General features: G+C 72.4%; 55 protein-coding genes and 3 pseudogenes (1 of these 58 cut by a window edge). 29 read left to right on the top strand and 29 right to left on the bottom strand.

Annotated features, from left to right (window positions below; all coding sequences use genetic code 11):
* The 3 genes in view from L6E10_RS33390 to L6E10_RS33380 are tightly spaced (at most 37 nt apart) and all read right to left on the bottom strand, a layout consistent with a single transcriptional unit that may run on beyond the window.
* Window positions 1–496 carry the 5' portion of a HAMP domain-containing sensor histidine kinase gene (locus L6E10_RS33390; protein ID WP_236224136.1) on the bottom strand. 578 nt of this gene lie to the left of the window's left edge, so only the first 496 of its 1,074 coding nucleotides appear in the window; it begins with the start codon at window positions 494–496; its stop codon lies beyond the left edge, outside the window.
* Window positions 489–1,148, bottom strand: coding sequence for a response regulator transcription factor (locus L6E10_RS33385; protein ID WP_236224135.1), 660 nt, complete (start codon window positions 1,146–1,148; stop codon window positions 489–491). Before L6E10_RS33385 ends, L6E10_RS33390 begins: the two co-directional genes overlap by 8 nt.
* A 37-nt stretch (window positions 1,149–1,185) precedes the next feature.
* The gene (locus tag L6E10_RS33380; RefSeq protein WP_236224134.1) at window positions 1,186–1,758 is read right to left on the bottom strand and encodes a VanZ family protein; all 573 of its coding nucleotides are present in this window, start codon (window positions 1,756–1,758) and stop codon (window positions 1,186–1,188) included.
* Between the two features lie 130 nt (window positions 1,759–1,888).
* Between L6E10_RS33380 and L6E10_RS33375 the strand changes: the two genes are divergently transcribed.
* From L6E10_RS33375 to L6E10_RS33360, 4 genes are all read left to right on the top strand, one after another.
* Window positions 1,889–2,926 (top strand): sensor histidine kinase, encoded by a 1,038-nt coding sequence (locus L6E10_RS33375; RefSeq protein ID WP_236224133.1) that lies wholly within the window; start codon window positions 1,889–1,891, stop codon window positions 2,924–2,926.
* A complete protein-coding gene (locus L6E10_RS33370; protein ID WP_236224132.1) occupies window positions 2,919–3,977 on the top strand; it encodes a hypothetical protein in 1,059 nt (352 codons plus the stop codon). The genes L6E10_RS33375 and L6E10_RS33370 overlap by 8 nt, the downstream gene beginning before the upstream one ends.
* Complete coding sequence (locus L6E10_RS33365; protein ID WP_236224131.1) at window positions 3,962–4,606, top strand: response regulator transcription factor; 645 nt, start codon at window positions 3,962–3,964, stop codon at window positions 4,604–4,606. Before L6E10_RS33370 ends, L6E10_RS33365 begins: the two co-directional genes overlap by 16 nt.
* Window positions 4,607–4,700: 94 nt before the next feature.
* On the top strand, window positions 4,701–5,336 hold the full coding sequence (locus L6E10_RS33360) for a hypothetical protein (protein WP_236224130.1): 636 nt from the start codon (window positions 4,701–4,703) through the stop codon (window positions 5,334–5,336).
* Between the two features lie 8 nt (window positions 5,337–5,344).
* Here the strand turns inward: L6E10_RS33360 and L6E10_RS33355 are convergent, their stop codons facing one another.
* The gene (locus tag L6E10_RS33355) at window positions 5,345–6,004 is read right to left on the bottom strand and encodes a response regulator transcription factor (protein WP_236224129.1); all 660 of its coding nucleotides are present in this window, start codon (window positions 6,002–6,004) and stop codon (window positions 5,345–5,347) included.
* Window positions 5,995–7,134, bottom strand: a complete 1,140-nt coding sequence (locus L6E10_RS33350; protein ID WP_236224128.1) for a sensor histidine kinase — start codon at window positions 7,132–7,134, stop codon at window positions 5,995–5,997. Before L6E10_RS33350 ends, L6E10_RS33355 begins: the two co-directional genes overlap by 10 nt.
* Before the next feature lie 135 nt (window positions 7,135–7,269).
* Here L6E10_RS33350 and L6E10_RS33345 point away from each other — a divergent pair, with 135 nt between their 5' ends.
* The 6 genes from L6E10_RS33345 to L6E10_RS33320 all read left to right on the top strand — a co-directional run bounded on the left by L6E10_RS33345 (window position 7,270) and on the right by L6E10_RS33320 (window position 12,060).
* Window positions 7,270–8,604, top strand: coding sequence for a hypothetical protein (locus L6E10_RS33345; RefSeq protein WP_236224127.1), 1,335 nt, complete (start codon window positions 7,270–7,272; stop codon window positions 8,602–8,604).
* Complete coding sequence (locus L6E10_RS33340) at window positions 8,601–8,987, top strand: FixH family protein (RefSeq protein WP_236224126.1); 387 nt, start codon at window positions 8,601–8,603, stop codon at window positions 8,985–8,987. The genes L6E10_RS33345 and L6E10_RS33340 overlap by 4 nt, the downstream gene beginning before the upstream one ends.
* Before the next feature lie 17 nt (window positions 8,988–9,004).
* Window positions 9,005–10,096: a hypothetical protein gene (locus tag L6E10_RS33335; protein ID WP_236224125.1), complete on the top strand. Its 1,092-nt coding sequence runs from the start codon at window positions 9,005–9,007 to the stop codon at window positions 10,094–10,096.
* Window positions 10,089–10,607, top strand: a complete 519-nt coding sequence (locus L6E10_RS33330; protein ID WP_236224124.1) for a hypothetical protein — start codon at window positions 10,089–10,091, stop codon at window positions 10,605–10,607. Before L6E10_RS33335 ends, L6E10_RS33330 begins: the two co-directional genes overlap by 8 nt.
* A gap of 112 nt (window positions 10,608–10,719) precedes the next feature.
* The gene (locus tag L6E10_RS33325) at window positions 10,720–11,685 is read left to right on the top strand and encodes a hypothetical protein (protein ID WP_236224123.1); all 966 of its coding nucleotides are present in this window, start codon (window positions 10,720–10,722) and stop codon (window positions 11,683–11,685) included.
* 9 nt (window positions 11,686–11,694) lie between these two features.
* Window positions 11,695–12,060 carry a hypothetical protein gene (locus L6E10_RS33320; RefSeq protein WP_236224122.1) on the top strand — a complete coding sequence of 122 codons (366 nt, stop codon included), beginning with the start codon at window positions 11,695–11,697 and terminating at the stop codon, window positions 12,058–12,060.
* 81 nt (window positions 12,061–12,141) lie between these two features.
* Here the strand turns inward: L6E10_RS33320 and L6E10_RS33315 are convergent, their stop codons facing one another.
* Window positions 12,142–13,005 carry an alpha/beta fold hydrolase gene (locus L6E10_RS33315; RefSeq protein ID WP_236224121.1) on the bottom strand — a complete coding sequence of 288 codons (864 nt, stop codon included), beginning with the start codon at window positions 13,003–13,005 and terminating at the stop codon, window positions 12,142–12,144.
* Window positions 13,006–13,058: 53 nt separating this feature from the next.
* On the opposite strand from L6E10_RS33315, the gene L6E10_RS33310 reads away from it, so the two are divergent.
* Window positions 13,059–15,893, top strand: a complete 2,835-nt coding sequence (locus L6E10_RS33310; protein ID WP_236224120.1) for a BTAD domain-containing putative transcriptional regulator — start codon at window positions 13,059–13,061, stop codon at window positions 15,891–15,893.
* On the opposite strand, the gene L6E10_RS33305 is transcribed toward L6E10_RS33310, so the two are convergent.
* Window positions 15,882–16,652, bottom strand: a complete 771-nt coding sequence (locus L6E10_RS33305) for an SDR family NAD(P)-dependent oxidoreductase (protein WP_236224119.1) — start codon at window positions 16,650–16,652, stop codon at window positions 15,882–15,884. The two genes, L6E10_RS33310 and L6E10_RS33305, sit on opposite strands and share 12 nt — an antisense overlap.
* Window positions 16,653–16,748: 96 nt before the next feature.
* Between L6E10_RS33305 and L6E10_RS33300 the strand changes: the two genes are divergently transcribed.
* On the top strand, window positions 16,749–17,396 hold the full coding sequence (locus L6E10_RS33300; RefSeq protein ID WP_236224118.1) for a TetR/AcrR family transcriptional regulator: 648 nt from the start codon (window positions 16,749–16,751) through the stop codon (window positions 17,394–17,396).
* Here the strand turns inward: L6E10_RS33300 and L6E10_RS33295 are convergent.
* The 5 genes from L6E10_RS33295 to L6E10_RS33275 are packed head-to-tail and all read right to left on the bottom strand — an operon-like array spanning window position 17,365 to window position 22,289.
* Window positions 17,365–18,756: a long-chain fatty acid--CoA ligase gene (locus L6E10_RS33295; protein WP_236224117.1), complete on the bottom strand. Its 1,392-nt coding sequence runs from the start codon at window positions 18,754–18,756 to the stop codon at window positions 17,365–17,367. The two genes, L6E10_RS33300 and L6E10_RS33295, sit on opposite strands and share 32 nt — an antisense overlap.
* Window positions 18,740–20,056, bottom strand: a complete 1,317-nt coding sequence (locus tag L6E10_RS33290; protein ID WP_236224116.1) for an MFS transporter — start codon at window positions 20,054–20,056, stop codon at window positions 18,740–18,742. The genes L6E10_RS33295 and L6E10_RS33290 overlap by 17 nt, the downstream gene beginning before the upstream one ends.
* Window positions 20,057–20,065: 9 nt before the next feature.
* Window positions 20,066–20,527 carry a MaoC family dehydratase gene (locus L6E10_RS33285; protein WP_236224115.1) on the bottom strand — a complete coding sequence of 154 codons (462 nt, stop codon included), beginning with the start codon at window positions 20,525–20,527 and terminating at the stop codon, window positions 20,066–20,068.
* Window positions 20,524–21,399 carry an amidohydrolase family protein gene (locus L6E10_RS33280; protein WP_236224419.1) on the bottom strand — a complete coding sequence of 292 codons (876 nt, stop codon included), beginning with the start codon at window positions 21,397–21,399 and terminating at the stop codon, window positions 20,524–20,526. The genes L6E10_RS33285 and L6E10_RS33280 overlap by 4 nt, the downstream gene beginning before the upstream one ends.
* Before the next feature lie 11 nt (window positions 21,400–21,410).
* A complete protein-coding gene (locus tag L6E10_RS33275; RefSeq protein ID WP_236224114.1) occupies window positions 21,411–22,289 on the bottom strand; it encodes an SDR family NAD(P)-dependent oxidoreductase in 879 nt (292 codons plus the stop codon).
* Window positions 22,290–22,380: 91 nt separating this feature from the next.
* On the opposite strand from L6E10_RS33275, the gene L6E10_RS33270 reads away from it, so the two are divergent.
* Complete coding sequence (locus L6E10_RS33270) at window positions 22,381–23,178, top strand: PaaX family transcriptional regulator C-terminal domain-containing protein (RefSeq protein ID WP_236224113.1); 798 nt, start codon at window positions 22,381–22,383, stop codon at window positions 23,176–23,178.
* A gap of 52 nt (window positions 23,179–23,230) precedes the next feature.
* On the opposite strand, the pseudogene L6E10_RS33265 reads toward L6E10_RS33270, so the two are convergent.
* Both L6E10_RS33265 and L6E10_RS41300 read right to left on the bottom strand, forming a co-directional pair.
* Window positions 23,231–23,506: pseudogene (locus tag L6E10_RS33265) on the bottom strand (LuxR C-terminal-related transcriptional regulator); the annotation flags it as partial.
* 73 nt (window positions 23,507–23,579) lie between these two features.
* Window positions 23,580–23,711 (bottom strand): annotated as a pseudogene (locus tag L6E10_RS41300) (sensor histidine kinase); the annotation flags it as partial.
* Window positions 23,712–24,330: 619 nt separating this feature from the next.
* Here L6E10_RS41300 and L6E10_RS33255 point away from each other — a divergent pair.
* Window positions 24,331–24,777: pseudogene (locus L6E10_RS33255) on the top strand (TetR/AcrR family transcriptional regulator); the annotation flags it as partial.
* Between the two features lie 8 nt (window positions 24,778–24,785).
* On the opposite strand, the gene L6E10_RS33250 reads toward L6E10_RS33255, so the two are convergent.
* Entirely contained in the window at window positions 24,786–25,970 is a 1,185-nt protein-coding gene (locus L6E10_RS33250) for a hypothetical protein (RefSeq protein WP_236224112.1), read from the bottom strand.
* A gap of 183 nt (window positions 25,971–26,153) precedes the next feature.
* Between L6E10_RS33250 and L6E10_RS33245 the strand changes: the two genes are divergently transcribed.
* Window positions 26,154–28,289, top strand: coding sequence for a DEAD/DEAH box helicase (locus tag L6E10_RS33245; protein ID WP_236224111.1), 2,136 nt, complete (start codon window positions 26,154–26,156; stop codon window positions 28,287–28,289).
* A gap of 215 nt (window positions 28,290–28,504) precedes the next feature.
* Here the strand turns inward: L6E10_RS33245 and L6E10_RS33240 are convergent, their stop codons facing one another.
* Window positions 28,505–30,760, bottom strand: a complete 2,256-nt coding sequence (locus tag L6E10_RS33240) for a hypothetical protein (RefSeq protein WP_236224110.1) — start codon at window positions 30,758–30,760, stop codon at window positions 28,505–28,507.
* Window positions 30,761–31,042: 282 nt separating this feature from the next.
* On the opposite strand from L6E10_RS33240, the gene L6E10_RS33235 reads away from it, so the two are divergent.
* Window positions 31,043–31,228 carry a hypothetical protein gene (locus L6E10_RS33235; protein ID WP_236224109.1) on the top strand — a complete coding sequence of 62 codons (186 nt, stop codon included), beginning with the start codon at window positions 31,043–31,045 and terminating at the stop codon, window positions 31,226–31,228.
* On the opposite strand, the gene L6E10_RS33230 is transcribed toward L6E10_RS33235, so the two are convergent.
* The gene (locus L6E10_RS33230; RefSeq protein ID WP_236224108.1) at window positions 31,209–31,799 is read right to left on the bottom strand and encodes a TetR/AcrR family transcriptional regulator; all 591 of its coding nucleotides are present in this window, start codon (window positions 31,797–31,799) and stop codon (window positions 31,209–31,211) included. The genes L6E10_RS33235 and L6E10_RS33230 overlap by 20 nt on opposite strands.
* A gap of 67 nt (window positions 31,800–31,866) precedes the next feature.
* Between L6E10_RS33230 and L6E10_RS33225 the strand changes: the two genes are divergently transcribed.
* Window positions 31,867–32,655, top strand: coding sequence for a bifunctional 2-polyprenyl-6-hydroxyphenol methylase/3-demethylubiquinol 3-O-methyltransferase UbiG (locus L6E10_RS33225; RefSeq protein WP_236224107.1), 789 nt, complete (start codon window positions 31,867–31,869; stop codon window positions 32,653–32,655).
* 65 nt (window positions 32,656–32,720) lie between these two features.
* Here L6E10_RS33225 and L6E10_RS33220 read toward each other — a convergent pair whose 3' ends face one another.
* The 3 genes from L6E10_RS33220 to L6E10_RS33210 form a co-directional block, all read right to left on the bottom strand.
* Window positions 32,721–32,984, bottom strand: coding sequence for a GlsB/YeaQ/YmgE family stress response membrane protein (locus L6E10_RS33220; protein ID WP_236224106.1), 264 nt, complete (start codon window positions 32,982–32,984; stop codon window positions 32,721–32,723).
* A 119-nt stretch (window positions 32,985–33,103) separates the two neighbouring features.
* Entirely contained in the window at window positions 33,104–34,684 is a 1,581-nt protein-coding gene (locus tag L6E10_RS33215) for a hypothetical protein (protein WP_236224105.1), read from the bottom strand.
* Window positions 34,685–34,926: 242 nt separating this feature from the next.
* Window positions 34,927–35,322, bottom strand: coding sequence for a RidA family protein (locus L6E10_RS33210; RefSeq protein ID WP_236224418.1), 396 nt, complete (start codon window positions 35,320–35,322; stop codon window positions 34,927–34,929).
* 97 nt (window positions 35,323–35,419) lie between these two features.
* Between L6E10_RS33210 and L6E10_RS33205 the strand changes: the two genes are divergently transcribed.
* The gene (locus tag L6E10_RS33205) at window positions 35,420–36,388 is read left to right on the top strand and encodes a YafY family protein (protein ID WP_236224104.1); all 969 of its coding nucleotides are present in this window, start codon (window positions 35,420–35,422) and stop codon (window positions 36,386–36,388) included.
* A 21-nt stretch (window positions 36,389–36,409) separates the two neighbouring features.
* Window positions 36,410–37,645, top strand: coding sequence for an MFS transporter (locus L6E10_RS33200; RefSeq protein ID WP_236224103.1), 1,236 nt, complete (start codon window positions 36,410–36,412; stop codon window positions 37,643–37,645).
* A 23-nt stretch (window positions 37,646–37,668) separates the two neighbouring features.
* Here the strand turns inward: L6E10_RS33200 and L6E10_RS33195 are convergent, their stop codons facing one another.
* Window positions 37,669–38,235 carry a TetR/AcrR family transcriptional regulator C-terminal domain-containing protein gene (locus L6E10_RS33195; RefSeq protein WP_236224102.1) on the bottom strand — a complete coding sequence of 189 codons (567 nt, stop codon included), beginning with the start codon at window positions 38,233–38,235 and terminating at the stop codon, window positions 37,669–37,671.
* A gap of 34 nt (window positions 38,236–38,269) precedes the next feature.
* Between L6E10_RS33195 and L6E10_RS33190 the strand changes: the two genes are divergently transcribed.
* Window positions 38,270–39,544: an FAD-dependent monooxygenase gene (locus tag L6E10_RS33190; protein ID WP_236224101.1), complete on the top strand. Its 1,275-nt coding sequence runs from the start codon at window positions 38,270–38,272 to the stop codon at window positions 39,542–39,544.
* Between the two features lie 255 nt (window positions 39,545–39,799).
* Here L6E10_RS33190 and L6E10_RS33185 read toward each other — a convergent pair whose 3' ends face one another.
* Window positions 39,800–40,651: a dienelactone hydrolase family protein gene (locus L6E10_RS33185; RefSeq protein ID WP_236224100.1), complete on the bottom strand. Its 852-nt coding sequence runs from the start codon at window positions 40,649–40,651 to the stop codon at window positions 39,800–39,802.
* A 319-nt stretch (window positions 40,652–40,970) separates the two neighbouring features.
* Here L6E10_RS33185 and L6E10_RS41005 point away from each other — a divergent pair, with 319 nt between their 5' ends.
* The 4 genes from L6E10_RS41005 to L6E10_RS33165 all read left to right on the top strand — a co-directional run bounded on the left by L6E10_RS41005 (window position 40,971) and on the right by L6E10_RS33165 (window position 46,027).
* Entirely contained in the window at window positions 40,971–43,211 is a 2,241-nt protein-coding gene (locus L6E10_RS41005; protein ID WP_236224099.1) for a LuxR family transcriptional regulator, read from the top strand.
* Window positions 43,212–43,224: 13 nt separating this feature from the next.
* Window positions 43,225–43,638 carry a thioesterase family protein gene (locus tag L6E10_RS33175; RefSeq protein ID WP_236224098.1) on the top strand — a complete coding sequence of 138 codons (414 nt, stop codon included), beginning with the start codon at window positions 43,225–43,227 and terminating at the stop codon, window positions 43,636–43,638.
* Window positions 43,635–44,735, top strand: a complete 1,101-nt coding sequence (locus tag L6E10_RS33170) for a zinc-binding dehydrogenase (RefSeq protein ID WP_236224097.1) — start codon at window positions 43,635–43,637, stop codon at window positions 44,733–44,735. The genes L6E10_RS33175 and L6E10_RS33170 overlap by 4 nt, the downstream gene beginning before the upstream one ends.
* A 158-nt stretch (window positions 44,736–44,893) precedes the next feature.
* Entirely contained in the window at window positions 44,894–46,027 is a 1,134-nt protein-coding gene (locus L6E10_RS33165) for a S1 family peptidase (protein ID WP_236224096.1), read from the top strand.
* 59 nt (window positions 46,028–46,086) lie between these two features.
* On the opposite strand, the gene L6E10_RS33160 is transcribed toward L6E10_RS33165, so the two are convergent.
* Window positions 46,087–47,451, bottom strand: coding sequence for an alpha-amylase family protein (locus L6E10_RS33160; RefSeq protein ID WP_236224095.1), 1,365 nt, complete (start codon window positions 47,449–47,451; stop codon window positions 46,087–46,089).
* Between the two features lie 161 nt (window positions 47,452–47,612).
* The gene (locus L6E10_RS33155) at window positions 47,613–48,197 is read right to left on the bottom strand and encodes a class I SAM-dependent methyltransferase (RefSeq protein WP_236224094.1); all 585 of its coding nucleotides are present in this window, start codon (window positions 48,195–48,197) and stop codon (window positions 47,613–47,615) included.
* Between the two features lie 229 nt (window positions 48,198–48,426).
* Between L6E10_RS33155 and L6E10_RS33150 the strand changes: the two genes are divergently transcribed.
* Both L6E10_RS33150 and L6E10_RS33145 read left to right on the top strand, forming a co-directional pair.
* Entirely contained in the window at window positions 48,427–48,744 is a 318-nt protein-coding gene (locus L6E10_RS33150) for a helix-turn-helix transcriptional regulator (protein WP_236224093.1), read from the top strand.
* Window positions 48,737–49,360 carry a cation diffusion facilitator family transporter gene (locus L6E10_RS33145; RefSeq protein ID WP_236224092.1) on the top strand — a complete coding sequence of 208 codons (624 nt, stop codon included), beginning with the start codon at window positions 48,737–48,739 and terminating at the stop codon, window positions 49,358–49,360. Before L6E10_RS33150 ends, L6E10_RS33145 begins: the two co-directional genes overlap by 8 nt.
* Here the strand turns inward: L6E10_RS33145 and L6E10_RS33140 are convergent.
* On the bottom strand, window positions 49,317–49,970 hold the full coding sequence (locus tag L6E10_RS33140) for a class I SAM-dependent methyltransferase (protein ID WP_236224091.1): 654 nt from the start codon (window positions 49,968–49,970) through the stop codon (window positions 49,317–49,319). The two genes, L6E10_RS33145 and L6E10_RS33140, sit on opposite strands and share 44 nt — an antisense overlap.
* A 79-nt stretch (window positions 49,971–50,049) precedes the next feature.
* On the opposite strand from L6E10_RS33140, the gene L6E10_RS33135 reads away from it, so the two are divergent.
* Window positions 50,050–51,204, top strand: coding sequence for a glycosyltransferase (locus L6E10_RS33135; protein ID WP_236224090.1), 1,155 nt, complete (start codon window positions 50,050–50,052; stop codon window positions 51,202–51,204).
* Window positions 51,205–51,228: 24 nt separating this feature from the next.
* Here the strand turns inward: L6E10_RS33135 and L6E10_RS33130 are convergent, their stop codons facing one another.
* Window positions 51,229–51,834, bottom strand: a complete 606-nt coding sequence (locus tag L6E10_RS33130) for a TetR/AcrR family transcriptional regulator (protein ID WP_236224089.1) — start codon at window positions 51,832–51,834, stop codon at window positions 51,229–51,231.
* Window positions 51,835–51,937: 103 nt separating this feature from the next.
* Between L6E10_RS33130 and L6E10_RS33125 the strand changes: the two genes are divergently transcribed.
* Window positions 51,938–52,366: a hypothetical protein gene (locus L6E10_RS33125; protein WP_236224088.1), complete on the top strand. Its 429-nt coding sequence runs from the start codon at window positions 51,938–51,940 to the stop codon at window positions 52,364–52,366.
* A 147-nt stretch (window positions 52,367–52,513) separates the two neighbouring features.
* Here the strand turns inward: L6E10_RS33125 and L6E10_RS33120 are convergent, their stop codons facing one another.
* From L6E10_RS33120 to L6E10_RS33110, 3 genes are all read right to left on the bottom strand, one after another.
* Entirely contained in the window at window positions 52,514–53,638 is a 1,125-nt protein-coding gene (locus tag L6E10_RS33120) for a BMP family protein (RefSeq protein ID WP_236224417.1), read from the bottom strand.
* A gap of 81 nt (window positions 53,639–53,719) precedes the next feature.
* A complete protein-coding gene (locus tag L6E10_RS33115) occupies window positions 53,720–54,244 on the bottom strand; it encodes a GNAT family N-acetyltransferase (RefSeq protein WP_236224087.1) in 525 nt (174 codons plus the stop codon).
* On the bottom strand, window positions 54,241–55,233 hold the full coding sequence (locus tag L6E10_RS33110) for a hypothetical protein (RefSeq protein ID WP_236224086.1): 993 nt from the start codon (window positions 55,231–55,233) through the stop codon (window positions 54,241–54,243). Before L6E10_RS33110 ends, L6E10_RS33115 begins: the two co-directional genes overlap by 4 nt.
* 130 nt (window positions 55,234–55,363) lie before the next feature.
* Here L6E10_RS33110 and L6E10_RS40490 point away from each other — a divergent pair.
* The coding region (locus L6E10_RS40490; protein WP_236224085.1) for a MerR family transcriptional regulator at window positions 55,364–55,684 on the top strand (321 nt) is incomplete at its 3' end.

The following is a 55,684-nucleotide window of genomic DNA, read 5'->3' as shown; positions in this document are numbered from 1 at the left end:
GGGCGAGGTCGAGCAGCGACTGCGAGATCGCGAGCGGGGTGCGCAGCTCGTGCGAGGCGTTGGCGGCGAACCTGCGTTGCTCGCCGACGTGCGACTCGAGCTTCTCCAGCATCGTGTCGAAGACGTCGGCGAGCTCGCGGAACTCGTCGGACCTGCCCGGCAACCGGATCCGGTGCGACAGCGACCCCCCGGCGGCCCTGCGCGCCGCGTCCGTGATCCGGGTGAGCGGTGCGAGCATCCGCCCGGCCAGCAGCCACCCCCCGACGAGGCCGAACGCCACCAGGAACAGCATCGCCCAGGCCGCGGCCCTGCCGAAGATGCGCGAGAGCAGGTAGCGGTTCGGGCTGATGCCGAGCAGCCCCTGGTCGTTGTCCGGCACGTGCCGCAGCAGGTACCACCACGCCACGGCCAGCAGCACGGCGCCGGACACGATGACGATGCCCGCGTAGCTGAGCGTGAACTTCAACCGGGCGCTGAGCCCCGGGGTCCTAGGCATCGATGCGGTACCCGACGCCCGGCACGGTCGCGATGAGCCACGGCTCGCCGAGCCGCTTGCGCAGGGCCGAGACGGTGATGCGGACGGCGTTGGTGAACGGGTCGGCGTTCTCGTCCCAGGCCCGCTCCAGCAGCTCCTCGGCGCTGACCACCCCGCCCTGCGCGCCGGCGAGGACCTCCAGGACCGCGAACTGCTTGCGGGTGAGCGCGACGTACCGCCCGTCGCGGAACACCTCCCGCCGGAAAGGGTCGAGCCGCAGACCGGCGATCTCGGTCACCGGGGGCCGCGCGTGGGCGCGCCTGCGGTGCAGCGCCCTGAGCCGCAGCACGAGCTCCCGCAGCTCGAACGGCTTGGTGAGGTAGTCGTCGGCGCCCAGGCCGAACCCGGACGCCTTGTCGTCGATCCGGTCGGCCGCCGTGAGCATGAGGATCGGCATCCCGCTGCCCGAGGCCACGATCCGCCGCGCCACCTCGTCCCCGGACGGCCCCGGGATGTCGCGGTCGAGCACCGCCAGGTCGTAGGAGTGGACGGACAGCAGCTCCAGGGCCGTGTCCCCGTCCCCGGCGACGTCCGCGGCGATCGCCTCCCGCCGCAGCCCGTCCCGGACGGCCTCGGCCAGGTGCGGCTCGTCCTCCACGATCAGCACGCGCATGCGGCCAGCCTAGGCACCGCGGATCGCCCGCACGTCCTCATCCGACGGCCGTGAGGCGGGGCCGCTGCGGCGCGCCCGGGGTCTTCGCGCGCCACCACGGCCGGGACAGCACCGCGGCCAGGGCGGCACCGGCGGCGTTGAGCAGCACGTCGTCCACAGAGGACACCCGGTCGAGCCTGGCGGCGAACTGCGTGATCTCCAGGAACGCGGAGCAGCCCGCCGCGAGCACCAGCACCCGCCACACCGACCGCAGCGCGGCGAACCGCAGCGGGCCGAAGAACCCGAGCGCGGCGAACACCAGCATGTTGCCGATGATCTGGAACCTCTCACCCTTCGCCGCCAGGTCGAGCAGGTCGTTCAGCGGCACCAGGCTCAGCTTGCCGGGACTGCCCGCGTTCTCGCCGGGGAGCAGGAGCAGCCACACCCACGGCAGCGTTCCGTAGACGAGGCCCACATCGGCCAACGAGGTGCGCCACGGCCGCGTGGCGCCTCCGGACCGCCGCAGCAGAGCCAGGACCGGGACCGCCAGAGCCGCCACCGGCAACGCCAGCGCCGTGGACAGCACCACCCCGGTCTCCGTACCGACCCACTCCTGCCAGGTGTTGAGCACGTGCACTCCAGTTCTCGCTCGGGGAGTCCACTGAAGCCGATGGCGTGTTGCGGGGTCGTACGCGTTTTTCGATACGCGGACGATATGCGGCCGGGGGGTGGCCGGGCGGCTCGCGCCTGCCTGACGCAGAATGCGGGACGTGCTGCTGGAGGCGAGACTGCTGGCGACGGTGTCCCGCCTCGCGGGTCCCGTCCGCGGCGCGGGCGTCGTCCTGATCAGCCTCTTCGGCGCGGTCTCGCTCCACTCGCCGCTGGGGTGGTCGCTGTTCGCGGTGGTCGTCCTGAGCGCGGTCGCGGACTTCCGCCTGCCGCGCGTGGCGCTGCCGGTGGCGTTCCTGCGGGTCGTGGTGCTGTCGTTGCCGCTGGGCGCGGACGCCGACCAGTGGGTGCTGACGGTCCTCACCACGACGCTGATCACGTGGCAGTGGCAGTGGTCGCCGAAGGTTGCGGTGCCGGCGACGGCGGCCCTGCTCGCCGTGCAGGTGGTGACGACCGGGCCGGGCGTGCTGGTGCGGGCCGTGCTGGAGTCGGTGCTCGCGCGGGTGGCCTACGAGCTGCTGCGCAGGTCGAGCCGCCGGGTCGACGTGCTGCGGGAGCGGGCGGCCGAGCAGAACCGGGCGGCGGCCGTCGCGCTGGACCGGGGCCGCCGCGAACGCGAGTACCTGGCCCTGCTGCACGACACGGCCGCGGCGACGTTCCTGATGGCCGCGCACGGCGGTGATCCGCGGGTGGTGGCCGCGCAGGCTCGTCGCGATCTCGTGGTGCTGGCCGAACGCGGCCCCGCGCAGGGCACCGCCGACCTCGGCGCCGCGCTCACGGCGGTGGCGCGGGACAGCGCGCTCGACGTGCGGGTGGAGGCCGGGGTGGCGCCGGTGCCCGCCGGGGTCGCGCTGGCGTTCGTGCGGGCCGCGCGCGAGCTGCTGACCAACGTCGAACGGCACGCGGGCACTTCGAGCGCCCGGCTGACCGTGCAGCGGGCCGGGAGCGGAGCGGTCGTCGTGATCTCCGACGACGGCCGGGGCTTCGCCCCCGGCGAGGTGCCCGGTCACCGGCGCGGGCTGCGCGGCTCGGTCGTCGGGCGGATGGAGGCGGCGGGTGGCACCGCCGCGGTGGAGTCCGAGCCGGGCGGCGGCACGACGGCACGGCTGGAGTGGCCCGCCGATGACTGACCTCGCCGTCTTCGCCACCACCCGGCGCGTCCTGCTGGTCGTCGTCTTCGCCGTCCAGCTGGTCCTCACCCTCCCGCCGCTCGTGGGCCATCCGCACGGCCCCGCCGCGTGGATCGCGTACGGCCTGCTCACCGGCGTGCTGGGAGTCGTCGCCGGCTACGTGGGTGCGGCCCGCGCGCAGGTCCCGCCGTGGCTCGGCGCGGTGGTCCTCACCGCGTCGGTGCTGGCCACGACCGGTCTCCCGCCCGCGGCGTCGTTCGAGCCGGCGGACTGGGCGTTCGGGCTCGTGGGCTGGTACCTGCTCCTCGTGCTGGTCGAACGGCCCGTGGTGCTCGTCTCGGCGCTCGGCGCGCACGTCTGCTTCAGCGTCGCGTGGTTCGCGCACGCCGGCAACGGCGACATCGGCACGGCCGGGGTGGTCATCCTCAGCGGCACGAGCTTCCAGCTCGGTGTCCTGGTCATCACGCGCGTGCTCCTGCGCGACGCCCGCCTCGCCGCCGACGCCGCGGCCGAGCACGACGCCGCCCGCACCCGCGAAGCCCTCGCCCTCCAACGCGAACAGGACCTCAGGGCCGGGTTCGAGGGGCAGCTGGGCGCGCTGCTGCCGTTGCTCGCGGACCTCGCCGACGAGGAGGTCGGCGTCACCGACCGGGCGACGCGCCTGCGGTGCTCGATGGCGGCGGTGCAGCTGCGCAGGTTGTTCGCGGAGAACGACGACGTGCCCGACCCGTTGCTGCACGAGCTGACAGCCTGTGTGGACGTCGCCGAACGGCGCGGTGTCGTCGTCTCGCTCGCCGTCAGCGGCACCGCCATCCCGGTGCCGACGGAGGTGCGCCGCGAGCTGGTCGCGCCGATGGCCCGGGCGCTGGCCGTGGCCGGTGGACGTGCGAAGGTGAGTGTGCTGCGGACGGCCACCGAGGTGCGGGTGGCCGTGGTGGCCGACGCACCCCAGGAGGTGCCGGAGTCCGGTGGGGAACCCGTGCAGGTGACCGTCGAGACGAGTGTCCACAGCGGACTGGTGAGGAGCGAGGCGCGATGGCGGACCACGTGACGGCGGTCGTGGTCGACGACCACCCCGTCGTGCGCGCGGGGGTCGCGCACTGGCTGTCCGCGCAGGACGTCGAGCTCGTGGCGAGCGGCGAGGACTCCGGGGTGGCGTGGACCGGCCCCGGTGCCACGGCCGACGTCGTCGTGCTCGACCTGCACCTCGGCGGCGTCGTACCCGCCACGTCCGCACTGCGCAAGCTCGTGGAGGACGGCCGCAAGGTCGTCGTCTACTCGATGCGCGCCGACGACGAGATAGTGCTGCGGTGCCTGGAGCTGGGCGCGCTCAGCTACCTGACCAAGGCCGAGGGCGCCGACCACCTCGTCGGGGCGGTCAAGGCGGCGGCGAAGGGGCAGTCCTACACTCCTCCGGCGCTCGCGGGCGCGCTGGCGGGGGACAGGTCGGAGACGAGGCCCGCGCTGTCACCGCGTGAGACCGAGGTGCTCGTCGAGTGGTTCCAGTCCGAGTCGAAGGAGTTCGTGGCGCAACGCCTCAACATCACGCTCAGCACGGTGAACTCCCACCTGGAGCGGATCAGGGTGAAGTACGCGGCGATCGGCCGGCAGGCGCCCACCAAGGCGGCGCTCGTGGCACGGGCCATCCAGGACGGGCTGATCGGCCTCGACGACCTCTGAGCGGCGTGTGGTGCGAACGACCGATACCGCCACTCCTGCATCCGGCCTAGCCTCCAGGGCAACCCCCAGGTTCCGCAGTCCGAGGAGTCCCGCAGTGACGCACGCCCGAGGCCCCCTGCTCATCGCCGCCGTCGCGACGGCGGGCCTGCTCCTGTCGGCCTGCGGCTCCGAAACGGGCGGCCAGGCGGTTCCCGCCCCCGGCACGACGACCTCCACGGCCGCGACCAGCACCCAGAAGAGCACGGCGAAGTCCTCACCGGCCCCGGCCGTCCCCGCCGGCGGCGACGTCACGGCCCCCGGCTCGAAGCTCAAGGTCGGCGCCCGCGCCGTCGTCCCGTACGACTCCGCCGGCAAGACCGGCACGATCGCGATCACCGTCAGCGCGATCGAGGCCGCGCCGAAGGAGGACCTCGCGGAGTTCGGCGACAAGGCCAAGAACATCACGCCGTTCTACCTGCGGGTCAAGGTCGAGAACCTGAGCGGCAGCGACCTGAGCTACACGTCGGTTTCGCTGCGCGGCGTCGGCGCCGACGGCAAGGGCACCGGCGTGATCATCTCCGGCGACACGCCGAACTGCGACTCCCAGAGCGCGCCGAAGACGTTCAGCACGGCCGGCGCGTCCTACGAGACCTGCGTGCTGAGCGCCGCGCCCGACGGCTCGAAGGTGGCCGCCGCCGAGTACAACCGCGGCGACGCGTACCTCAAGACGCCCATCACCTGGGAGAGCTGAACCACGCGTCAGCGGCGGGTCGGCACCAGCCCGTTGACGTGCGCGTACGCCACGGCGTGCACCCGGTCCCGCAACCCCAGCTTCGCGAGCACCCGCGAGACGTGCGTCTTCACGGTCTCGTCGCCGACGTGCAGCAGCGCGGCGATCTCGGCATTGCTGTAGGCCGCCGCGACCAGTTGCAGCACCTCCCGTTCGCGCGCGGTCAGCAGGTCGAGCTCCGGTGGTGTCGGCGCGGGCGCCAGGCTGACGGCGAACCGGGCGATCAGGCGCTGCGTCACGGACGGGTCGATCAGCGCGTCGCCACGCGCCGCCACGCGGACGGCGGAGATCAGCTCCTCGGGCGGCAACGACTTCAGCAGGAACCCGCTGGCACCCGCCTTGAGCGCGCGGTAGACGTACTCGTCGGTGTCGTAGGTGGTGAGCAGCAGGACCTTCGTGCGGTTCGCCGGGTCGGCCAGGATCATCTCGGTGGCGCCCAGGCCGTCCAGCTTGGGCATGCGGATGTCGAGCACGGCCACGTCCGGGCGCAGCCGCGCGACCTCGGCCACGGCGGCGCGGCCGTCACCGACCTCCGCCACGCACTCCAGGTCGGGCTGCGTGTCGAAGATCGCGCGCATGCCGGAGCGCAGCATCGCGTGGTCGTCGGCGAGCAGCACCGTCAGGGACATGAGGCCTCCAGGGGGAACGTGACGACGGTGCGCCAGGTCCTGCCGTCCGGTTCCAGACCGGACCGGGTGGTGCCCGCGAACATGGCCGCGCGGTTGCGGATGCCGACGAGGCCGCGGCGCACCGAGCCCGAGTCGTCGCCGCGGCCCGCCGTGTTCTCCGCCGAGACGGTGAGCGAGTCCGGCTCGTACGCCAGCGTCACCGTCACACCGGACGCGTCGCCGTGGCGCAGGGCGTTCGTCAGCATCTCCTGGATGATCCGGTAGACCGTGACGTCCACGGACTCCGGCACGTCACGGCGGTGTCCGCGCACCTCGAGCCGGGCCGGGGTGCCCGCCGCGCGGACGCCGTCGAGCAGCTCGTCGAGGTTGTCGAGCCCCGGTTGCCGCGCGCCCTCGGACTTGTCGCCGTGCAGCAGGTCGAGCAGGTGCCGCAGGTCCACCATCGCCGCGCGGCTGGACGTCTCGACCGCCAGCAGCGAGTTCGTCAGCCGCGGGTTGCCCTCCGGCAGGCCGAGCCGGGCGGCGCCCGCGTGCAGGCCGATCGCGCTGACGTGGTGGATGATCACGTCGTGCAGGTCGCGGGCAATCGCACCGCGTTCCTCGGTGATCGCTTTGGTGACGGCGGCTTTCGCGTCCTTCTCCGCCATCGCCGACCGCTTCTCCAGCTCGGCGAGGTACGCGCGGCGGGCCGTGGTGTAGCGGCCGACGAGCCACGGCAGCACCGCGCCCTTGCCCGCGACGAGCACCGCGGTCAGCAGGCCGTGGCCCGTGACGAACGTGCAGGCCATCAGGCTGGCCGAGAGCACACCCAGCGACGCCCACGCCGGTGTGCCGCGCAGCCACGCCCCCGCGCGGTAGCCGGCGATCAGCAGGCCCGCCTCGTTGGCGTCGAGCCCCCGGTCCACGAAGACGAGCACGACCACGGGAACGGCCGCCTGCGCCAGCGCCACCCATCCCGACAGCCGGGCGGGACCGGCGAGCACCGCGTCCACGGCCAGGGTCATCGCGAGCACCAGGAGCATCAACGGGACCGGTTCGCAGCCGAGCAGCACGAAACCGCCGTCCACGACCATGCACACGGCGGCGACCAGCCACGACTGGTGCCTGAGGGGCAACTTGATCAGATCCATCGGCCGCAATCCTGCCGGATGCCGCGCCCGAGGTCCTCCCGCTGAGCAGGGGTCGGAGATCCCCCGCACGGGGGAGGGGATTTCCGACTCGGCAGTGACGCGGCGCACCGGCCGTGATCGCTACGTTCGGTCGCGATGAAACGACGTGTCGCGATCTTGCTGCTGGTGCTGGGGGCGGTCCTGGGGATCGCGGCCCCCGCGTCGGCCGACGGCGTCCAGTCCGGCGCCGACCTCCACGTCGCGCAGAGCCTCGGCGACCGCGACCTCACGGTGATCATCCGGCGGGTCGCGGAGGTGCCCGGCCCCGTGCACGTCGACGTGGTGACGCACGCCGGGACACCACCGGGCGAGCTGACGCTGACGCTGCGCGCGGCGGGTGCGCCGAGCAGCACGGCGAAGGTCGTCCTCGGTGCCACGCCGGGATTCCACTCCGGCGTGGTGCACGTGGACCGGCCCGGTCCGTGGGAGCTGGCGGTCAACGAGGCGACCATCCCGTTCGTCGTGCCGGCGCTCGTGTCGTCGCCGTGGGAGAACGCGACCTACGGCGGGTTCATCGCGGCCGGGGTGTTGCTGCTCGCGGCGCTGCTGCTGGCGGTGCTGGGAAAACCCGGCCTCGCCCTGGTCCCCTCGGCGGGCGTGGTGGCCGCCGTGGCGGTCGGCGTGACGGCGGCGGTGCTGGCGCCCTCCATCCCACCGGTGGCGGCGCCCGGAACGCAGCTGGACCCGACGTTCGACACGGTGATGAACCCGTACGAACGAACGTCCACAACGGACTTCTCGCGGCCGCCCGTGACCATGTTGCCGCGCATGGAGGGCAACGACCTCGTGCTCGGCCTCACCGACGCGTCGTCGGGACGGCCGGTCGACGACCTGCTGGTGCACGACAGCGCCTTCGTCCACCTCGTCGTCGTCTCGCCGTCCGGGCACCTTCGCCACCTGCACCCGATCCGCACGGCACCCGGTGAGTACCGGGCCCGCCTGCGCGACCCGGAGCAGGGCGAGCACGCCGTCGCCGCGGAGATCGCCCGGCGCGGCGGGGGAGTGCAGCTGCTGCGGTCGAGCGTCGCCGTCGCGGGCACCGCCCCGGCCGCCCCGAACGACGGCAAGGCCGAGACCTCGGCCGAGATCCGCGAGGCGGGCAGGCCGAGCACCGTCACGGCGAGGTTCGGCGAGCGGGACCTGCAGCCGTGGCTGGGGATGCTCGGCCACATGATCGTCGTCGGCCCGGTCACCGGGAGTCCCGTGGACGCCCCGGTCTGGGCGCACGTGCACTCGATGATCCCGCCGGTCCCCGGCATGCCGGACAAGCCCGACGAGAGCGTCGCCGCGTACGGGCCGGACGTGCCGTTCACCTACTCGTTCCCGTTGCCGGGCAAGTACCTCGTGTGGATCCAGGTCGAACGTGACTACTCGGTCGTCACGGTCCCCGCGGTCGTCGACGTGCCCGCGGCGAAGGCGGGGCCGAGGTGAAGCGCTCGGTCCTCGCGGCCCTGGCCGGTGTCGTCGCCGTCGTGGCGGCGCTGGTCGTCCTGTGGCCCCGCGGCGTCGAGGCCCAGCCGCACCTCGCCGAAAGCGGGCGGTACCGGTTCGTGCTCACCCCCACGAGCACCAGGTCCGGCAGCAACTCGTTCGACCTGCGCGTCACCGACCGGTCCGGCAACGCCGCCGAGGGCGACGTGACGGTCGAGCCGGCGATGCCGCGGATGGGCCACGCGCTCGCGCCGATCACCGCCGCGCCGCTGGCACCCGGCCGCTACCGGGTCCCGGAGGTGGACCTGTTCATGGCCGGGCAATGGGAGATCACCGTCTCACTCGGCACGGAGCGGGTCGTCATCCCGCTCCTGCTCATCTGAAGGGGGAGGAAACGACTGTGGACATCACGGCGGTAGCGTCGCCGGCGAGGACGGTGCCGCGCGGGCTGGTCCCGGCGAGCGTCGTGCTCGGCGGCACCCTGCTCTCGCTCATCGGCCTGACCTGGGACATCCAGTGGCACTCCGACGTCGGGCCGGACACGTTCTTCACCATGCCGCACCTGTTCCTGTACGCGGGCAGTGCGATCTCGGGCCTGGCGAGCCTCGCCGTCGTCCTGATGACGACGGCGGACACCAAGCGCGACAAGGAGGTCGACCCGATCGTCGGCGGTCGCGCGGTCGGCGTCTTCGGCCGCACGTTCGCCGCGCCCGTCGGCTACCTCATCTCGGGCGTCGGCGCCGCGCTGTTCCTGGTCTACGGGTTGTGGGACCAGTGGTGGCACGGCCTGTACGGCTTCGACGCCGTCATCGACTCGCCGCCGCACATCGGGCTGCTGCTGTCGATCTCGATCACCATGGTCGGCGCGGTCATGATCTTCGCCGTCGCCCGGGACCAGCGCTGGGGCACCTGGGGTGTCGCGGCGTCCGCGGCGACGCTGCTCGCGTTCAGCATGGTGACGGTGCTCGGCCTGCGCGCGCTGCCCGGCGGTCCGGTCAACACGGTCAACGCCGGCAGCGCGTTCTTCTCGGTGATGATCCTGTTCATGGGCGCGTACGTCCTGAAGCAGCGCGGCGGAGCCTTGACCGTCGCCGTGGTCGTCGCCGCGCTCCAGGCGTTGTTCTGGTGGTTCTCGCCGTGGGCGACCGAGGTCTACGCGGACGCCACCGGCCTGCCGCTGCGCGACTACGCCGACGGCGTTCCCGGCCTGCCCAACATGATCCCGATGAGTCTCGTCCTCGTCGCGATCGCGGTGGAACTGCTGCACCGGCTGCCCGCGTGGGTCTCCGGCGCGGTCGGCGGCGTGATCATCACGGCCTGCGCGCCGCTGCAGCGCATGCTCACCTACGGCAGCCCCTTCCCGAACACCGAGCGCTACGTCGCGACCGTCGTCGCGGGCGCGGTGCTCGGCGCGCTCGCCGGGATGCTCGGCCGGCGGTTCGGCCACATGCTGCGCCACCTAGTCCCCGCCAAGGAGAACCGCCATGCGTAGAACGTTGCTGGGACTCGCCGGCACGGTCGCGCTGCTGCTCGGCCTCGCCACCCCGTCGCTCGCCTTCGAGCCCGTGAACGTCGTGCACACCGAGAAGGTGCAGGCAGGGCCGTACGACCTGACCATCGGGTTCAGCACCTGGCCCGTGAAAGCCATGCAGTCGCTGGACTTCACGTTCGCGCCCGAGGACGGGATCGCGGGCAAGAAGGGCACGCTGACCATGCTGCACAGCGGCGTGGAGCAGGACGACGGCCCGCTGGCGCGCCATCCGCGCAAGCGGGAGGTGTGGGGTCTCGACATCCACGCCATGCCCGAGCCGGGCACGTGGACCCTGCGCTTCGACGTCGAGGGTCCCGCGGGTGCCGGCACCGGTGAGCTGAAGAACCTGCAGGTGATGGAGCAGCCCGGCCCGCCGATGGGTTTGTCCTGGGCCATCAGCACGATCCCGCTGTTCGGCCTGATCGCGCTGATCGTGATCGCGTGGCGCCGGACGCGGACCACCGTGGAGTAGACGGGAACGGACGGGTGGCGGGCCGCGACTCCCGCCACCTGACCGGGTGAGGTTCGGCTCGAAAGGCTGAGGCAGCTGGATTCGCGGACTTCCGTTCCGGTAACCCTGCGCGGTGCGTTTGCCTCACGCGGTTTGGATCGGCGGGCTGTTGGTGCCCGCGCTGCTCGCCGCCACCGGCGTGTTCCTCTACGGCGGTGGCGTGGAACGAGAGCTGCACGCCGACGTGCGGGCAGCCCTGGGAAAGGCCGGCTACCACGGCGTCATTGCGGTCGACGGCCGCACGGTCGTCGTCAGCGAGGTCTCCCCGCGCTCGGCCGACGCGGTGCGCGCCGTCGTCTCGGACGTGTCCGGCGTCGGCTCGGCCGAGGTCCGGCAGGCCGAACCCGCGCAGTTGCTCGTCGCGGTGCGCGGCGCCGAGATCCTGGTCTCCGGCGCGGTCGCCGACGACGTGGAACGCCGCGCGCTGATCGAGGCCGTGCAGACCGAGGACCACCGCGTCACCGCGGCCCTGCGCCTCGGCGGCACGCTGCCGATCCCGCCCGCCGTCGTCGGCCGCGTGGTCTCCGCCGCGCTGTCCGCCAAGGTGTCGGACGTGACCGCGACCGTCCACAGGGGACAGGTCGCCGTCGCCGCCCGCGTGCCCGACGAGGCCCGCGCGACGGCGGTCCGCGAGGCCGTCAGGCAGGCGGCGAACGGCCTGCAGCTCACCGACCGCATCGAGGTCGCGCCGTCCGCGCAGGCCGGTGACCTCGACGTCGGGGCGCTGCACGACTCGATCTCCCGCCTGGTCGGCGGCAACGGCGCGATCCGGTTCGTGCAGGGCACGACGGCGTGGGAAGGCCACGGACCGGTGCTGGTCGAGCGGGTCGGCCGCATGCTCCTCGTGGCGCCGCGCGCCTCGATCACCCTGGTGGCCCACGGCACGGACCAGGCGATGGCCACGAAGCGCGGGGAGATGGTCCGCGACGTCCTCGTCGGCCAGGGCGTGTCGCCCGCGTTGATCGCCATCGAGACCCGTCCCGCCCCCGACGGCGAGTACGACCCGGCCACACGCCAGGTCGACGTCGCAGTCCGTTAGGAGTTACCCGTGCTCTGGTTGTTCTCGCAGATGTTCCTGCTGTGCGCGGCGTCGTTCGGCGTCGGCTCCCTGGTGACGTGGCTGTCGGTGCGCGGTCGTCCGCAGCCGGGCCCGCCGAAGCCCCGCCTCGCCCTGCCCGCACCCCGCCCGCCGGAGCAGGTGGTGATCGCCGAGCAGCCGCCCGCGCCCGCCGCCGAGGCGCCGCCGGTGCGGAAGTCGCTGCCGGTCAAGGGCAACTCGAAGACGATGGTCTACCACACGCCCGATTCGCCGTACTACCGGCGGACGAAGGGCGACATGGCGTTCGGGTCGGAGGCGGAGGCCTTGTCGGCCGGCTACCGGATGTGGACGACCAAGGGGCGCGTCAAGGCCTGAGGTGACGCCGGGTGCTCGGTCCGCGGCTGTCCTCCGCGTCTCCGGCACCCGCGCCCCACTCGGCTGGAAACGCCGGGGGAACTACCTCTTCACCAGGTCGCGGATCGCCTGGGCCACCACCTCGGGCGCCTCCTCGGCCATGAAGTGTCCACAGGAGACCGTCCGGTGGTCGAGGTCGGGTGCCCACGCCCGCCAGAGCCCTTCCGCGTCGAACCCGAGCGCCGCGCCCCAGTCCTGCTGCAGCACGGTGACCGGCATCTCCAGCCGAGCGCCCGCGTTCCTGTCCGCGGTGTCGTGCTCGACGTCGATGGTCGCCGACGCGCGGTAGTCCGCGACGATCGAGGTGACGGCCTCCCGCGAGGCGCGCAGGTACTCCGCGCGGACGTCCTCGGGGAACGGCTTCTGGCTCCAGACGTCGAGGAAGTGGCCGAAGAACGCGTCCGGGACGGCGCCGATCATCTGTTCGGCGAGACCGGGTGGCTGGGCCATCAGGAACAGGTGGAACCCGATGGCGGCGGACGTCCCGCGCATCACGTCCCACATGTCGAGGGTCGGCAGGACGTCCAGGGACGCGAGGTGGGTGACGTGCCGCGGGTGGTCGAGGCCGGTGCGGAACGCGACGAGCGCGCCCCGGTCGTGGCCGGCGAGTGCGAACCGGTCGTGGCCGAGCGCCCGGGCGACCTCCACGACGTCGGCGCCCATCGTGCGCTTGGCGTAGGTGAGGCCGGTGTCGGCGGGCTTGTCGCTGTCGCCGTAGCCCCGCAGGTCGGGCATGATCACGGTGTGGTCGGCGGCCAGGTCGGCGGCGACGTGCCGCCACATGAGGTGGGTCTGCGGGAAGCCGTGCAGCAGGACGACGGGGCTGCCGCGGCCCGTGGTGGCGACGTTGAGCTCAACGCCGTCGTCGACCTGGATGCGCTGGTGGTCGAATGCGGTGTGGTTCACGCCGGGAGCTTCCCGCCGCCCGATCAGCAACCGATCAGCACCGGGGTCAGCGGGTGGTGACGTTCGGGGTGCTCGGCCCCCTGACCGCGGGGTCCGCCCGTCTCGGCGGTCCCAAGCAGCGCGCAGTGCTGGCGCGGCTGCTCGTCGCCCGCCGCCGGGTCGTTCCGGTGCGCACGCTCGTCGCCGACCTCTGGGAAGACCCGCCGGACGGGGCGGTCGGGACGGTGCAGACGTTCGTCGGCGCGCTGCGCAAGGCCCTGGAGCCCGACCGTCCACCGCGGACCCCGTCGACCCTGCTGGTCACCGAGGGCGCGGGGTACGCGTTGCTCGCCGAGGACGTCGACGCCTGGCGGTTCGAGCGGCTGCTCGGTGGTGACCTGTCCGCGCTGGACGGTGCGCTGGCGTTGTGGCGCGGTCCCGCCTACGCCGAGTTCGCCGACGAGTTCTGGGCACGGGCGGAGATCGACCGGCTGGAGGAGCTGCGGCTGGTCGCCGTCGAACGCCGGGCGTCCGCGGCACTGGCGCTCGGCCGGTCCGCCGAGGTGGTGGCGGATCTGCGCGCCCACCTCGCCGGCCACCCGTGGCGCGAGAAGGCCTGGAGCCTGCTGGCGCTGGCGCTCTACCGCGAGGGACGGCAGGGCGACGCCCTGGAGGCGGTGCGCGATGCCCGGCACGCGCTCGTGTCGAACCTGGGCGTCGATCCGGGGGCCGAGCTGCGCGCGCTGGAGTCGGACATCCTCACCCAGGCGCCCGGTCTGATGCTCTCCGCTCCCGTGCTGGTGGGACGGTCGGCGGAGCTCTCGGCGCTGGAGGCGGCGGTGCCGGCCGCCGGACTGGGCGTCGCGCTGGTCACGGGCGAGGCGGGCGTGGGCAAGACCGCGCTGGCCGAGGCCTTCTCCGGTGCCCTGGCGGGGCGCGGCTGGACCACTGTCTGGGCGCGCTGCCCGGAGGACGCCCCGGTGGCGTGGCCGTGGCAGCAGGTCGTGGAGGCGCTGGGGGAGCGGCTCGCCTCCGCCGACCGCTTCCACCTGAGGCTCTCGGTGGTGTCCACCGTGGAGGCGGCGGCGCCGGTGGTCGTCGTGCTGGACGACCTGCACCAGGCGGACGACGAGACGCTGGCGGTGCTGGCCGCGTTCACCGGCCGCAGGCTCTCCGGCCGCGTGCTGGTCGTCGCCACGTCGCGCACCGCCGTGCCGCTGGAGGCGCTGGCCCGCTTCGGCCCGGTCCGCGTCGAGCTCACCGGGCTGTCCGAGGAGGCGGTCGGCGAACTGGTGGGCTCGCCGGACGCGCGGGCGATCCACGCGCGCAGCGGCGGCAACCCGTTCTACGTCGAGGAACTCGTCCGGTTGGTGTCCTCGGGCGGCGACCTCGGCGACGTCCCGGCGGGGGTGCGGGACGTCCTGCGCCACCGCCTCGGCCGACTGCCCGCGCAGGTGCGGCGGGTGCTGCACCAGGCGTCGGTGCTGGGGCGTGACGTCGAGGTGGACCTGCTGAGCGCCCTGGCCGGCTCCGACGTGCTCGACGCGCTGGACCTCGCACTGGAGGCGGGGTTCGTGGTCGAGGTCGCGCCCGGCCGCTTCCGCTTCACGCACGCGTTGGTGCGCGACACGGTGTACGAGGAGGTGTCGCTGACCAGGCGCGCGGGCTGGCACGCCGCCGTCGCGTCGGCGCTCGAGTCGTTGCGGCCGGACGACGTGCACGTGCTCGCGCACCACTACCTGCTGGCGGGCGCACGGGGAACGGCGGCCGTCCGGGCTCTGGCGGCGGCCGCGGCGGGAACGAGGTCACCGCGTGAGGCGGTGCGGCTGTGGCGGGCGGCGATCGCGGCGGCCGGCGGGGTGCGGCTCGACCTGGTGACCGGGCTGGTCAGGGCGCTGGCCGTGAGCGGGGACCTGGAGGCGGCGCGGGAGCAGCGCTCGGCGGCGTTGCGGAGCTCCGCCGATCCGCAGGCGGTCGCGGACGTCCTCGGCTCCTTCGACGTCCCCGGCATCTGGACCACCAACGACGACCCCGCCCACTCCGCCGAGATCATCGCCGCCGCCGAGCGCACGCTGACCGCGTTCCCCGGCCCCACCGCCACCCGGGCCCGCCTGCTCGCGACCATCGCGATGGAGGACCGGGGCACCAGCGCCCGCCTCGCCGAAGCGGAGGAGGCCGAGGCCATCGCGAAGGCCCTCGGCGACCCCGCGCTCCGCGCGTTCGCCCTCAACGCCCGTTTCATGCACACGTTCCAGCGCACCGGTCTCGCCCGCGAACGCGCCGCCATCGGCCGCGACCTCGTCGAGGTCGGACAGCACTCGGTGACCCACGAGGTCCTCGGTCACCTGGTCCTCGTCCAGGCCCACGCGGCCCTGGCCGAGTTCGGCACCGCCGGCCGGCACGCGAAAGCCGCCGACGACCTGGCCGAACGGCACGACCTGCCGCTCGTCGGCGTCTTCACCGGCTGGTACGCGGGGTTGGAACTGGCCGCCGCCGGCAGGAAGGCCGAAGCCGACCGCGCCTACCGGGCCGCCGCCGCACGGGTGCGGGGCACGGGGATGTGGGGCATGGAACGCGGCCTGCTGCCGCTGGCCCTGCTGAGCCTGCACGGCCCGTCCGCGGTGGACCTGGACGACGACTGGGGTCCGCACCGGGACTGGGTGCGCCCGCTGGTGCTGCCCGCGGAAGAGGCGGGGAAGGCGGCACGAGCGCTGGGCCCGGGACCCCGGGACCTGCTCAGCGAGGTGCGGGCGTGCCTGCTCGCGATGGCGGCGATCCGCCTGGACGACGACGAACTCCGGGAACGCGCGCACGACCTGCTGCTCCCGGCGGAACACGAGCTCGCCGCGGGCACCGGGCTCTTCACGTTCGGCCCGGTCCGCGACCACCTCGACCGGCTACGCCGCTAGCGCCGGCCCGAGCAGCAGCCCGCCGTCCAGCACGAACTCCGCCCCGGTCGCGAACGCCGCCTCCCGCGAAGCGAGGTAGAGCACCAGCGAGGTGACCTCGGCGGGTTCGCCCAGCCGCGGCACGGCGAACGGCGCGGGGGAGTAGACGTCGCCGATCGCGGGCTGACCGTCCGCCACCGGCTCGGTGATCAGCGGCGTCGCCACCACCCCGGGGTGGATCGAGTTCACCCGGATCCCGTCGCGGCCGAGCTCCAGGGCCGCGGTCCTGGTCAGCCCGCGTGACGCCCACTTGCTCGCGACGTAGGGCGCGTAGAACGGCGACCCCGTGTTGCCCATCGTCGAGGAGATGTTCACGATCGCTCCGCCGCCCGCCCGGCGCAACGACGGCGCGAGGTGCTTGATGCCGAGGAACTGCCCCGTCAGGTTCACGGCCAGCACCCGGTCCCAGACCTCGCGGGACGTGTCCTCGACCAGCGCTGCCGGGTGTTGCGTGCCCGCGTTGTTGACCAGCACCGACACCGGCCCGAACCGCTCCTCCGCGGCACGGGCGGCCTCGGCCCAGGCCTCTTCCTCCGTCACGTCGAGGCGCACGGCGAGGGCCCGCGAACCCAGTTCCTCCGCGAAAGCGGCACCTGCCGCGAGGTTCCGTGCCGCGATCACGACCTGCGCGCCCTCGGCGTGGAAGCCCCGCACGTGGCTCGCGCCCATCCCGCTCGTCGCGCCGGTGACGAACACCGTCCTGCCGTCGAAGCGTCCCATTCCGTCCTCCAGTGGTGAGTTGAGTGACTCGCCTCGGAACGGTAGGCCGGGCGGTGATGGTGAGTCAAGTGACTCACCTCATGGCATACTGGCGTCATGCCGACCTACCACGAGCGCATGGCCGAGCAGAAGCGGACCGCGATCGTCGACGCCGCCACCGGCCTGTTCCTCGAGTCGGGCTACGACAAGACGTCGCTCGCGCGCATCGCCGAGGCGGCCGGGGTCTCGAAGGCGACGCTGTTCAAGCAGTTCCCGACGAAGGCGGAGCTGTTCGACGCGATCGTCACCGAGTACTGGCGGACGGAGGAGGGTGCGCTCACGCCCGAGCCCGGCGACCCGGTGAAGGGGCTGACGGCGCTGGGCAACCGGTACGTGGCGCTGCTGACCCGTCCGGGCATGGCCGACCTGTTCCGCATCGTCATCGCCGAGGCGCCGCGCTTCCCCGAGCTCGGCCAGACCCAGTTCAAGCTCGGCAAGCTGCCGTTCTTCGACGCCGTCCGCGACTACCTCGCGGCCGAGGCGCGGGCCGGCACGCTCGACCTCGACGACCCGGTGCAGGCGGCCACCCAGTTCCTCGGCATGATCTCGAACTTCGCGTTCTGGCCGCGCATGCTGCTGGTGAACTGGGCGCCCACCGAGAAGGCGCTGGCCTCCTCGGTGGACGAGGCGGTCCGGACGCTGCTGGCCCGGCACGCCGCCGCGGCGCCGGCGGTCACAGGGGCAGCCGGCGCAACGCGGGTTTGAGCACCTTCCCGGACCCGGTGCGCGGCAGGTCGGACACCACCTCCACGTGCACCGGGATCTTGTACTTCGCCAGTCGTGGCGCCAGGAACTCCCGCAGCCCGGCCGCGTCGACCACGGCGCCGTCACGAGGCCGGACGAACGCACGCCCGACCTCGCCCCATCGCTGGTCCGGCACCCCGACGACGGCCACCTCGGCCACGTCCGGGTGCGAGGTGATCGCGTTCTCCACCTCGGCCGGGTAGACGTTCTCCCCGCCGGAGATGAACATGTCCTTCAGCCGGTCGACGACGTAGAGGTGCCCGTCGTCGAACCTCCCGAGGTCGCCGGTGCGGAACCACCCGTCCTCGGTGAACGCCGCCGCGGTGGCGACCGGGTCGTTCCAGTAGCCGGGGGTGACGTTCGGGCCCTGCACCTCGATCTCGCCGACGTCCGAGAGGCGCACGTCGCCGAAGAACACGCACGTGCCCGCCGAGCCCGCGTGCCGCACGCTGTCCGACGCCTCCAGGAACGTGGCACCGGGCGCGGTCTCGGTGAGGCCGTAGCCCTGGCAGAACACCAGGCCGCGGTCCTGGTACGCGCGGATCACCGCGTCCGGCACCGCCGCGCCGCCGCAGAGCAGCACGCGCACCGACGACAGGTCGGCGGTCTCCCAGCGCGGCGAGGCGGCCAGGTCCGCGAACATCGTGGACACGCCGAACATCCACGTCACGCCGTGCTCCTCGACCAGGTCGAGGCACGTCGGCACGTCCCAGCCCGGCGTGATCACGCTGTGCCCGCCCTTGGCGAACGTGGGCAGCAGCGTCTGGGTGAGCGCGGCGACGTGGAACAGCGGCGCCGCCACCAGGGCGACCTCGTCGGAGGCGATGTCGACGCCGATCATCAGGTTGAAGGTGTTCCACAGCAGGTTGGCGTGGCTCAGCACCGCGCCCTTGGGCCTGCCGGTGGTGCCGGAGGTGTAGAGGACCAACGCGGGTTCGTCGATGGACACCGGCTCGTCCAGCGGCTCGTCGGAACCGCCGGCGAGCCACTCCTCGTAGGTGTCGAGAGAGACGGCCCGCGGGTGTTCGGCGGCGTGGGTCGCCGCGTGGACCAGCACGTGGGCTCCGCTGTCCGCCAGCTGGTAGTTGATCTCCGCCGGGGTGAGGCGGAAGTTCAGCGGCACGAAGACCGCGCCCAGCTGGTGGGTGGCGAACAGGGTTTCGGCGAACGACGGGTGGTTCGGGCCGAGGTACGCGACCCGGTCACCGTGGCGCACGCCGAGCTCCCTCAACCGCCACGCGAGCCGTGTCGTGCGGACGGCCAGCTCGCCGTACGTGGTCGAGGATCCGTTGTAGGTGAACGCCTTACGCTTCGGCGCCATGCGCGCTCGGCGGTGTGGCCAGCTGCCCAGTCCCGCGTTCCGCATCCCCGTCTCCTGTCAGGCTGGTCCGGCTGGTCTCGTGCAGCGTCAGCGTGCACACGACCGTGAGCAGGCAGAACGCCGCCAGGATGTACGGGATGGCGTCCGTGCCGGCGGTCTTCTGCACCTGCGCGAAGAGCAGCGGGGCGAGCCCGGCGCCGAGGCCCGCGAGCTGGTAGCCGAGCGACGCCCCGGTGTAGCGGCTGCCGGTGCTGAACAGCTCGCTGTAGAGCGCGGCGAGCGGGCCGTACATCATCGGGTGCACCACGGCCTGGCCGAGCACCAGCGCGATCACCACGTACCCGTTGTCCACCAACGGGAACAGCGCGAACCCGAACGCCGCCATGAGCACGGCGCCGGCCAGCACCACGGGCCTGCGCCCGAACCGGTCGGACGCCGCCGACCAGCCGATGATGCCGATCACCGCCAGTGCGGACGACAGCGTCAGCGCGTTGAGGATGACCTGCCTGCTGTTGCCCGCCTGGACGCCGTACGCGAGCACGAACGTCGTGAGCGTGGACTGCGCGACGAACGCGGCGAGACCGACGCCGACGCCGAGCAGCAGCGGGCGCGGGTGGTGGCGCAGCACGTCGGCCAGCGGCAGGGAGCTCCGCCTGCGCCCGGCCTTGAAGACCGGCGTCTCCTCGACCTTCATCCGCACGAACAGGCCGATGCCCAGCAGCACCAGGCTGAGCAGGAACGGCACCCGCCATCCCCACTCGAGGAACGCCTGTTCTCCCACCAGGGCGGCGGTTCCGGTGAGCGCGGCCGTGGAGAGCACCATGCCGCACGGCGCCCCGGCGTTGGTGAAGCTCGCCCACAGGCCACGCCGCGACGTGGCGTGCTCGGCGGACATGAGGACCGCGCCACCCCACTCGCCGCCGACGGAGATGCCCTGCAGGACCCGCAGCAGGACCAGTCCGGCCGGGGCGAGCCAGCCGACCTGCGCGTAGGTCGGCAGCAGGCCGATGAGGAAGCTCGCGACGCCCATCAAGGACATCGTGAGCACGAGCATCTTCTTGCGCCCCAGCAGGTCACCGTAGTGTCCGAAGAGGACACCGCCGAGCGGGCGGGCGAGGTAGCCGGTGGCGAAGGTGCCGAAACTCGCGATCGTGCCGACCAGCGGGTCCAGCGAGGAGAAGAAGACCTTGTTGAAGACGATCGCGGAGGCGGTGGCGTAGAGCAGGAAGTCGTAGTACTCGATCACACTGCCGAGGAAGCTCGACGTAACGGCACGGCGTAACTGCGTTGTTGTCGCCATGGCTTCACCTCATGCGTAGTGGCGGTAGACGGCACGTGCGACGCAGGCGGGCTTCTCGGAGCCCTCGATCTCGACGGTGAAGCCGACGGTGAGCTGCACCCCGTCGCCCGGCACGTCCTCGACGGACTCCACGCGCCCGAGCAGGCGGATCTTGGAACCGACCGGCACCGGGGCGGGGAACCGGACCTTCTCCAGGCCGTAGTTGAGGCTCATCCGCACGCCCGTGACCTCGAGCAGCTCGCCCATCAGCGGGATGAGCAGCGCGAGCGTCAGGTAGCCGTGCGCGATGGTGCCGCCGAACGGCCCGGTGGCGGCGCGTTCGGGGTCGACGTGGATCCACTGGTGGTCGTCGGTGGCGGCGGCGAACGTGTCGACGCGCCCCTGGTCGACCTGCAGCCAGTCGGTGTGGCCGAGGTCGTGGCCCGCCAGGGCTTCGAGCTCTTCGAGGCCGTGCACGACGGTGGTGCTCATGAGTCCTCCTTGACCAGTCCGAGCAGACGGGCGGCGTTGTGCTTGAGGATCTTCGGCCGGACCTCGTCGGAGATCTCCAGCTTCGCGAAGTCCGCGAGCCAGCGGTCCGGCGTGATCACCGGGTGGTCGGAGCCGAAGAGGACCTTGTCCTGCAGCAACGTGTTCGCGTACCGCACGAGCTGCGGCGGGAAGTACTTCGGCGACCAGCCCGAGAGGTCGATGTGGACGAAAGGCTTGTGCGTCGCCACGGCGAGTGCCTCGTCCTGCCACGGGAACGACGGGTGCGCGAGCACGATCCGCAGGTGCGGGAAGTCGACGGCGACGTCGTCGACGAGCATCGGGTTGGAGTGCTTGAGCCTGATGCCCCCGCCACCGGGCACGCCGGCGCCGATGCCGGTCTGACCGCTGTGGAAGAGCGCGGGCACACCCAGTTCCTCGATCACCTCGTAGAGCGGGTAGGCCATCCGGTCGTCCGGCGAGAAGTCCTGCAGGCTGGGGTGGAACTTGAAGCCCCGCACCCCGTGCTCCTGCACGAGCCGGCGCGCCTCCCGGACGGCGGCGCGGCCCTTCCACGGGTCCACGCTCGCGAACGGGATCAGCACGTCGGCGTGCTCGGCGCAGGACGCGGCGACCTCCTCGTTGGAGATGCGCGGATGTCCGGTGGCGTGCTCGGCGTCGACGGTGAAGATCACCGCGGCCATCTTCCGCTCCCGGTAGAGCTGAGCGGTCTCGGCGATCGTCGGCTGCCGATGCGCGGCCTTGAAGTACTTGGCCGACGCCTCCAGCAGGGCGGGGCTGAGCGAGCTGTGGCCGTCGCGGGAGATCTCGGCGTGGGTGTGGACGTCGATGGCGACGAGTTCGTCCACGTCCATCCCGGGCGCGTTCACGGTGCCACCGGCAGCGGGATGCCGTACGACTCGGGCTCGAACTCGCCGAACCGCTCGGCGATCGCGGCCGCCGTCCAGCCGCCGGTGGCGAACTCGACGTGCTTCTCGGCGGGGTGCGACCACAGCGCGAGCCGGTCGCCCCCGATGCCGATCGCCTGTCCCGTCACGCCCCTGGCCGCGTCCGAGGCGAGGTAGACGATCAGCTCGGCGGCGTCCTCGACGGTGCCGAGACCCTCGTCGCGGCGCACCCAGTCCGGCAGCGGCGCGCCCGTCCGTTCCGACTCCTCGATCAACGGCGCGAACGCGGGGATCGTCCGCGTCATCTCCGTGGCGGCCACCGGGACCACGGCGTTGACGGCGATGCCGGAGCGGGCCAGCTCCAGCGCCCAGGTCCGCGCCATCGCGGCGATCCCGGCCTTGGCGGCGGAGTAGTTGGTCTGCCCGAAGTTGCCGCGCTGCCCGGCGGGGGAGGAGACCAGCACGAGACTGCCGCCGGTGCCCTGCTCCCGCATCCGCACGGCGGCCGCGCGGGCGCAGGTGAACGTGCCGCGCAGGTGCACGCCGACGACGGTGTCGAAGTCGTCGTCGGTCATCTTCCACAGCACGCGGTCGCGCAGCACGCCCGCGTTGGCGACCAGCACGTCGAGCCGCCCGAACTCCTCGACGGCGGTCGCGACGAGCCGGTCGGCGGTCTCGGCCGGCCCGACCGGCGCGACCACCGCGACCCCGCCGATGCCCGCCGCGACCTCCTGCGCGATGGCGTCGACGTCGTTGACCACGACCTTGGCCCCGTTGCGCGCCAACGCTTCCGCGTACGCCCGGCCGAGTCCGCGGCCCGCGCCGGTGACGATCGCGACCTTTCCCGACAGCTCCATCAGGCGAGTCCTCTCCGTGGGGAACCCGATCCAAAGTAGGGCACATTGATGACGCTCGTCTACATGCTGCCCAACATGTATCGTGAGGGCTGTGACGCCCCAGTCCTTGATGCTCAACTTCCTGGGCCTGTACGTGTTCGACCGCCGCATCGCGGTCTACTCGGGCAGCGTGATCGACGTGTTCGGGCGCGTGGACGTCTCGGAGGAGGCGGTCCGCTCGACGCTGACCCGCATGACCTCCCGCGGCCTGCTCACCAAGCACCGCAACGGCCGCAAGGTCTACTTCGGACTCACGCCGCGCGCGACCGACGTCCTGCGCGACGGCGAGCGGCGCATCTGGCAGAAGGGCGCGGTGAACCGGGACTGGGACGGCACCTGGACCCTGGTCGGCTTCTCCCTGCCGGAAGGCCGGCGCGGCGAACGGCACGACCTGCGCTCACGCCTGCAGTGGGCGGGGTTCGGCCCGGTGCAGAACGGCCTGTGGATCGCGCCGGGCACGCGGGACGTGACGGAGGTGGTCGACAGCCTCGACCTCGCCGAGAACGTCACCGTCTTCACCGCCCAGCACGCGAAGCCGACCGAGGCGGCAGACCTCGCGCGCCGGGCGTTCGACACGGACGCCATCGCCGCGCGGTACCAGGACTTCCTGGCGAGGTGGCGCGACCCGTCGGAGGCAGGCCCGGACGACCTCGCCCGTCAGCTCCTGCTGCACGCCGACTGGCTCGACCTCGTGCGCCAGGACCCGCACCTGCCCGCGGAACTGCTGGCGGGCGACTGGCCCGCCATCGAGGCCGAGCAGCTGTTCCAGTCGCTCGCCACCCGCTACGTCACGACCGCGACCCCGCTGGCCGAGGCCGCCATCGAGTCGATCGAGATTCCCGCCGGGTAGCCGGCTTCGCTGCCGGTGTCGATCCACGTCCGCGGTGGACGGTGAGCGGCTGTCAGTCCCGCGGCGCCAGGTAGCCGCGGGAGAACGCGGCGGCCACGGCGGCCGCGCGGTCGTTGACGCCCTGCTTCGCGTACACGTGCAGCAGGTGCGTCTTGACCGTCGTCTCGCTGATGAAGAGCCGCTTGGCCGCCTCGCGGTTCGTCGAGCCCCGGGCGATCAGCTCCAGCACCTCCCGCTCGCGCCGCGACAGCGGTGCCGGTGTGCGCACCTGCCCGACGAGCCGGGTCGCGACGGTGGGGGAGAGCACCGCCTGCCCGCGTGCCGCGGCCTCCGGCCGGGATGGCCGGCACCGTCACCGTGATCGCGGTGCGCCCGCCCGGCTCGGACTCGACGTCCAGCCGTCCCGCGAGGCGCCGCACCCGCTGCCGCATGCCGGCGAGCCCGAAGCCCCCGTCCGGGGAGCCGCCGCGGTGGGCGTCCGGCGCGAAGCCCACTCCGTCGTCCAGCACGTCGAGCGTCACCAGGTCCTCCATGTACGACAGGGTCAGGGCGGCTGGCACGTGCGTGCTTCGCGACGTTGGCGAGAGCCTCCTGGGCGGTCCGCAGCAGCGCCACCTCGACGTCGGTGTGCATCGGCCGGGCGTCGCCGGTGGTGGTCAGCACCGCCTCGACGCGGTTCACCTCCGACCAGCGCCTCGCCACGTCGCCGATCGCGTCCGGAAGCCGGGCCTGCGCCAACGCGGACGGTTCGACCGCGTGCACGGACCGCTTGGCCTCGGTGAGGCTCTCTCGGGCCAGATCCATCGCGTTCGCCACGTGCCGGATCGACACCGCCGGGTCGTCCGGCGCCTGCTCGGCGGCCTGGAGCTGGGTCAGGATGTCGGCCAGGCCCCTGGGCGAGGGTGTCGTGGATCTCCCGCGCTATCCGCTGCCGTTCGTCGAGCACGCCCGCCTCCCGGGCCCGCATCAGCAGCTGTGCGTGCAGAGCCGCGTTCTCCGCCAGGGCGTTCTCCGGCTCGGTGTTGGCCCTGTGCAGCTCGGCCGGCGCCCGTTTCTGCCGGTGGTTGCGCCGGTCGGACATCGCGTCGGCGTAGAAGGCCGCCGTGGCGAGCACCGCGGTGACGGCGCTGACGGCGGGCCACTTCCACCACTCGCCTGGCGGGCGTGGGCGTCGGGGCCCTGTACCGCCACTTCCCGACGCGGGAGGAGCTGGCGGAGGCCGTGTTCCGCGCGGAGGTGGCCGCGCTGTGCGACCGCGCACGGCAACTCGGGAGCACGGTGCCCGAGGAGGAGGCCTTGGCGTCCTTCCTGCGCGGCTTCGTCGACCACCTCGACGCCCATCGGGGTCTCGCCGGGACGCAGGCCACGCTGATGGCCTCCCGCGCGGGCACGCCGGCCGAAGGCAGCCAGGCGCTGGAACGAGCCGTTCCCGATCTCGTGGACGCCGCGGTGCGGGAGGGCGCTCTGCGCCGGGACGTCGCCGGCGGGGCCGTCATGATGGCGCTGCACGGCATCGGCGCGGCGCACGACCGTCCTCAGTGGAGAGCGGAGGCGGACGGTCTCGTCACCGCGGCGCTGGACGGCCTGCGGTCGTCCTGACCCGGAGGTCACCCCTCGGGCGCCGGCTCCCCGACCTCGGAGAGGTGGCGGACCACAGCGGCCACGTAGCCGGCGGGCTCTTCGGCACCACGCGCCAGCACCACGGCGGTTCCGTCCTCGTCGAACGTCACCACGGCGCCGGGCCCCGGATCCGGCCCGAGCCGGTAACCGCGGTCCTCACCCAGCGCCGCCGCGAAGTCGTCCCAGCTCTCGTGCGGGAACCCCTTGAGCCGGTTGACCCGCCGGATCTGGCGGGCCCTGACCGCGGGCGGGGTGAACACGAAAAGCCTGCGGTGCGCCCCGAGATCCCTGATCACCCCGAACTCGTAGCGCAGCTCCGGCCAGTCCCCCGGTGCCATGACCACGCACCGCGCGCCGGCGACCAGGGCGGTGAACTGCTCGCGCCACGAGTCGTCGGTGGCGTAGTGGCGGTCGACGCCGTCGGGCGGGAGGTAGTCGCGCGGGTTGCCCAGGCCGTACCCGCGGCCGAGCGCCGCGGCGATCGCCGGCGCGAAGTACTCCTCGAACGACATCGGGTCGGGACGGTGGCTGAAGACCTTTGCGAGCTCCGGGCGGACACGCGTCTCCTCCTCGTCGCGCCGCCGGAAGCCGAACAGGCGGCGTTCGTTGCCGAAGCCGCGGATCCACACCACCGCCGGGCGCGGGTCGGCCGGCGCCGCCGCGTCGAGGCCGTCCGCCCGCCGCGCCGCGGAGTGGCACAGCGCCGACAGCATCGCCATCGGGAGCAGCAGTTGGACGCCGACCGTCGCGGGTTTGCCGTTGACCAGCAACGCCGCCATCACCAGCAGTGGCACCACCACCGCCACGTTGCCCAGCACGCGGAACGGGGTGCGCGGCCGCTGCCGGCGGCCGGACCGCACGGGACGGGCGGGCAGCAGGCGAACGGCCAGCGCGAGCCCGCCCAGCGTCGCCCCGACGCCGAGCACCACGACCAGACCGACGAGCGCGTCGTTGCGGGGGTGGACGAGGACTGCGCCCAGGAAGGTCCACCCCAGCAGCCCGGCGAGAACGGTGAACGCCAGGGCGGCGGGCGTGAAAGGGCCGGTGCGCCCCTTGGCCTGCGCCCGCCGCCACACCCGCATGAAGACGGCGATCGCCAGGTACAGCAACACCATCAGCACGGCGAACACGGCCGCGACGGCGAGCAGGGCGAGCACCACCCGGACCGTCATGACGCACGCCCCGCTGCCTCGTCCGTCATCGCACCGCCCCTCCCCGGTGGCCGTGGACGAGTCCTGTTCTATGCCCGCCGCGCCCCCTCCCGGCACCGCTGAAAAGAGGATTCGCAGCACGTACCGCTCCCGGCACGGCCGCCGGGCCTCGGTACTCTCGCACCACCTGACGGAAGGACACGGGTGGACGACTCGTCGAAGGCCGGCAAGCACGCCCGCGCAGTGCTGGCCGCCGCGGAGGCGTTCCGTGCCGAGGCGGCAGGGGTGCGCGCGGAACCGGACCGGCTGCGGGCGCTGGCCGCCGCGCGGTACCGGGAGGTGCGCGACTCGCTGGTCGCCGAGAAGCTCCGCGCCATGCCGGTCGACAGGCTCCGGGACGCGCAGGCGAACCTGCGGCTGAGCAAGCTGCAGGCCGCCGGGTACAAGACCGTCGCCGACGTCGCCGCGGCGCGTCCGGAGCAGCTCGACGGCGTGCCCGGTGTCGGCAGGCAGTCCGCCGAGCAGATCGTTCAGGTCGCCCGCGCCGTCGTCGAGGGCGTCGTGCGCGACACGACCGTTCGCCTGGACCCCGACCGAGCGGACCGCGCCCAGACCGAGCTGCTGCAGCTGTTGTCCAAGCTGCGCAGGGCGAACCAGCTCGTCGGCCCGCTGGTGGAGCCTCTCACGGACGTCCTGGGCAGGGTCGACGCCGACGTGCGCGCCGCCTCCCGCGCCTGGAGCCGGCTGCGCATGTTCTTCTCGTCGCGCGGCAAGCGCCAGGCCGCCCTCGACTCGCTCGGCCGGCTCGAGGCTCTGCTGGCCGGCCGTGACGTTACGGCGTTGCGCGCGGTGGGCGCTCAGCTGCGGGTGCCGGACCTGGACCACCGCGCGCTGTGGCGCGACTACGAGCTCGACGCCGCCGCGTACAACACGCTCCTCGCCGACCTCGGTGGAGCGGTCCCGGATCGCGGTGCCGCCAAGGGGTTCGTCCCCGCGGACATCGAGCACGAGGTCGACGCGACCGCGCTGGACACCAGCCTGCTGAAGGTGTCGTTGCGCGGCTACCAGGTGTTCGGCGCCAAGTTCGCGCTGGCCCGCAAGCGCGTGATCATCGGCGACGAGATGGGGCTGGGCAAGACGATCGAGGCCATCGCCGTGATGGCGAGCCTCGCCGCCGGTGGCCGCCGCGGGTTCCTGGTCGTCTGCCCGGCGAGCGTCGTCGTCAACTGGGTCAACGAGATCGCGCGGCACAGCGACCTGGTGCCGCACCGCATGCACGGCGCGGGTCGCGACGACGCGGTCGGCGAGTGGCTGGAGCAGGGCGGCGTCGGTGTGACGACGTTCGGCACGTTGCCGAAACTGGTGCTGCCGAAGGGGTTCCGCCCAACCCTGGTCGTGGTCGACGAAGCGCACTACGTGAAGAACCCGGACACGCAGCGCTCTCAGGCGGTCAACTCGGTCGTGCAACGAGCGGAGCGCGCGGTGCTCCTCACCGGCACGCCGATGGAGAACCGCGTCGAGGAGTTCCGCACCCTGGTCGCCTACCTCCAGCCGGGTGTCGCGGCCCGCACCGGCACCATCGACGCCGTGGTGGGGGCCAAGGCCTTCCGCCGCGTCGTCGCACCGGTGTACCTGCGCCGCAACCAGGAGGACGTGCTGGGAGAGCTGCCCGAGCTGCTGGAGATGGAGGACTGGGTCGAGTTCGGGCAGCAGGACCGTGCCGCGTACCTCGACGCGGTGCGCCGGGGAAACCTGATGGCGATGCGCCGCGCCGCCTTCACCCCGGGCACGCCCCAGGGCTCGGCGAAGCTGGAGCGCCTGCTGGAGATCGTGGAGGAGTCCCGCGACAACGGCTGGAAGGTCGTGGTGTTCTCGTACTTCCACGACGTCCTGGACGCGGTGGCGGACCACGTGGAGGTCTTCGGTCCCCTCACCGGCGCGACCTCCGCGCAAGCCCGCCAGCACCTGGTGGACGCGTTCACGGCACACGAGGGTCACGCGGTGCTGGCGGCCCAGATCGAGGCGGGCGGCGTGGGCCTCAACATCCAGGCGGCGTCCGTGGTGATCATCGCCGAGCCGCAGTGGAAACCGAGCACGGAGGACCAGGCGATCGCCCGCTGCCACCGGATGGGCCAGGTCCGCAAGGTCCACGTGCACCGGTTGCTGGTCAAGGACAGCGTGGACGCCCGCGTGCAGGAGGTCCGCGATCACAAGACCTTGCTGTTCGACCACTACGCGCGTGAAAGCGACACGAAGCACTCCCACGCGAGCGCGCTGGACTCGGCGATGTCCGTGGAGCAGCGCGTCGTGCAGGCCGAGCAGCGGCGCCTCGGTCTCTGATCGGCCGGCCTGGAGATCGGCCTGCGTGCCGGGCGAGGCGGTGGGGGAGGGGTGGAGGTCGCCTTCGCGGAGTCGCGGCACGCGTTGTGGCAGCTCGGCACCAGCGCGAAAGCCCTTGAACCGCAGTGGTTGCGCGATTCGCTGCACGAGCGTGCCCGCGCTCACCGCCCTGTACGGGGGAGCGGGCGGCCGGAACCGCCCGCTCCGGACGAGGATCAGACCCGGCAGGGTGAGCCGCCGGGGTGACCCGGCTTGGGCTCGACGTTGGCCTTCGCCTCACCGATCACCAGATCGGTCAGCAGCGTGTCCACCACGACGGCCCGCTGCACCACGCTGGTCGCGGTGGTCGTCGTGCTGTTGAGCCGCAACGACCCGATCACCAGCGGGATCGTCAGCGGAGCGCTGCCCACGGCCACCGACACGCCGTTGATCTTCAACGACGCGATGGTCGACGAACCCGCGAACTGCGGGACGAGCCCGCCGGGTCCCGCCACGCAGGTGACCGACGCGTTCGACTCGATCACGCCGATCTCGATGGTGAGCAGGCCGCTGGTCACCCGCGTCTGCTCGATGCGCGCCCGTGCCGTCGCGAGATCCGTCGTCGCGGGCGCGGTGCCCGTGAGGTCGTCCGGCGACTGGTCGGTCCTGGCGTCGAGCGCCGTGGCCCGCACGGTCAGGATGCCCGCGTTCAGCTGGACGTTCGCGAGCGTCTCGTGGTCGTCCACGCACGGCACGTCCTGCGGGTTCGCCCTCGTCGAGACGATGCCCGCCAGGTCGAGCGCGGTGGCCTGGCAGGAGAACACACCGGTGCGTTCCGCCGACTTGATCCGCAGGTCGGACAGCACGGGGCTGTCGCCGGTGGCGTTCGCGGTCAGGGTCGCCCGCACCTCGATGTAGCGGCCGGTCTTGGTGAACGCCACGCCGTTCGCCACCGGGGTGAAGCTCTCCCCGGCCAGGCCCGCCTCGGTGTCGGACGTCCTCGCCTCGACGACGATCGACGTGCCCTGCGGAACGGTGCCCTCCGCCTCGGTGTTCCAGGTGACCGTGCCCCACGGACGGCCGTTGGTGCCGCCGTCCTGCACGACGCTCCACGTGCCCTGGGGCGCGGTGATCTCACCCAGGACCGACCCGGTCATGTCGCTGTAGTTGTACGGTCCGGCGCCCGCGCCGAGGTCGACGGTCAGGTCGACCGCGCCGACGGTGTGGCCACCGCCGCCGACCGGCCCGGCGTCCGGGTCGATGCGCTGCGCGTTGTTGGTGCTGATGTTGGTGACCCACACCTTGCCGTTGCTGTCGATCGCGACGCCGGTCGGGCCGACGCCTCCCGGCAGCGCGACGTTGCCGACGTACGTGCCGTCGGTGCGCAGGTGGCCGACCGTCGTCGCGCCGTTCAGCGAGTGGGCGACCCAGACGTTGCCGTCCTCGTCGACCGCGACGCCCTGCGCGTACTGGCTTCCGTGGCTGAACGCGCCGAGCAGCGTGCCGTCCGGCGCGAGCTTGGCGACGCGGTTGCCGGAGAGGTTCGTGTGCCAGATCTCGCCGGTGACCGGGTCCATGCCGAGGCCGTAGTCGCCGTGGGTGCCGTCGAGGCACGCGTGGGTCTGCGCGGCCGGGTCGTAGCGCAACAGGCCGAAGTTGCGCGCGGACCAGAGCGTCCCGGCCTTGTCGATCAGGCCTCCGTAGCCGCCGCAGCCCACGTTGAACTGGGTGCCGGTGGCCGCTCCGTTCGCGTCGAGCAGTTCGTGGTCGAGGTCCTGACCGCCGGTCCACAACCGGTTCTGCGCGTCGACGGCGACCGTGCGCGTGTTGCTGCCCGTGACGCGCGAGTAGTTGATCACGCATTCGTCGGCGGCGGTGGTGACACCGCCGTTGTCGTCCGCGCCACCCGCGTTCGTCCACGGGCGGATGTCGCCGAGGCCGCGGCTGGTGGCGATCAGCCCGTCCTGGTTCCGGTCGACGCACTTGTTGTAGGCGAACGGGCCCTTGAGGTAGTCGCCGGCCGCGTTGGGGGTGCCGTCGGCGTTCACGCGGGTGCCGCCCTGGATGACGGCGATGCGCGTGACCGAACCGCGCCCGTCCGCGCCCTCGTTGCGGTTGGACAGCCACGTGCTGCCGAACTTGTCGACGGTCGTGCGGGAGGGGTTGCGCCCGCGGCCGTTCGGCGCGGAGGCCCACTCACCGACGATCTGGCCGGTGTTCACGTCGATGCGGACCATCGTGCCGCGCGCTGACGCGGCGACGTTGACGTACGGGAAGAAAACGGTTGAACGGTCGAGTTGCAGCTGGTCGTTGTTCGGAGCGTCGTGGTTGACGTCCTGCAGGACGCCGTTGTCGAAATCGGCGTCGAGCGTGTAGAGGACGTCGATGCCGGGGACGGGCGCGGCGAACGCCGGTACGGCCAGGGCCGCGAGCAGGAACGACGTGGTGGCGATCGCCAGTACCGGTCTGGTGCGGTGCCGTGGGTGGTGCATGGCAGCTCCATTCGGGGTGAGGCGTCCCGGAGATGCATCCGGAACGCATCGAAAGGAGTCGAATGCCGGAAGAATGCGTTACCGAGCGGTTTTGATGCCTGTGGGCGTGTAATAGAGAAATCTGCGGCGAATGCCGCCGAATCCCGATCGGCGTCGTCCTGGTGGCGCAGCGCGGGTACCACGGGCCGTGCGGCTGAGCCACCTGGCCTACGGCAATCGGGTCGCGGATTGGACCGTCCAGGTCATCTTCCGCGAGCCGACGAATATTCCCGGGGTGGCGTGATGGGAACCGCACGAGCGCGTCGACCGCGAGCGCGACTCGGCCGTTACCTGAAGGCGCGGGTGCTGTCGGTCGTCGGCGTCGTGGGGCGGCCCGTCCCCGTCCACCGGTTGACCGGCTCGGCGGGCTGGGCATCGGTCGTGACGGCCGCGGAAGCGGGGCGGAAGGTCATCGCTGAGCCGTCGTGACGCCGGCCAGGACCGTCGTCACGACCTTGCGCACCGCCTCGGCCGCGGCCGGGGCGCCCTCCTGCTCGGTGAACTGCAGGTGCGCGGCGCCGATCACCGTCGGCGCGAGCACGTCGACGTCGGCGTCGGGGGCGATCCGGCCCCGGTCGCGTTCGACCGCCAGGTAACCGGCGACCACGGCCGTGAACTCTCCGACGAGCGGGAAGTGGGCGGTGCCCGCCTCGCGCAGGCGGCGGCGGAGTTCGTCGCGCGCGATGACCAGGACGACGATCGCCACCGCGACCGGGTCGAAGCCGGTGGTCAGCGCGGAGGTGAGGTTGTCGGCGACGGTGCCGGTCGCGTTCCGCAGGACCTCGGCCTGGTCCTCGACCTGTGCGATGCGCTCGAGGACCAGTTCGGTGAGGAACGCGTCGAAGTCGGCGAAGTGCCGGTGCAGCACGCCCTTGGCGACACCCGCCTCGGCGGTGACGGCCCGGCTGGTCAGCTCGCTCGCGCCGTCGCGGACCAGGACGCGCGCGGCGGCGTCGAACAGCTGCCGGCGCGGGTCGCGCAGCGCCACTCCGGTCGGCACCGGGACTCCTCTCGCTCCGAGCGAACGACGATACCGTGAGTGGGCGCTTGCCCATTAAAGTGGGCGCATGGTCACTCCCGCACCTCACCAGCACCGGAAGGTCGCCGAGTCGTTCGGCGTCGATCCGGAACGGTACGACCGGACGCGAGCCGCGTACCCCGATGTGGTGGTCGAACGGATCATCGCCGCCGGCTCGGGGCCGCGGTTCCTCGACGTCGGGTGCGGGACCGGCATCCTGGCGCGGCAGCTCCAGGCCGCCGGGCGCGAGGTGCTCGGAGTCGAGCCCGACCGGCGGATGGCGGACTTCGCACGGGGGACCGGCGTCGAGGTCGAGGTCGCGACGTTCGAGGCCTGGGAACCGGCGGGCCGCGCGGTCGACGCGGTCGTCTCCGGGACGGCCTGGCACTGGGTGGACCCGGTCGCGGGCGCGGCCAAGGCGGCGCGGGTCCTGCGGCCCGGAGGGGTGCTGGCGCCGTTCGGGCACGTCTACGAACTCCCGCTGCCTGTGCAAGAAGCCCTCGTCGAGACGTATCGGCGGCTCGCTCCGGACTCACCGCTGGTGGCTCGGCCCGAAATGTCCATCCTGGACAGTTATCAGGGGCTGTACGCCAAGGCGGCGGACGGAATCCGTGAAGCGGGCGGGTTCGGCGAGCCCGAACTGTGGAGGCACGACTGGCAACGCTCCTACAACCGGGACGAACTGCTGGACCTCGTGCCCACATCGGGAGGTCTCACCCTGTTGCCGGCCGATCGGCTCGCCGAGGTGGTGGCCGCCGTGGGCGCGGCCGTCGACGACCTGGGCGGCTCCGCCACGCTGCGGTACGCGACCTGGGGCCTCACCGCGATCCGCGCCTGACTTGCCGGACAACGCGAAACGGGCCCGGTCACCTGGGTGGTGGCCGGGCCCGTTCGGTTCGATGGTCAGCGCACGCTGGTGCGCCTGCGGCCGGCAACGGCCTCCGCGACGCCGATGAGCAGCACGGACGCGATCACGGCGATGATGAAGCCCAGCACGTTGAGCTCGAAGATGTCTCCGGTGCCGAGCAGGTTGGCGATCGTGCCGCCGATGACGGAGCCGACCAGCCCCAGCAGCAGCGTCGCCACGATGCCGAGGTTCTGCTTGCCGGGCTTGATCAGTCGGGCGAGCGCGCCGATGATCAGGCCGGCGACGATGAACCCGATCACGTCAGCCTCCTGGTAGTCGAATGCCTTCCTGGCTCCGGCTACCCGAACTGATCGTCGTCTAACCGCCGCACGGGCCCCAAGATCGGCTCGGCGGACGCGAAGACGGCCGTGTGGCAGCGTTACTGGTAGGAGACCATCGACGGTTTCGGCTTGTAGGACATGGTCTGCTCCGGCGTGAGCATCGGCTTGTCCTCGTCGTAGAAGTTCTTCCAGCCCATCGGCAGGTCGCTCGGCCGGGCGCCGACGACGGAGTCCCAGGTGGACACCTTCTGGCCCGTGGTGCCCTGCCCGTCCATGTGGATCAGCAGCTGCACCTCGTCGCGGGTGGTGTCGAGGGCGTGCTCGTCGCGGATCATCGTCAGCTGGAACTGGTGCACCACGAGCAGTTTCTGCGGCAGGGACTTCTCGGCGGTCAGGTCGGCGAGCCACGCCGAGACCTCGTTGACCTCGGCGGCGTCGACCCCGCCGATCTTCTGCAGCGGCACCTGGTCCGGGCCGAGCTTCCACTCCGGGTCGACGGCCAGGCCGACGTGGGGCAGCTCGAGCAGCGACGCGTACCGCTTGGCCTGGTCCACCAGGCGTGCCCTGCCCGGTTGCAGGTCGAGGATCACGTAAAGGCCTTCCTTCCCGGCCTTGTCCACCCACGGGCGCAACGACTCGACGTCGGTCTCGCCCGAGTAGTCGCCGTCCGGGCCGGGGAAGCCGTGGGCGACGGTCACGATGATCTCGAGCGTGGGCACGACGGGGACGTCGCTGAGCGGGTCGTACTCGGCCGCGAGCTTCTTGGCCCGTGCGATCGTGCCGTCGAGGTCCTGTTCGCCGAGCGCGCCGAGCGCGGGCCCGTCCGGGTGGCCGTAGAGGCAGACCAGCAGCCTGCCGGGGAAGAGGACCTGCCCGCCGCCGGGCAGCTGCCCGCCGCTGATCGCCGTGTCGACCCGCTTGCGCAACCGGTCCGGCGGACCGAAGTCCCCGCCGAGCGCCAGGAGAGCGGAAGACCGCTCCGCGCGGAGTGCGTCGATCGCGGCCGCGTCGCTCCTCGGGTCGGTGCCCTGTACCGGGACGATCCGCGCGCCGGCGGCCCGGGCCGTGGCGGTCGCGGCCACGTCGTCACGGCCGGAGTTCGTCAGCACCGTCACGTCCAGGGGACGGGCGGGCTCGACGGTGGGCAGGTCGGAGGGGAGGTCCGTCGTGGCACCGTCCCGCGGTGCGTCGATCGCCATCACCTTCGCCTGCCCCCTCCACGCTTCGACCTCGCGCCGCGCGTCGGCACCGACGGCGAGCACCGCCTGCGGCGACAGCCTCCTCACCTCGTCGCGCACGGCCGCGGCGTTGCGGTCCCGGGGGAGCTGGAGCACCGGCACTCCCAGTCGTGCCGCGAGGCCACCCGCGCCGGTCGACGCCGCGCGGTCGGCTTCCGGGACGATCACCACGACAGGAGCGGTGCGGAAGAGAGCCGAGCTCATGGCGATCGCCGACGCCGCGCCGGGCCGGGCGTCCAGCACGGTGGTCTTCTCGGGCGGAGCGGTCACTTCCGCGGTGACCGCACCGGTTGCCTCGCCGAGCGTGAGCCCGAACGGCCCGGCGGTGCAGCCCGTCACCATCAACGACACCAGGGCGAGGCACAAGAGCTTCAGCACTGCCGCCGGACCACGCGAACTGCCGTTGATCATCCGCATCGAGGCGCCCCTGTCGACGAGCATCGCCCCTCACCTCCCCGGAGGGGAGTTCGGGTCGCGAACCAGTGGACGGGGGATAGCCGGTGCGGGTGCAAGTCTTCTCGCCCGAGGATCAATCACTCGAAAGTGGACACCGCCGCAGCGGTTCCCGGACGGGGTGCCGACCGCTGGTCGGCACCCCGTCCGTTCTCGTCAGCGGCGCCGCGGTGTCTGCCGCAGCACGCGCACGCCCGCCAGACGTCCGGCTACCGCAGCCGCTTCGGGCGTCAGGCGACCGCGGTTCCCTCCAGCTCGACCACCAGGTCCGGCAACGCCAGCCGCGTCACGCCGAGCATCGTGGTCGGCGGTGCCACCCGCGCCGCACCGAGCCGCGCCGCCAGCACGCCGTAGTGCCGGAACAGCAGGTCGACGTCGGTGGTGAAGACGTTGAGCCGCACCAGGTTCCCGAGCGCCATGCCCGCCTGCGCCAGCACGGCCTCCAGGTTGTCGAGGCTCAGCGCCAGCTGCGCCCCCATGTCGCCCGCGTGTTCCGGCTTGCCGTCCGCGTTCATCGACGTCTGACCCGCGCAGTACAGCGTCCGGGTCTGGCCGGTGACCACCTCGCCCTGGTGGTAACCCAGTTCCGCCGACCACGCCCACGGGTTGACCGGCGTTCGTTCCACTGCCACGACAGCTCCGTTCGATCTCGTTCAACAGGTGCCGTCAGCCTCGCAACCCATACACGACATCCTGTGTCACGTATTCCCGTAGGGTTTTCGCATGCGCGCCGACCGGCTGGTCTCCCTGGTGCTGTTGCTGCGCCGGCACGGTCAGCTCTCCGCCACGGCACTCGCCCGTGAGCTCGAGGTGTCCACGCGGACGGTGTTGCGCGACATCGAGGCGCTGTCCGCGGCGGGCGTCCCGGTCTACGCCGAACGCGGACGGCACGGCGGTTTCGCGCTCCTGCCGGGTTTCCGGACCGAGCTCACCGGGCTGAACCACGACGAGGCGCTCGCTCTGCTGGTCGCCGGGTCGAGGCGGGGCGCGCAGGTGTTCGGGCTCGGGTCGGCGCTCGCGTCGGCCGTGCTCAAGGTCGTCGACGCGCTGCCGGAGAGCTACCGGCGGACCGCGGCCGGTGCGGCCGAACGGCTGCTCGTCGACCCGGAGACCGATCTGCTCTCGCGCCGGACGTCCGCGGAGGAACTGCCCGACGCCGTGGTGACCGAGGTCAGGCGTGCGGTGTTCGCGGGGCACAAGCTGCGCATCCTCTACGCGGCAGGGGAGCGGGAGCCGGACTGGCGGACGGTCGACCCGATCGGCCTGGTCACCGTGCGGGAGCAGGGGTACCTGCTGGCCACGAGGTCCGGTGAGGACCGCACCTACCGGCTCTCCCGGATCACCGCGGCGGAGGAGCTGGACGAGCCCGCGCGGCGCCCGGAGCGGGTGGACCTGGGCCGGGCGTGGCAGGACCGCGGCGCCAGGTTCCGGACCGGTGGCGACATGGTCGTCGTGCGGCTGCGGGTCCACCCCGCGCGGCGCGACGAGCTGGTGGCGACCGCGGTGGCCGTTCTCGCCGAGGAAGCGGAGCCGGACGGCTGGTCGTGCGTGGAGGTGTCGTTCCAGGACTCCCGGCACGCCGAATGGGCGCTGTGGCAGCTCTCGGCGGGCGCGGAAGCCTTGGAGCCGCGGTGGTTGCGCGTGAAGCTGCACGAGCGGGCCACCGCGCTCGCCTGCCGGTACCGCGACTGAGAAGGGACCTGGGCTGTCGTCATGGGGGACACGAACGCGGTGGGAGCGTCCGAACGCGACTTCGGCCTGTATCTGTCGGCACGGGTGCTGTCCGTGCTCGGCGCCGTGGTCTCGGCGGTCGCACTGCCCGTCCTCGTCTACCGGGTGACCGGGTCCGCGGGCTGGACGGCGGCGGTCACCGCGGCGGAGGCGTTGCCGTACCTAGTGTTCGGGCTGCCGGCGGGCGCGCTCGCGGACCGGCTCGACCGGCGGGCGATGATGGTCGCGATGGACTTCGCGGTCGCCGCCGTGCTGCTGAGCGTGCCGCTGGCGTGGCTGGCAGGAGGGCTGACGGCGCCGCACGTCGTCGTGGTGGCGTTCGTGACGCAGACCGCGTTCGTGTTCTTCGACGCCGCGAACTTCGGCGCGCTGCCCGCGCTGGTGGGCAAGGAGAGGGTCACCGCCGCCTACTCGAAGGTCTTCGGGCGCACGACGGTCGTCGAACTCGTGGTGCCGGGGCTGACGGGACTGCTGATCGCGGTCGTCGCCCCGGCCGCGTTGCTCGCGGTGAACGCGCTGACGGCGGTGGGCTCGGCGTTGTTGTTGCGTGCGATCACGAGCAGCATGGCGACGCCACGTCCGGTCCGGGGCGCGGGGCAGATCGCCGCGGACGTCCGCGAGGGCCTGCGATTCCTGTGGCACGAGCCGGTCATCCGGGTTCTGACCCTCGCCGGCGTCACGCACTCGGTGGCGAGCGGTGCGTGGACGGCGTTGCTGGTGCCGTTCGCGGACCGGGTCCTCGGCGTCGCGCCGGAAGGGGACGCGCGGCTCGCCGCCCTGTTCAGCTGCTGGGGCCTCGGCGCGATCATCGCCTCCTGGCTGCTGCCGCGGGTCACGGCGCGCTGGGGCAACGCACGGGTCGCGCTGACCGCGTTGCCGCTTTCCCTGCTCGGCGGCGTGCTGGTCCTCGTCAGCGGCCACTGGCTGCTGACCTGCGCGGCGGCGGTGTACCGGGGTGTCACCGGTGCGGTCGTGGTGATCAACGGCATCACCTACCGGCAGCAAGTGTGCCCGGAGGAGCTGCGGTCGCGCGTCAACACCACCGCCAGGATGGTCGCCTGGGGGCTCGGGCAACCCCTCGGCGCGGCGGTCGCGGGCGGGGTGTCGGTCGCGACCGGTGACCCGCGCGCCGGACTCGGTGCCTGCCTCGCCGTGCTGCTGCTGGGGGTCGCGGCGGCCTGGGTGTCGCCGGTGCTGCGCAGGGCGCGCACGTCGTGAGAAGTACCGCGGCGAGGGTGTGATCAGCTCAGGAGCTTGGCGACGCCGAACTCGAAGCGCTCGTCGAACGACTGCTCGGCGAGGAACGGCAGCACCCGTTGCAGCGCGGGCCGTTCGCCCACCGCGAGGTCGCCCTGCCCGGCCGGCAGCGCCTGTTCCTCCTGGGCGAGTCCGAGGACGAAGTAGATGACGCTCCAACAGGTCCACGCGGCGTCACGCGCGGACAACCCGCCCTCCAGCAGTGCGGCGACGAGAGCCTCGGCTGTGTCCAATGTGGACGGTTCGGCCGCATAGGTGCCCGCCACGACCGCCGCGCCGTCGCGGTGCGCGAGCAGGGCCTGCCGGTAGCGGCGCGCGATCTCGGCCGCCCGGTCGCGCCAGTGGTCCGGCAGGCCGTCGAGTGAGACGCCGGCGACGATCGCGTCGGCCATCAGCTCTTCCAGTCGTGCCTTGGTCTTCACGTGCCAGAGCACCGTGTTCATCCGCACGTCGAGCTTCTGCGCGATGGCCCGCATCGACACCGCCTCGGCGCCGCGCTCGTCGAGGATCTCCAGCGCGGCCCGCACGACGTCCGCTTGACTCTTGGTCACTGACCTAGTCTACTCGATCCAAGAGTGTTGGTCAGTGACCAAGGGAGTGGGTTCGATGCAGGACGTCGTCGTAGTGGGTGCCGGTCCGACCGGGTTGTGGCTGGCGGGGGAGTTGCGGCTGGGCGGTGCGTCGGTCACGGTCCTGGAGGCCCGCGAGGAGCGCGACTCGAACTCCAAGGCGCTCACGATCCACCCGCGCACCATCGAGGTCTTCGACTGCCGCGGTGTCGCGGAACCGTTCCTCGCCGAGGGCATCCGGATCCCGAACGGGCACTTCGGCGGCCTTCCGGACCGCATGGACTTCTCGGCGCTGGACACGCCGTTCCCGTTCACCCTCGCGGTGCCGCAGGCCCGCACCGAGGAGCTGCTCGAGGACCGCGCTCTGCGGATGGGCGCCGTGCTGAGGCGGGGCTGCGAGGTGGTGGGCCTGACGGGGGACGGCGTGCGGCTGTCCGACGGTTCGGTCGTCGCCGCGCGGTACGTGGTCGGGTGCGACGGGACGCGCAGCACCGTGCGGGCGGCCGCGGGCGTCGACTTCCCCGGCACCGACGCCACGACGTGGGGCTGGCTCGCCGACGTGGTGCTCGACGCCCCGCCCGAGCGCGGCTTCGCCGGCGTGACCGGCGTCGACGGCGGTCTCATGGTCGTGGCGCTGCCCGGCGGCCTGCACCGCATCGTCGGAGGAGACCCGGTGACGAACCGCGCCGAGTGGCCCGGCGAGCTCACGCTCGACGAGCTGCGCGCCACCGTGACCCGGATCGCGGGCACCGACTTCGGCCTGCGCGACCCGAGGTGGCTCTCGCGCTTCGGCAACGCGACCCGCCAGGCCGCCACCTACCGCGCCCGCAGCGTGCTGCTGGCCGGCGACGCCGCGCACATGCACTTCCCGACCGGCGGTGTCGGCATGAACGTCGGCATCCAGGACGCCCACAACCTCGGCTGGAAGCTCGCGGCCGTCGCCACCGGCCGGGCGGACGACGCGCTGCTGGACACCTACCACGACGAACGCCACCCGGTCGGCGCCGACCTCCTGCGGCACACCAGGGCGCAGACCGCTCTGATGACCGGCTACACGCCGGAGGGCCAGGCGTTGCGCGCCGTGGTGAGCGAGCTGATCGCGTCCGCTCCGGACATGTCGCTGGTGCTCGCCGAGCGGTTGTCGGGTCTCGACGTCGCGTACTCGACCGGCCGCCGCGTCCCCGACCAGGTGCTGCCCGGCGGTGACACGCTCTTCTCGCGGCTGCGCGGCGGCGGCCACGTGGAGACCCCGGCGGGTGTTGTGCGGCCGGACGGGCACCTCGCCGCGTAACCGCGGGTCGCGAGAACACGATTCCTTCGCCAGGGGAACTGGCGGCGTTCGACGACCTGGTCCGTTCGGCCGGCACGCCACCCGGCGACACCGCTGCGGCGCTCGCGCCGACGTCGTCGGCGCTCGGCGTTCCCGAGGAACTGGCCGGCACCGACGACGTCAGCACTTCACGTGCGAGTGAGCTGCGTGCTTCTCTGCGGAAGTCGGGTCGCGGCGCCCCGCGCTCGGTCAACGCCGCGACCCGTGCTCACGGGATCAGGAGTGCGGGCACGTGTCCCGGTACTCCTCGATCAGCGTGCTCCGTCCCGGCGCCGGGCACAGGAACTGCTCGTACCGGGTGTCGTTGTCGATGAACCGCTTGAGCCACGAGATGCTGTACTTCGCGATCGTGGTGTTGGACGAGTTCGGGGCGAAGTGCGAGGCGTTGTTGAGCTCCAGGTACGCCTTGTCCAAGGTGGACGGCAGTGAGGTGTAGAAGGGTTCGGAGTGCGAGGCGACCGGGGCGATGCTGTCGTCCTCGGCGCCGATGACGAGAGTCGGGACTCGCACGGTCGACCAGCTCTTCTGGGTGTGCCAGCCGGTCAGCGGGATCGCCGCCTGGAGGGCCGGGCGCTGGCTCGCCGCCCGCAGGGTGCCGCCGCCGCCCATCGAGTGGCCCATCACGCCGAGGCGCGTGGCGTCGATGCGGGTGCGGACGGAGCTCTGCTGGGTGAGGTAGTCGAGCGCCGCCAGGAGCTGGGAGGCCCGGCTGTCGGGCTGGTCGTAGATCGAGTTCGTGTCGATGGTGAACACGACGAACCCCTGGGAGGCGATGCGCGGGCCCAGCCAGGAGATGCTCGACTGGGTGCCGGTGTAGCCGGGGGAGATGACCACCGCGCCGAACGTGCCGGCGGCGGTGCTGGTCGGGTAGTAGATGGTGCCGCCGCCGAAGCCGCTGACCAGCGAGGACACCGAGGTCTCCGACACGGCGAAGGAGCCGCGCGTCGCCTCGATGCTCGCGTTGGTGGGAGCCGGGCCGCGTTCGTACGGGTTGTCGGCGGCCTGGGCGGTGGTGCCGGTGACGAGCACCAGGGACAGTGCGATCGGGATCAAGGTGCGGAGTTGCACGGCGTTGTACACCTCATTCGGCAGGGGGAACAGAGGAGGAACGACCTCGACCCTGCAACCGCCGACCAGCCGAGCGCATCGGTGCAACCACCGGTGTCGGCAAAAAACTTCAGTGGCAAAACTAACGGTGGTAGGTGAATTTGGCCCTTACCCCTTCCGGTGGAGCCGTTGCCGCCGTAAGACTGGGCCGGTGCTGCGTGGTCGAGAGCGGCAACGCGTCGCAGTCGACGCGTTGGTGGAACGTGCGCGCGTTGGTCGTGGCGGAGTGCTTGTGCTGCGCGGGGAGGCGGGTTCAGGCAAAACGACGTTGCTCAACGCGGTGAAGAGCACTTACGACGCGATGCTGTGCGTGGACGTCGACGAAATCGATGACGGCCTCATGCAGCTCGCCCAGGACGTAGCAGGTACGAGGGCCGCGCTGCTCATCGCGACCGAGGGGGCGCCACGCGGGTTGCCGAGCGTCACGCTCGACCCGCTGGACACCGAGACGAGCCTGCGCGTCCTGCACGATCTGGTGCCCGGCCTGCCCGGCACGCTGGCCGCGGACCTCGCCGACCTGGCGGGAGGCAACCTCCTGGCGCTGGTCGAGCTGGCGGGCTCGCTCACGTCCGCGCAGCTCGGAGGCATCGCACCGGCGCCGGCCGTGCTGCCGGAGAACAGCTCGCTGCGGCTGCGGTGGAGGTCGCGGTTCGACGCGCTGTCGGCCGAGGCCCAGCACGTCGTCGCGCTGGTCGCGGTGGACGAGGAGGTCGACGCCGCGACGCTCGACCTCGACGCGGTGCTCGAAGCGGGACCGCTGTTCGACCCGCGCCGCCTGGTCAGGACGGCGCTGCGGGCGGACGTGCCGCTGCGGTTGCAACGCGCGGCGCACGCCGAGCTGGCGGAGACCCTGCCGCCGGGGCCGCGGCGCACGTGGCACCAGGCCGTCACCAACCAGGACACGCAACTCGCGCACGCCCTCACCGCGCACGCCGAGCACGCACGGCGGTGCGGCGACTTCGCGACCGCCGCCCGTGACCACGACCGCGCGGCACGGCTCACCGCCGACCCCGAGGAGAAGGCGCACAACCTGCTCAAGGCCGCCGCCGACCACTGGGCGCACGGCGCGCCGCACCGCTCGCGCGCCGTCCTGCGCACCGCGGTCCGGCTCACCCACACCCCGGAGCTGCGGGCGTTGATGGACCTCGTCGTCGGCGGCATCGACCTCGGCGAGAGCCTCCCGGACGTCGCCGCCGACCGGCTGGTCCGTGCCGCGAGGGCACTGGTGAGCTCGCGGCGGCTGCTCGCCGTGGCGGCGCTGGGGTTCGCGGGCGAGGCGGCCAGCATCGCCGGGGACCACCGCCGGTACACGGCCATCGCGGACTTCGCGCGGGACATCCGGCGCGGCGACGAACCCCCGGCCACGAGACTGACGCTCGACCACCTCGTCGGCATGTCCGCGACCTTCGACGGCCGGCACGACGAGGCGTTGCCCGCGCTGCGCAGCGTGATCGAGCTGGCCGACCGGGTGCCGGGGCCGCAGGCGCGGATCTGGGCCAGCCAAGCCGCCTACGTGCTGGGAGACGCCACGAGGTCGAACGAGATGGCGACCAGCGCGGTGACGGCGGCGCGCGAGAGCGGGTTCACGGCCATGGTGCCGTGGGCGCTGGTGTACCGGGCCTTGTCGGCGTTGCTGCTGGACCAGCACGCGGCGGCGCTCACCGCGGCGACCGAGGGCGTGCACGCGGCGACGGCCATCGGGCAGCACAACGCCGTCGTCGACCACCTGACGATCCTCGCGCTGCTCGCGGCGTTGCGGGGTGACGCGGACACGGCGCTGCACCGCATGGACACCGCCGGCGAACACATCATGCAACGGGGTCTCGCCAGACCCGGCACGTTCGGCGCCTGGGCGTTCGCGTGCGTCGACCTCGCCCGCGACCGCCCCGCCGACGCGCTGGACCGGCTCCGGCTGCACCCCGGCCACGCGGGCATCAAGGTCATGGCCGCGCCGCACGTCGTCGAGGCCGCCGTGGCGTGCGGCAGGCAGTCCGCTGGGGACAGGGCGCTGCAGCCGTTCGAGAGGTGGGCGGGTGTCACCGGCAGCACGGCCCGGCTCGCGCTCTCGCACCGCTGCCGCGGGCTGCTGGAAGCCGGGACGGCCGACGAGCACTTCGAGGAAGCGATCAGGCTGCACCGCGCCAGCGGCACCGCGATGGAACTCGCCAAGACCGAGCTGCTGTACGGCAACCGGCTGCGCAGGGGCCGCAAGCCCAAGGCGGCGCGCGAACACCTGCGCGACGCGGTGCGCATCTTCCAGTCCTACCAGGCCGATCACTGGGTCGAGCGCGCCCGCGCCGAGCTGCGCGCCGCCGGTGACTCCACGAGCGAACCGAGGGACCACCCCGGCCTGACGCCGCAGCAGGCGCAGATCGCCCGGCTGGTCGCCGAGGGCGCCACGAACCGCGAGATCGCCGCGCGGCTGTTCCTGAGCCACCGCACCGTCGAGCACCACCTGCGCAACATCTTCGCGCGGCTCGGCGTGCGGTCGAGGGTCGAGCTCACCAGGAGGCTCGACTGACGATGGAGGGTGTGTGCGAGAGAATTACCGGCACTGGCAGCGGATTCCGACCCGATGGGCGGACAACGACGTTTACGGCCACGTGAACAACGTCGTCCACTACGCCTTCATGGACACCGTGATCAACACGTGGCTGATCGGCGCCGGGCTGGACATCCAGGCGGGCCGGCAGATCGGCCTGTGCGTGGAGTCGCACTGCAACTACCGCGCCTCGGTGTCGTTCCCGGAGGCGCTCGACGCGGGCCTGCGCGTCGGTCACCTCGGCCGGTCCAGCGTGCGCTACGAGGTCGGGTTCTTCTTCGAGGACCGCGAGGACGTCGTGGCGGAGGGCCACTTCGTGCACGTGTTCGTGGACAGGGCGACCCGCAAGCCGGTGGAGATCCCCGATCGGCTGCGCACGGCGATGGAAGGTCTGGTGGTGGCGTGAAGACGCGAGGCGCGGTGCTGACGGGCGTCGGCGGGCCCCTGGAGGTCGTCGACCTGGAGCTCGACCCGCCCGGCCCCGGCGAACTGCTGGTGCGCGTGCGCGCCACGGGTCTGTGCCACTCCGACCTGTCGGTGATCGACGGCTCGCGGATCCGGCCGTTGCCGATGGTGCTCGGCCACGAGGCGGCGGGCGAGGTCGTCGAGGCGGGGCCCGGCGCCGAGTTCGCGCCGGGCGACCACGTGGTGCTGTCGTTCGTGCCCGCGTGCGGGGCGTGCCGCCGCTGCACCTCCGGCCGGCAGGCGTTGTGCGAGCCCGCAGCCGCCGCCAACCGAGACGGCACGCTGCTCGGCGGTGGCCGGCGGTGGACCCTTCGTGACGGGACGCGCCCGAACCACCACCTCGGCGTGTCCGGGTTCGCCGAGTACACCGTGATCTCCGACAGGTCTGCCACGCTCGTGCCGCAGGACCTGCCGCTCGACATCGCCGCGCTGTTCGGCTGCGCGGTCCTGACGGGGGCCGGGGCGGCGTTCTACAGCGCCGACGTGAAACCGGGGGACAGGGTCGCCGTGTTCGGGCTCGGCGGCGTCGGCCTGGCGGCGGTCCTCGCGGCCGTCACGGCGGGTGCCACGCAGGTCGTCGCGGTGGACGTCGTCGAGCACAAGCGCGAGCTCGCCCTGACGCTCGGCGCCACCCACGAGGCGGCGGGCGGCCCGGGCGCCGTCACCCACGTGCGGGACCTGACCGGCGGCGGAGCGGACAAGGTGATCGACACGACCGGCGTCGCGGCCGTGCTCGAACAGGCCTACGCCGCCACGGCCGTCGGCGGCACGACGGTCACCGTCGGGCTGCCGCACCCCGACCGCACCGTCAGCCTGCCGGCGCTCAACCTCGTCGCCGAGGAACGCACCCTCAAGGGCAGCTACCTCGGCTCCTGCGTGCCGCGCCGGGACGTGCCCCGGTTCGTCGACCTGTACCGCGCCGGACGGCTGCCCGTCGACGGCCTGCTCTCCGGGCGGCTGGGGCTGCACGAGATCAACGACGGGTTCGCGAAGCTCGCGTCCGGCGACGCCGTCCGGCAGGTCGTCGTGATGGAGTAGCGCCCGGTTCAGCCCGTCCGGGCACGAATCGGGCAGGACAAGTTCCAGGACGAGGTGTTGACCGCGCGGTTCGGTTGCGCCACGGTGAGAGCGCTCTCATGTTCGCCGCTTCCCGCAACGGGGCGAGAAGCGATCCCTGCACGGACAAGGAGAAGAGCATGCGATTCACCCTGCCCGGAATCGTGCCCGCGCTGGCCCTCGTGCTGGCCGGGTCCACGTTCACCGCTCCGGCCCAGGCGGCGGAGAAGGAGATGTCACCCGGCCTGCTCACCGCGATGAGCTCGGCGTTCGGGCTCACCGAGGCCCAGGCGCGGCTGCGCCTGGAGAAGGAGCAGCGCGCGTCGGTCATCGCCTCGCGCGCCGAGGGCGAGGCCGGCGCCGCACTGGCCGGCAGCTGGTTCGACGAGAAGACGAGCCGCCTCGTCGTGGCCGTCACCGACGGGGCCGCCGCGCGCAAGGTCGAGGCCGCCGGTGCGGACTCGGTCGTCGTCAGCCGGTCGGCGAACTCGATGGCGGCGCACAAGAACCGCCTCGACGCGCTGTCCGCGACGGGTGCCGTGCCCTCCGCGGTCGCGAGCTGGCACCCGGACCCGCGCACCGGCACCGTCGTCGTGAACGTGGAGGCGGGCAAGCAGACCGCCGAGGTCGCGTCCTTCCTGGACAAGGCCCGCCAGTTCGGCGCGATCACCGTGCGCACCGAGGGCGTGCAGCAGCCCCAGCCGTTCGCGGCCGGCACGGTCGGCGGCGACCCGTACTACACCGGCAACGTCCGCTGCTCCATCGGCTTCTCGGTGCACGGCGGCTACGTCACCGCGGGCCACTGCGGTGGCAACGGCCAGGCCGTCTACGGCTGGGACCGCTCCTACCAGGGCAACTTCGCCGGATCCTCCTTCCCCGGCAACGACTACGCGTGGGTGCGCATCGGCGGCGGCTGGTGGACCGTTCCGGTCGTGCTCGGCTGGGGCACCGTGAGCGACGCGCTGGTGCGCGGTTCGTGGGAGGCGCCGATCGGCACCTCCGTGTGCCGCTCCGGCTCGACGACGCGCTGGCACTGCGGCGTGATCCAGAGCCGCAACGAGACGATCCGCTACGCCCAGGGCGACGTGCACCAGATGGCGGGCACGAGCGTCTGCGCCGAGGGTGGCGACTCCGGTGGCTCGTTCATCACCGGTGACCAGGCCCAGGGCGTCACGTCCGGCGGCTACGGCAACTGCTCCAGCGGCGGTCGCACTTGGTTCCAGCCGATCAACGAGATCCTCAACGTCTACGGCCTGAGGCTGCACACGGCCTGATGGAACGCCCGGCTGTCCACCACGCGAAGTGGTGGACAGCCGGTGTTCTCAGGTGGCGGTCAGCCGCGTGCGTTGACGTGCAACGCCAGCGCGGTTCCGGCGCCGAGCGTGGTGGTGAACCGGCCGGAGGAGTCGACGGTCACGCGGACGCAGCCGTTCTCCTGGACGTTGCAGTACGTCCCCGCCGGGAGGGCCGTCTGGAACGTGCGGGTCACGGAGAACGTCTCGCGGTTGATCGCGACGAAGCCCTTGCTGCCGCGGCCGAACGCGATCAGGTCGTACCCGTTGTCCTGCCAGTTGTTCACGTCGGTGCCCGCGACGGTGTTGCGGAACGCGACCATGTTCGCGATCTGCGTCCAGGCGTGCTGGCACTTCCAGCCGCTGTAGCAGACGGAGTTGCCGGGCGGACCGGCGTCCTTGTCGCTGAACTCGTAGCCCGAGTACACCTGCGGTGCGCCGTAGTTCCACGCCAGCATGAACACGTTCGCCAGCGTGTAGGTGGAACCGTCCTTGTAGGTCAGCGTGGAACCGTTGCGCTCGGTGTCCCAGTTGTCCACGAACGGCCGTGCCTGACCGCTGGGCAGGAAGCCCCACGACTGCCCGAAGGTCCGCAGGTACGCGAGGTTCTCGTTGGTGAAGATCCGCTTCACGTCGTAGGCGTAGCGGAACTCGTCGACGTCACCGGAGCCGGTGTACTCGCCGGGCTGCACCGCCTCGCCCGCGCCGTAGATGACCTCGTGGACCCAGAAGACGCCGGGATTGCTGAGCTTGCCCTTGATCGCGGCGAGATCGCCCGCCGGCATGTGCTTGGCGGCGTCGATGCGGAAGCCGTCGACGCCCATGCCGATCAACCGGTTGAGGTACCCGGCGATCGCGCCGCGCACGTACTCGCTGCCGGTGTCCAGGTCGGACAGACCGACGAGCTCGCAGTTCTGGACGTTGTAGCGGTCCTGGTAGTTGGTGATGGGCGACCGGCAGGAGTGGAAGTCCCAGTCGCTGTAGTAGCCGGGGTAGTTGTACTTCGAGTAGCCCGTTCCGCCCGTTCCGGTGCCGGAGCCCGCGCTCATGTGGTTGATCACCGCGTCGGCGATGACCTTGACGCCCGCGTTGTGGCAGGCCGTGACCATGTTCCGGAAGGCGGTCTCGTCACCGAGGCGCCCGGCGATCCGGTAGCTGACGGGCTGGTAGGTGGTCCACCACTGCGGACCCTGGACGTGCTCGGTGGCGGGCGAGACCTCCACGTAACCGTAGCCCTTGGGGCCGAGAACGGTGGTGCACTCCGACGCCACGCGGGCGAACGGCCATTGGAACAGGGTGGCGGTGACGTCCTTGGCGCCCGGTGGCGCCGCAAGACTTTGCACCGGTGTGGACAGTCCGACGATCAGCAGCACCGCCAGGAGGGTGCGCGAAGCCGAGGAAACCACGTTGTCTCCTTGATGCAGGGGGTTCACTGATCGTGGTAGCACCCCGGCGCACACCCCGCAAAGCGTTGCAAGAACTTTCCGGAGCAATTCGGCCTACTGCACGCGCGGGGCACCGACGCCGGACGCGCCGGTGTGAAGGCGACGCCGCTCGTCGGCCCCGCCTACCGCCCGCTGACGAGCAGGTAGCGCTCGTCCGTGATCGGTCTGCCCCACAGGTCCTCACCGGTCAGCGGGGTGACCACGGCCTCGTCGCGCACCTCGACGACCAGTTCGCGGGCCTCGGCGGCGGTCAGCCCGGCACCGGTCGACCACCGTCCCTCGGCCAGCACGAGAACGCCGCCCGGCTCGAGCAGGGCCACCCACCCGGCCAGCGCCGCGGCCGGATCCGGCAACGCCCACAGCACGTGCCGCGCGAGCACGACACCGAACGATCCCCGAGCGTGCGGTGGGTGTGCCGCGTCGCCCGCGACGAAGCCGATCGCGACGCCCGCGCTCGACGCCTTGGCCCTCGCGACGTCCAGCATCCGCTCGGACAGGTCGAGGCCGTGCACCTCGTGGCCGGCTTCGGCGAGCAGGACGGACAGGCTCCCGGTGCCGCACCCGAGGTCCGCGACGCGGGAGGACGGGGGGATCAGCGGCAGGAGCAGCCGGGCCCAGGCGTCGCGCACCCGCGGGTCCCGCAGCCCGTGGTCCGGCTCGTCGTCGAACGCCGCGGCGTGCCCGTCCCAGAACTCCCGGATCGTCATGCCTCCACTTTTGCCTAAGCGGACCTCAAGACTTGCCCAAATGAGATGCGGAGTCCGTCGTACGGTCCCTAACCTCGCTTCATGAGGCTTGTGATCTGGTTCACACTGGCGTGCATGTGCGCGCTGAGCGGTGACCACGTGCTCGCAGCCGTCCTGGTGACACTCCTGGTCGGCTGCGCGACGGACCGTGCACGCTGAACTGTTCAGCCTTCGCTGTACAGTTCGCGGTGTGCTGACCTGTGAGACGCGAGAAGCAGCGCTTGCCCGGCTCGGGCGGGCGCTGGCCGACCCGACGCGCTGCCGGATCCTGATCGCCCTGCTCGACGGTCCCGGCTACCCGGCCCGGCTCGCCGAACAGCTGGGGCTGACCAGGCCGAACGTGTCCAACCACCTGGCGTGCCTGCGCGGGTGCGGCCTGGTCGTGGCCGCCTACCAGGGGCGTCAGGTGCGCTACGAGCTCGCCGACCCGCACCTGAAGCGCGCGATCGGCGAGCTCGTCGACGTCGTCCTCGCGGTCGAGCCGCAGCCGGAGTGCGTCAATGGGTGACGCCTGCTGCCCGCCCGTCCGGACCGGTCGCCGGACCGCGTTGCGGCGCAGGATTCGGCTGTTCGTCGCGGCGACGATCACCTACAACGTCGTCGAGGCGGTCATCGCGCTCGCGGCGGGCACCGCCGCGAACTCGACCGCGTTGATCGGGTTCGGGCTCGACTCGGTGATCGAGGTCGCGTCGGCGGCCGCCGTGGCGTGGCAGTTCGCCGGACGCGATCCCGAGCGGCGTGAACGCACCGCGCTCAAGGTGATCGCGGTGTCGTTCTTCGCCCTGGCGGCGTACGTGGTGGTCGAGTCCGCGCTGGCGTTGCTCCAGGCGGAGCGCCCGGAGCACTCCACGGTCGGCATCGTGCTCGCGGCGGTGTCACTGCTGGTGATGCCGGGCCTGTCCTACGCCCAGCGCAAGGCCGGGCGGGAGCTCGGGTCGGCCAGCGCGGTGGCGGACTCGAAGCAGACGCTGCTGTGCACCTACCTGTCGGCGGTGCTGCTCGTCGGCCTCGTGGTCAACAGCCTGTTCGGCTGGTGGTGGGCGGATCCGGTGGCGGCGCTGGTGATCGCCGCCGTGGCGGTCAGGGAAGGTCGCGAGGCGTGGCGGGGCCACCACTGCTGCTGACCGGCTTGCGCGCGACCAGCCGTTCCACCACGCCCAGCTTGAACCGCTGCCGTTGCTCGACGACGAGGCCGTGGGCCTGCACGAGGTGCAGCGGCCGGCGCAGGAAGTGCTCTCCGGCCATCGGGACGGTGATCCGCTCGAGCAGCCACTGCACGGCGCGGACGAACCGCGAGGTGGCGGCCACGTGGTCGAGCAGGATCAGCGATCCGCCGGGCCGCAGCACGCGGACCATCTCGCCCACGGCGGTCTCGTGGTCCGGGATCGCGCACAGGCCCAGCGTGCAGACCACGGTGTCGAACGAGGAGTCGGCGAACGGCAGGGCGTGGGCGGTGCCCTGGTGCAGCGCCACCGGACGGCCGAGCCCGGCGGCGCGGGTGCGGGCCAGGTCGAGCATGCGGTCGCTGAGGTCCAGGCCGGTGAGGGTGACACCGGCGGGGTAGTGCGGCAGGTTCAGGCCGGTGCCGACGGCGACCTCCAGCACCTCGCCGGTCGCCCGGGAGCACGCCCAGCGGCGGGAGTCGCCGAAGACGCGGCGGTCCAGCGCGCCCATCTCCCGGTCGTACTTCTCCGACTTGCGGTTCCAGTACTCCTGCCAGCGGGGCCGGTCCATGGTGCCCAGCGAACACGATGGGCACGGCGGCAGCCAGTCGTCTGGACAGGCCGGTGCCCCTGCACTATGTCTGGCCCGTGTGCGCGTAGTCGTCGTCTCCGGGGGCGATCCCGGTCATGTGGTGCCCGCCATCGCGTTGTGCCTGCGGTTCCTGGCTGCGGGCGACACGCCGGTGCTGCTGACCGGCGGCCGGTGGGTCGAGGCGGCGCGGGCCGAGGGGATCACCGCCTCGCGGGTGACCGGGTTGTCGCTCGCGGACCTCGCGGACGTGCCGGACCTCGGGCTCGCGCTGCACGACCAAGCCGGGGTCCTGGCGACCGCGCTGGCGCCGCGGTTCGGGGCACTGCGGCCGGACCTGGTGGTGTGCGACGTCCTCGCGCTCGGCGCGGGCATGGCCGCCGAACTCGCCGGGGTGCCGTGGGCGCAGCTGTCGCCGCACCCGCTCTACGAGCCGTCCAGGTGGTTGCCGCCGATGGGCAGCGGACTCGCCCCCGGAACCGGTGTGCGCGGCCGGCTGCGCGACAAGGCGCTGAGGGCGTTGACGGCCCGGTCGTTGCGCCGGGGAGAACGGCAGCGCGCCGAGGTGCGGCGCAGGATCGGGCTCGGTGCCGACGAACCCGGCCCGATCGCGCGGCTGGTCGCGACGTTGCCCGCGCTGGAGGTGTCACGCCCGGACTGGCCGGCCGACGCGCACGTCGTCGGGCCGCTGCTGTGGGAGGCCGGTCGCGGCACGCTGTCGCCGCCGCCCGGTGACGAACCGCTGGTGATGATCGCGCCGTCGACGGCGTGGACCGGTGCGCGGAGCATGGCCGAGATGGCCGTGGAGGCGTTGCGGGGCAACAACCTCAGAGCGGTGGTCTCGACGTTCGCACCCCTGCCGGACCTGCCGGGCTGGGCGAGGTCGGGGCCGGGCGACCAGGAGCGGTTGCTGCGCCGGTCGTCGATCCTGGTGTGCGGGGGCGGGCACGGGATGCTCGTCAAGGCGCTGCGGGCCGCGGTGCCCGTCGTGGTGGTGCCCGGCGGCGGCGACCAGTGGGAGATGGCGAACCGGGTCGCGCGGCAGGGGAGCGGGGTGCTCGTCCGGCCGGCGAGCGTCGAGGCGCTGCGGGACGCCGTCACGCGGGTGCTCGGCGATCCCGCCTTCGCGGGAGCGGCGCGGCGAGCGGCGGCGACGGTGGCTGATGTTCGTGATCCTGTGGAGGTGTGCCGGACCGCGTTGAGCCTTGTGCGTTGAGCTCCCGCTTCAACGAACTGAGGATCAGCCGCAGACGCGCTCGACCAGGACCTGCCAGCTCGCGGCGAGGTCGGCGACCACGGTCTGCGGGTCGGGCCCGTCCTCCGGCGCCCGCAGGTACAGCAGGACCGGCCCTTCGAGAGCCGCGACGAGCTGCAACGCCAGCGTGCCGCTCGCGGCCTCGTCCGGGCACGCCTCGCTGAGCAGCATGTGCACGTGGAAGAGCGAGGGGCTGTCGCCGGCGGGAACGGGCTGGCCGGGGTCGAGGGCGGCCCTGGCGAGGACCGTGTGCCCGACCAGGAACTCGAGCCGCGCCCGGCCGAACGCGACCAGCCGCTCGACCGCCGGCGCTCCGGGGCCGAGAGGCGGCGGCCCGCTCATGACCCGCTGCTGGAAGAGCGTCTCCTCCTCGTCGAGCAACGCGAGGAAGATGCCCGCCCGCGTGCCGAAGCGGCGGAACACGGTGCCCTTGCCGAGCCCGGCGCGTTCGGCGAGACCGTCCATCGTGACCTTGTCCGCGCCCAGCTCGGCCACCATCTGACGGGCGACGCCGATCAGGTGGGCGCGGTTGCGCGCGGCGTCCGCCCGCTCCTGCACCGGACGGCCCCACGACAGCGCGACTGGTTCCACGAAACCGAACGCTACCGGCGCACCGCGTGGTCGTGGCAGCGGCACACCGCCGTGACCGGCGTCCGGACTGTCACAAAGCGACGGGCTGTCTCGCTCCACCACCGTGAAACTGCTCCTGGACCGCATCACCCTGACCTTCATCGGCCTGACGTCGGCGTATGTCGGCGTTTACGCGTACTTCTTCCCCGACGCCTGGTATGCGAACTTCCCGGGCTTCGGCCTGCGGTGGCTGCCGCAACTCGGCCCCTACAACGAGCACCTGGCCGCGGACGTCGGCGCCGTCTACCTCGCGTTCGCCGTGGTGAGCCTGATCGCGCTGGCACAGGTGCGCAACCAGGCCCTGGTGCGCCTGGCGGGTGCTGTTCTGCTGACCTTCAACGGGCTGCACCTCGTCTACCACCTGCGGATGCTGCACGTGTACGAGCCGCGCGACCAGGTGCTCAACGCGGTGCTGCTCAGCCTGGGCGTCGTGCTGTCGGCGGTGCTGGTCATCCCGTCGCGGAACCGGGTGCCGAGCCCGGCTGCCGCCTGATCCCGGCCCCGGGCGCCTTCACGCCGCCGAGCCGTTCCTCGACGAACGCGATCACCGTGCCGGAGCCGGCTCCGTCCCGGTCACCGGGAACGCGCCCCGGGACCCACCTCCGCGGTGGGCACCGGCGGCGCGTCCCTGGCGCCGCGGCTAGACCTTGTCGGCGACCTTGATCTTGCCCTCGATGATCTGGGCCTTGTAGCCCTCGAGGATGCCCTGCAGCTCCGCGTCGACCTTCCCACCGGAGGTCGCGTACCCGACGCCGTTCGACTTGAGGTCGAACACCTTCGGCAGCGACGCGACGTCGTTCTTCGCGGCGGCGTGGAAGAAGTCGTACACGGCCACGTCCACGCGCTTGAGGCTCGACGCCACGATCACGTCGCGGTTGGCGGCGAGCGCCGGCTGGTTGTACTGGTCGGCGTCGCAGCCGATCGCCAGCACGCCCGCCTGCTTCACCGCGGCGAACACGCCGATGCCCGACGCGCCCGCGGCCGGGTAGACGACGTCGGCGCCCTTGTCGATCAGGCCCTTGGCGGCCTCCTGGCCCTTGGGCGGGTCCTGGAAGCCCGTGAAGTCACCGGCCGGGGTGATGTACTTCTTGTCGATCCGGACCTTCGGCGCGGCGGTGCGCGCACCCTGGTTGTAGCCCGCCTCGAACTTCTGGATCAGCGGGATGTCCACGCCGCCGACGAAGCCCACGTGGCACTTCTTGCTCTGGTACGCGGCGACGACGCCCGCGAGGAACGCGCCCTCCTGCTCGGCGAACACCAGCGGCGTGACGTTCGCGGCGCCCTCGACGGCCGAGTCGACCAGGCCGAACTTGACGTTCGGGAACTCCGGCGCGACCACCTTCAGCGACTCCGTGTACGCGAAGCCCACGCCGACGACGGGGTTGAAGCCCTCGGACGCGAGCTGGCGCAGCCGGGTCTGCTTCGCGGACTCGTCCTCGTTGGGCGCGGCGGACAGTTCGCGGGTGTTCTCCTTCTTCACACCCATGTCCGCGATGGCCTTGTCGAACCCGGCGGCGGCGAGGTCGTTGAACGACGCGTCACCGCGGCCACCGATGTCGTAGGCCAGGCCGATCTTCAGCGCGCTGCCGTCGACCCGGTCGCCCGCGGCGGCCGTAGTGCTCGACGTGGCGGGCGCGGTGGGCGGCGTCGAGAACTCGCAGCCGCCGGCGGAACCGGCGTTGTTCGTGCTGTTCTGGCCGGAATCCTTCGCACAGGCGCTGACCACCATGGTCAACGCGATCGCGGCAGCGGCGGTGCCACGCAAACGGCGCACGGGTCGTCCCCCTCGAGAGCTCGGTTCAGGAGCGGGACGGTACCCGGCGCCGCGGACGAACCGGTTGAGCGTTCACCTAGTGGGATCGAGAGCCTTGCGGAAGACGAGGAAGTCGCACGGGCAGGCCAGGCGCGGCACCAGGTGCGGATAGGCGCTTTCGAGCTCGTCCGTGCGGACGTGGCGGTAGCCGATGCGCGTGTACCAGCCCCGCAGGAACTCCTTGACCGGATGGTTCCACTCCTGCGGGACCAGCAGCTCCAGCTGCATCTCGCGAGCGCCGGCCGACCGGGCCCAGTCCTCGGCGAACGACACCAGGTCCGTGCCGATGCCCGTGCCGCGTTCCTCCGGCGCCGCCACCAGCATCCCGAACTCGCCCGCGCCGTCCTCGAGCCGGTGGACGCGGACCGAGCCGACGACGCGGCCGTCCGACCGGGCCACGGCGATCTCGCCCGCGGCGATGAGGCCCGCCACCTCGGCCTCGGTCGTCCGGGAGCCGCCCTCGAGCCAAATCCCCTTCTCCGCCTCGGCGTACACGCGGTTGACCAGCGACGCCAGCTCGCCGGCGAGCGAGGTGTCGGAGGTCAGGAACGGGGTCACCACGGCGACGGCTGACGGGTCCGGGCGAGCTCGTCGGCGTGCTGCAGCACAGCCAGCTCGCGCAGCATCCGGTCGCGTTGCACGGGGTCGTGCGCGACGTGCGAGGCGTGCAGGGCGTTGCGCAGGCGAGCCTTGCGCCGCGGCGTCCACCGGCTGGCGACGGCGAGCCTCGCGGCCCTCAGCGCCGCCTTGTCCCTCGTCCGCGCCAGGGCGTCCCGGCCGTCGTCGCCGAGGTTCAGCACCGACAGCACGCGTTCCCGCAGCTCTCGGCCGATGCGCGCCCACGTCGTGGTGCGCCGGCGTGCGGCGCGGATCTCGATGCCGAGCGCGAGGTGCAGCATCACCAGACCCAGCACCGGGCCGAGCAGGACGCGGGCGGCACCGGCGACCGGGCCGGACAGGCTGAAGGCGGCGAACGCGGCGAACGCCGTCAGCGCCCACGCCACGAGCCGCGCGGGGCCGGGACGGCCGTTCTGGCGCACTCCCGCGCGCATCGCCCAGCCGCAGGCCACGAGCGCGGCCTCCATCACGGAGAACAGGACGACCCGTTCCACGACGTCGGTGATGCCCAGGCGCTGCTCGAAGAAGCGCCACGAGGTGTCGACGCTGACGCCGATGCTCAGCAGCCCGACCGCGTAGAAGCCCTTGGCCCCGGCGGTCTCGGCCGCCACCGGTTCGGGTTCCGGTGCCGGATCGGCGGGGGAACGGCGTTCGGTCCCGTCGAGCGCCGCGATCAGCTCGGGCGTCAGCGGGATGTGGCCGCTCGTGTCTTCGACGCCGTTGCGGGCGCGCCACTCGTTCACGATCGGAGTGGCGTACGGCCTGCTCGGGACCGTCTGGCCCTGCCTGTGCAGCCAGAGGCGGACGTCCTCGACCGAACAGCCGCGCGGCAGGTGCTCGAGCGCGTACCGGATCTTCGCCTTCTGGGTCCTCAACCGGCTCAACGCGGCGTCGTGGCCGGTCAGGGTGCCGGCCTCGTCCGTGGTCACTCGTGCTCTCCGTCCTCATCGGGGGCTTGCAGGGGCACGCGGACGGCTGGACCCTACCCGGCCACCCCGCGTGGGCATCACCAGGTTTACGACGTTGACACTGTCATGGTTGCAGTGTCACTATTGCGGGGTGTGGACGCTCGACGAGTTGCTGGACCGCGTCTCCGCCGCGTTGTCGGCGGAGTACTCGGGCGCGCCCAACGGCCGGGTCAGGGACGTGCCCGACAAGCGGGCCGTCCGCTGGTACGCGACGACGGGCCTGGTGGACAGACCCTCGGCGATGCGCGGCCGCACCGCCCTGTACGACCGGCGCCACCTGCTCCAGCTCGTGGCGGTGAAGAGACTGCAGTCGCAGGGGAGGACGCTGGCCGACATCCAGGCCGAACTCGCGGGAGCCGCCGACTCGGCGCTCGCCGCCATCGCCCGCGTGCCGCAGGCGCTGCTCGACTCC

This window comes from Lentzea sp. CC55, assembly GCF_021056325.1.
Taxonomy (GTDB): domain Bacteria; phylum Actinomycetota; class Actinomycetes; order Mycobacteriales; family Pseudonocardiaceae; genus Lentzea; species Lentzea jiangxiensis.
The sequence above is the reverse complement of the archived record's forward strand: the minus strand, read 5'-3'. Positions and strand labels throughout refer to the sequence as shown.

What these genes read in the sequence shown, in the direction of transcription:
- L6E10_RS33385 (WP_236224135.1), bottom strand. Translation starts at nt 1,148, where the DNA reads ATGCGCGTGCTGATCGTGGAGGACGAGCCGCACCTGGCCGAGGCCGTC.
- L6E10_RS33375 (WP_236224133.1), top strand. Translation starts at nt 1,889, where the DNA reads ATGCGGGACGTGCTGCTGGAGGCGAGACTGCTGGCGACGGTGTCCCGC.
- L6E10_RS33370 (WP_236224132.1), top strand. Translation starts at nt 2,919, where the DNA reads ATGACTGACCTCGCCGTCTTCGCCACCACCCGGCGCGTCCTGCTGGTC.
- L6E10_RS33365 (WP_236224131.1), top strand. Translation starts at nt 3,962, where the DNA reads ATGGCGGACCACGTGACGGCGGTCGTGGTCGACGACCACCCCGTCGTG.
- L6E10_RS33355 (WP_236224129.1), bottom strand. Translation starts at nt 6,004, where the DNA reads ATGTCCCTGACGGTGCTGCTCGCCGACGACCACGCGATGCTGCGCTCC.
- L6E10_RS33350 (WP_236224128.1), bottom strand. Translation starts at nt 7,134, where the DNA reads ATGGATCTGATCAAGTTGCCCCTCAGGCACCAGTCGTGGCTGGTCGCC.
- L6E10_RS33345 (WP_236224127.1), top strand. Translation starts at nt 7,270, where the DNA reads ATGAAACGACGTGTCGCGATCTTGCTGCTGGTGCTGGGGGCGGTCCTG.
- L6E10_RS33330 (WP_236224124.1), top strand. Translation starts at nt 10,089, where the DNA reads ATGCGTAGAACGTTGCTGGGACTCGCCGGCACGGTCGCGCTGCTGCTC.
- L6E10_RS33305 (WP_236224119.1), bottom strand. Translation starts at nt 16,652, where the DNA reads ATGGGACGCTTCGACGGCAGGACGGTGTTCGTCACCGGCGCGACGAGC.
- L6E10_RS33300 (WP_236224118.1), top strand. Translation starts at nt 16,749, where the DNA reads ATGCCGACCTACCACGAGCGCATGGCCGAGCAGAAGCGGACCGCGATC.
- L6E10_RS33295 (WP_236224117.1), bottom strand. Translation starts at nt 18,756, where the DNA reads ATGGCGCCGAAGCGTAAGGCGTTCACCTACAACGGATCCTCGACCACG.
- L6E10_RS33290 (WP_236224116.1), bottom strand. Translation starts at nt 20,056, where the DNA reads ATGGCGACAACAACGCAGTTACGCCGTGCCGTTACGTCGAGCTTCCTC.
- L6E10_RS33285 (WP_236224115.1), bottom strand. Translation starts at nt 20,527, where the DNA reads ATGAGCACCACCGTCGTGCACGGCCTCGAAGAGCTCGAAGCCCTGGCG.
- L6E10_RS33280 (WP_236224419.1), bottom strand. Translation starts at nt 21,399, where the DNA reads ATGGACGTGGACGAACTCGTCGCCATCGACGTCCACACCCACGCCGAG.
- L6E10_RS33275 (WP_236224114.1), bottom strand. Translation starts at nt 22,289, where the DNA reads ATGGAGCTGTCGGGAAAGGTCGCGATCGTCACCGGCGCGGGCCGCGGA.
- L6E10_RS33250 (WP_236224112.1), bottom strand. Translation starts at nt 25,970, where the DNA reads ATGACGGTCCGGGTGGTGCTCGCCCTGCTCGCCGTCGCGGCCGTGTTC.
- L6E10_RS33240 (WP_236224110.1), bottom strand. Translation starts at nt 30,760, where the DNA reads ATGCACCACCCACGGCACCGCACCAGACCGGTACTGGCGATCGCCACC.
- L6E10_RS33235 (WP_236224109.1), top strand. Translation starts at nt 31,043, where the DNA reads ATGGGAACCGCACGAGCGCGTCGACCGCGAGCGCGACTCGGCCGTTAC.
- L6E10_RS33225 (WP_236224107.1), top strand. Translation starts at nt 31,867, where the DNA reads ATGGTCACTCCCGCACCTCACCAGCACCGGAAGGTCGCCGAGTCGTTC.
- L6E10_RS33215 (WP_236224105.1), bottom strand. Translation starts at nt 34,684, where the DNA reads ATGCTCGTCGACAGGGGCGCCTCGATGCGGATGATCAACGGCAGTTCG.
- L6E10_RS33205 (WP_236224104.1), top strand. Translation starts at nt 35,420, where the DNA reads ATGCGCGCCGACCGGCTGGTCTCCCTGGTGCTGTTGCTGCGCCGGCAC.
- L6E10_RS33200 (WP_236224103.1), top strand. Translation starts at nt 36,410, where the DNA reads ATGGGGGACACGAACGCGGTGGGAGCGTCCGAACGCGACTTCGGCCTG.
- L6E10_RS33165 (WP_236224096.1), top strand. Translation starts at nt 44,894, where the DNA reads ATGCGATTCACCCTGCCCGGAATCGTGCCCGCGCTGGCCCTCGTGCTG.
- L6E10_RS33155 (WP_236224094.1), bottom strand. Translation starts at nt 48,197, where the DNA reads ATGACGATCCGGGAGTTCTGGGACGGGCACGCCGCGGCGTTCGACGAC.
- L6E10_RS33145 (WP_236224092.1), top strand. Translation starts at nt 48,737, where the DNA reads ATGGGTGACGCCTGCTGCCCGCCCGTCCGGACCGGTCGCCGGACCGCG.
- L6E10_RS33140 (WP_236224091.1), bottom strand. Translation starts at nt 49,970, where the DNA reads ATGGACCGGCCCCGCTGGCAGGAGTACTGGAACCGCAAGTCGGAGAAG.